The organism is Sphingosinicella sp. SM1-17, assembly GCF_056821765.1.
The window spans coordinates 2,124,233-2,178,426 of the sequence record NZ_JBPDIO010000001.1; the positions used below are offsets into that span (position 1 = coordinate 2,124,233).

Annotated in this window: 59 protein-coding genes and 2 tRNA genes (2 of these 61 running past the window's edge); 32 read left to right on the forward strand and 29 right to left on the reverse strand. The window is 65.2% G+C overall.

Features of this window, described 5'->3' with window-relative positions:
* On the forward strand, positions 1-62 hold the 3' end of the coding sequence (locus tag ACRYLT_RS10645) for a protein-L-isoaspartate(D-aspartate) O-methyltransferase (protein WP_482664070.1). 1,933 nt of this gene lie to the left of the window's left edge; only the last 62 of its 1,995 coding nucleotides appear in the window; its start codon lies off the left edge, out of view; the stop codon is at positions 60-62.
* Here ACRYLT_RS10645 and ACRYLT_RS10650 read toward each other — a convergent pair.
* Together ACRYLT_RS10650 and ACRYLT_RS10655 are read right to left on the reverse strand one after the other, a co-directional pair.
* Complete coding sequence (locus ACRYLT_RS10650; RefSeq protein WP_482664071.1) at positions 59-1,099, reverse strand: ACP S-malonyltransferase; 1,041 nt, start codon at positions 1,097-1,099, stop codon at positions 59-61. The two genes, ACRYLT_RS10645 and ACRYLT_RS10650, sit on opposite strands and share 4 nt — an antisense overlap.
* On the reverse strand, positions 1,092-3,299 hold the full coding sequence (locus ACRYLT_RS10655; protein ID WP_482664072.1) for a dehydrogenase E1 component subunit alpha/beta: 2,208 nt from the start codon (positions 3,297-3,299) through the stop codon (positions 1,092-1,094). Before ACRYLT_RS10655 ends, ACRYLT_RS10650 begins: the two co-directional genes overlap by 8 nt.
* A gap of 119 nt (positions 3,300-3,418) precedes the next feature.
* On the opposite strand from ACRYLT_RS10655, the gene ACRYLT_RS10660 reads away from it, so the two are divergent.
* The 5 genes from ACRYLT_RS10660 (at position 3,419) to ACRYLT_RS10680 (ending at position 6,507) form a co-directional block, all read left to right on the forward strand.
* The gene (locus ACRYLT_RS10660; RefSeq protein ID WP_482664073.1) at positions 3,419-3,718 is read left to right on the forward strand and encodes an SCP2 sterol-binding domain-containing protein; all 300 of its coding nucleotides are present in this window, start codon (positions 3,419-3,421) and stop codon (positions 3,716-3,718) included.
* A gap of 414 nt (positions 3,719-4,132) precedes the next feature.
* Positions 4,133-4,840 (forward strand): CoA transferase subunit A, encoded by a 708-nt coding sequence (locus ACRYLT_RS10665; protein ID WP_482664074.1) that lies wholly within the window; start codon positions 4,133-4,135, stop codon positions 4,838-4,840.
* Complete coding sequence (locus ACRYLT_RS10670) at positions 4,840-5,295, forward strand: hypothetical protein (RefSeq protein WP_482664075.1); 456 nt, start codon at positions 4,840-4,842, stop codon at positions 5,293-5,295. Before ACRYLT_RS10665 ends, ACRYLT_RS10670 begins: the two co-directional genes overlap by 1 nt.
* Positions 5,279-5,914, forward strand: coding sequence for a CoA transferase subunit B (locus tag ACRYLT_RS10675; RefSeq protein WP_482664076.1), 636 nt, complete (start codon positions 5,279-5,281; stop codon positions 5,912-5,914). The genes ACRYLT_RS10670 and ACRYLT_RS10675 overlap by 17 nt, the downstream gene beginning before the upstream one ends.
* Positions 5,914-6,507, forward strand: a complete 594-nt coding sequence (locus ACRYLT_RS10680; protein WP_482664077.1) for a hypothetical protein — start codon at positions 5,914-5,916, stop codon at positions 6,505-6,507. Before ACRYLT_RS10675 ends, ACRYLT_RS10680 begins: the two co-directional genes overlap by 1 nt.
* A 12-nt stretch (positions 6,508-6,519) precedes the next feature.
* Here ACRYLT_RS10680 and ACRYLT_RS10685 read toward each other — a convergent pair whose 3' ends face one another.
* Positions 6,520-8,625 (reverse strand): TonB-dependent siderophore receptor, encoded by a 2,106-nt coding sequence (locus tag ACRYLT_RS10685; protein WP_482664078.1) that lies wholly within the window; start codon positions 8,623-8,625, stop codon positions 6,520-6,522.
* 391 nt (positions 8,626-9,016) lie between these two features.
* On the opposite strand from ACRYLT_RS10685, the gene rpsA reads away from it, so the two are divergent.
* From rpsA to ACRYLT_RS10700, 3 genes are all read left to right on the forward strand, one after another.
* Entirely contained in the window at positions 9,017-10,720 is a 1,704-nt protein-coding gene (gene rpsA / locus ACRYLT_RS10690; RefSeq protein WP_482664079.1) for a 30S ribosomal protein S1, read from the forward strand.
* Between the two features lie 207 nt (positions 10,721-10,927).
* Complete coding sequence (locus tag ACRYLT_RS10695; protein WP_482664080.1) at positions 10,928-11,206, forward strand: integration host factor subunit beta; 279 nt, start codon at positions 10,928-10,930, stop codon at positions 11,204-11,206.
* 100 nt (positions 11,207-11,306) lie between these two features.
* Positions 11,307-11,392, forward strand: a tRNA-Leu gene (locus tag ACRYLT_RS10700).
* Positions 11,393-11,739: 347 nt separating this feature from the next.
* Here the strand turns inward: ACRYLT_RS10700 and ACRYLT_RS10705 are convergent.
* Entirely contained in the window at positions 11,740-13,344 is a 1,605-nt protein-coding gene (locus ACRYLT_RS10705) for a GNAT family N-acetyltransferase (protein WP_482664081.1), read from the reverse strand.
* Positions 13,345-14,024: 680 nt separating this feature from the next.
* Between ACRYLT_RS10705 and ACRYLT_RS10710 the strand changes: the two genes are divergently transcribed.
* The 6 genes from ACRYLT_RS10710 (at position 14,025) to nadA (ending at position 19,501) form a co-directional block, all read left to right on the forward strand.
* Positions 14,025-15,044, forward strand: coding sequence for a fatty acid desaturase (locus tag ACRYLT_RS10710; RefSeq protein WP_482664082.1), 1,020 nt, complete (start codon positions 14,025-14,027; stop codon positions 15,042-15,044).
* Between the two features lie 197 nt (positions 15,045-15,241).
* Positions 15,242-15,610, forward strand: a complete 369-nt coding sequence (locus tag ACRYLT_RS10715) for a BlaI/MecI/CopY family transcriptional regulator (RefSeq protein WP_482664083.1) — start codon at positions 15,242-15,244, stop codon at positions 15,608-15,610.
* The gene (locus ACRYLT_RS10720) at positions 15,607-16,854 is read left to right on the forward strand and encodes a M56 family metallopeptidase (protein WP_482664084.1); all 1,248 of its coding nucleotides are present in this window, start codon (positions 15,607-15,609) and stop codon (positions 16,852-16,854) included. Before ACRYLT_RS10715 ends, ACRYLT_RS10720 begins: the two co-directional genes overlap by 4 nt.
* A 70-nt stretch (positions 16,855-16,924) precedes the next feature.
* Complete coding sequence (locus ACRYLT_RS10725) at positions 16,925-17,791, forward strand: MBL fold metallo-hydrolase (RefSeq protein ID WP_482664085.1); 867 nt, start codon at positions 16,925-16,927, stop codon at positions 17,789-17,791.
* Entirely contained in the window at positions 17,773-18,498 is a 726-nt protein-coding gene (locus tag ACRYLT_RS10730; protein WP_482664086.1) for a DUF4230 domain-containing protein, read from the forward strand. Before ACRYLT_RS10725 ends, ACRYLT_RS10730 begins: the two co-directional genes overlap by 19 nt.
* Position 18,499: 1 nt before the next feature.
* Positions 18,500-19,501 (forward strand): quinolinate synthase NadA, encoded by a 1,002-nt coding sequence (nadA, locus tag ACRYLT_RS10735; protein WP_482664087.1) that lies wholly within the window; start codon positions 18,500-18,502, stop codon positions 19,499-19,501.
* 111 nt (positions 19,502-19,612) lie between these two features.
* On the opposite strand, the gene ACRYLT_RS10740 is transcribed toward nadA, so the two are convergent.
* Positions 19,613-20,050 (reverse strand): DUF6766 family protein, encoded by a 438-nt coding sequence (locus ACRYLT_RS10740; RefSeq protein ID WP_482664088.1) that lies wholly within the window; start codon positions 20,048-20,050, stop codon positions 19,613-19,615.
* 132 nt (positions 20,051-20,182) lie between these two features.
* On the opposite strand from ACRYLT_RS10740, the gene ACRYLT_RS10745 reads away from it, so the two are divergent.
* Both ACRYLT_RS10745 and nadC read left to right on the forward strand, forming a co-directional pair.
* Positions 20,183-22,288, forward strand: a complete 2,106-nt coding sequence (locus tag ACRYLT_RS10745; RefSeq protein ID WP_482664089.1) for a prolyl oligopeptidase family serine peptidase — start codon at positions 20,183-20,185, stop codon at positions 22,286-22,288.
* Positions 22,285-23,130, forward strand: coding sequence for a carboxylating nicotinate-nucleotide diphosphorylase (nadC, locus tag ACRYLT_RS10750; protein WP_482664090.1), 846 nt, complete (start codon positions 22,285-22,287; stop codon positions 23,128-23,130). Before ACRYLT_RS10745 ends, nadC begins: the two co-directional genes overlap by 4 nt.
* Here nadC and ACRYLT_RS10755 read toward each other — a convergent pair.
* Together ACRYLT_RS10755 and ACRYLT_RS10760 are read right to left on the reverse strand one after the other, a co-directional pair.
* Entirely contained in the window at positions 23,127-23,570 is a 444-nt protein-coding gene (locus tag ACRYLT_RS10755; protein ID WP_482664091.1) for a DUF4112 domain-containing protein, read from the reverse strand. The genes nadC and ACRYLT_RS10755 overlap by 4 nt on opposite strands.
* A 3-nt stretch (positions 23,571-23,573) precedes the next feature.
* Complete coding sequence (locus tag ACRYLT_RS10760) at positions 23,574-25,016, reverse strand: ABC transporter substrate-binding protein (protein ID WP_482664092.1); 1,443 nt, start codon at positions 25,014-25,016, stop codon at positions 23,574-23,576.
* 141 nt (positions 25,017-25,157) lie between these two features.
* On the opposite strand from ACRYLT_RS10760, the gene ACRYLT_RS10765 reads away from it, so the two are divergent.
* The gene (locus ACRYLT_RS10765) at positions 25,158-25,499 is read left to right on the forward strand and encodes a PilZ domain-containing protein (RefSeq protein WP_482664093.1); all 342 of its coding nucleotides are present in this window, start codon (positions 25,158-25,160) and stop codon (positions 25,497-25,499) included.
* 24 nt (positions 25,500-25,523) lie between these two features.
* Here the strand turns inward: ACRYLT_RS10765 and ACRYLT_RS10770 are convergent, their stop codons facing one another.
* Together ACRYLT_RS10770 and ACRYLT_RS10775 are read right to left on the reverse strand one after the other, a co-directional pair.
* Positions 25,524-25,856: a hypothetical protein gene (locus tag ACRYLT_RS10770; protein WP_482664094.1), complete on the reverse strand. Its 333-nt coding sequence runs from the start codon at positions 25,854-25,856 to the stop codon at positions 25,524-25,526.
* A gap of 314 nt (positions 25,857-26,170) precedes the next feature.
* Positions 26,171-26,956, reverse strand: coding sequence for a helix-turn-helix domain-containing protein (locus tag ACRYLT_RS10775; RefSeq protein ID WP_482664095.1), 786 nt, complete (start codon positions 26,954-26,956; stop codon positions 26,171-26,173).
* 123 nt (positions 26,957-27,079) lie between these two features.
* Between ACRYLT_RS10775 and ACRYLT_RS10780 the strand changes: the two genes are divergently transcribed.
* Positions 27,080-27,472, forward strand: coding sequence for a hypothetical protein (locus ACRYLT_RS10780; RefSeq protein ID WP_482664096.1), 393 nt, complete (start codon positions 27,080-27,082; stop codon positions 27,470-27,472).
* Positions 27,473-27,532: 60 nt separating this feature from the next.
* Here ACRYLT_RS10780 and grxD read toward each other — a convergent pair whose 3' ends face one another.
* The 3 genes from grxD to ACRYLT_RS10795 are packed head-to-tail and all read right to left on the reverse strand — an operon-like array spanning position 27,533 to position 28,439.
* Positions 27,533-27,862 carry a Grx4 family monothiol glutaredoxin gene (gene grxD, locus ACRYLT_RS10785; RefSeq protein ID WP_482664097.1) on the reverse strand — a complete coding sequence of 110 codons (330 nt, stop codon included), beginning with the start codon at positions 27,860-27,862 and terminating at the stop codon, positions 27,533-27,535.
* 11 nt (positions 27,863-27,873) lie between these two features.
* Positions 27,874-28,107: a BolA family protein gene (locus ACRYLT_RS10790; RefSeq protein ID WP_482664098.1), complete on the reverse strand. Its 234-nt coding sequence runs from the start codon at positions 28,105-28,107 to the stop codon at positions 27,874-27,876.
* 5 nt (positions 28,108-28,112) lie between these two features.
* Positions 28,113-28,439, reverse strand: coding sequence for a DUF1476 domain-containing protein (locus ACRYLT_RS10795; protein ID WP_482664099.1), 327 nt, complete (start codon positions 28,437-28,439; stop codon positions 28,113-28,115).
* Positions 28,440-28,573: 134 nt separating this feature from the next.
* Here ACRYLT_RS10795 and ACRYLT_RS10800 point away from each other — a divergent pair, with 134 nt between their 5' ends.
* Positions 28,574-28,975 (forward strand): hypothetical protein, encoded by a 402-nt coding sequence (locus ACRYLT_RS10800; protein WP_482664100.1) that lies wholly within the window; start codon positions 28,574-28,576, stop codon positions 28,973-28,975.
* A 19-nt stretch (positions 28,976-28,994) separates the two neighbouring features.
* Here the strand turns inward: ACRYLT_RS10800 and ACRYLT_RS10805 are convergent, their stop codons facing one another.
* From ACRYLT_RS10805 to ACRYLT_RS10830, 6 genes are all read right to left on the reverse strand, one after another.
* The gene (locus ACRYLT_RS10805; protein ID WP_482665434.1) at positions 28,995-29,996 is read right to left on the reverse strand and encodes an NADPH:quinone oxidoreductase family protein; all 1,002 of its coding nucleotides are present in this window, start codon (positions 29,994-29,996) and stop codon (positions 28,995-28,997) included.
* Positions 29,996-31,450, reverse strand: a complete 1,455-nt coding sequence (locus ACRYLT_RS10810; protein ID WP_482664101.1) for a S41 family peptidase — start codon at positions 31,448-31,450, stop codon at positions 29,996-29,998. The genes ACRYLT_RS10805 and ACRYLT_RS10810 overlap by 1 nt, the downstream gene beginning before the upstream one ends.
* A complete protein-coding gene (locus ACRYLT_RS10815) occupies positions 31,447-32,280 on the reverse strand; it encodes an N-acyl homoserine lactonase family protein (RefSeq protein ID WP_482664102.1) in 834 nt (277 codons plus the stop codon). The genes ACRYLT_RS10810 and ACRYLT_RS10815 overlap by 4 nt, the downstream gene beginning before the upstream one ends.
* 84 nt (positions 32,281-32,364) lie before the next feature.
* Positions 32,365-33,336 carry an NAD-dependent epimerase/dehydratase family protein gene (locus tag ACRYLT_RS10820; RefSeq protein WP_482664103.1) on the reverse strand — a complete coding sequence of 324 codons (972 nt, stop codon included), beginning with the start codon at positions 33,334-33,336 and terminating at the stop codon, positions 32,365-32,367.
* An 18-nt stretch (positions 33,337-33,354) separates the two neighbouring features.
* The gene (cmk, locus tag ACRYLT_RS10825; protein ID WP_482664104.1) at positions 33,355-33,984 is read right to left on the reverse strand and encodes a (d)CMP kinase; all 630 of its coding nucleotides are present in this window, start codon (positions 33,982-33,984) and stop codon (positions 33,355-33,357) included.
* Positions 33,981-34,394 carry a hypothetical protein gene (locus ACRYLT_RS10830; protein WP_482664105.1) on the reverse strand — a complete coding sequence of 138 codons (414 nt, stop codon included), beginning with the start codon at positions 34,392-34,394 and terminating at the stop codon, positions 33,981-33,983. The genes cmk and ACRYLT_RS10830 overlap by 4 nt, the downstream gene beginning before the upstream one ends.
* 137 nt (positions 34,395-34,531) lie before the next feature.
* On the opposite strand from ACRYLT_RS10830, the gene ACRYLT_RS10835 reads away from it, so the two are divergent.
* The 6 genes from ACRYLT_RS10835 to ACRYLT_RS10860 all read left to right on the forward strand — a co-directional run bounded on the left by ACRYLT_RS10835 (position 34,532) and on the right by ACRYLT_RS10860 (position 38,406).
* On the forward strand, positions 34,532-34,858 hold the full coding sequence (locus tag ACRYLT_RS10835; RefSeq protein ID WP_482664106.1) for a TIGR02300 family protein: 327 nt from the start codon (positions 34,532-34,534) through the stop codon (positions 34,856-34,858).
* Positions 34,859-34,968: 110 nt separating this feature from the next.
* Positions 34,969-35,044, forward strand: a tRNA-Ala gene (locus ACRYLT_RS10840).
* Between the two features lie 362 nt (positions 35,045-35,406).
* Positions 35,407-36,096 (forward strand): DUF4336 domain-containing protein, encoded by a 690-nt coding sequence (locus ACRYLT_RS10845; protein ID WP_482664107.1) that lies wholly within the window; start codon positions 35,407-35,409, stop codon positions 36,094-36,096.
* A 317-nt stretch (positions 36,097-36,413) separates the two neighbouring features.
* Positions 36,414-36,830: an NAD(+)--rifampin ADP-ribosyltransferase gene (arr, locus tag ACRYLT_RS10850; RefSeq protein ID WP_482664108.1), complete on the forward strand. Its 417-nt coding sequence runs from the start codon at positions 36,414-36,416 to the stop codon at positions 36,828-36,830.
* A 251-nt stretch (positions 36,831-37,081) separates the two neighbouring features.
* Complete coding sequence (locus ACRYLT_RS10855) at positions 37,082-37,939, forward strand: helix-turn-helix domain-containing protein (protein ID WP_482664109.1); 858 nt, start codon at positions 37,082-37,084, stop codon at positions 37,937-37,939.
* A gap of 20 nt (positions 37,940-37,959) precedes the next feature.
* Complete coding sequence (locus ACRYLT_RS10860) at positions 37,960-38,406, forward strand: VOC family protein (RefSeq protein ID WP_482664110.1); 447 nt, start codon at positions 37,960-37,962, stop codon at positions 38,404-38,406.
* 89 nt (positions 38,407-38,495) lie between these two features.
* On the opposite strand, the gene ACRYLT_RS10865 is transcribed toward ACRYLT_RS10860, so the two are convergent.
* Positions 38,496-39,395, reverse strand: a complete 900-nt coding sequence (locus ACRYLT_RS10865; protein WP_482664111.1) for a LysR family transcriptional regulator — start codon at positions 39,393-39,395, stop codon at positions 38,496-38,498.
* Positions 39,396-39,493: 98 nt separating this feature from the next.
* Between ACRYLT_RS10865 and ACRYLT_RS10870 the strand changes: the two genes are divergently transcribed.
* On the forward strand, positions 39,494-40,564 hold the full coding sequence (locus tag ACRYLT_RS10870) for an aldo/keto reductase (protein WP_482664112.1): 1,071 nt from the start codon (positions 39,494-39,496) through the stop codon (positions 40,562-40,564).
* 345 nt (positions 40,565-40,909) lie between these two features.
* Here the strand turns inward: ACRYLT_RS10870 and ACRYLT_RS10875 are convergent, their stop codons facing one another.
* Complete coding sequence (locus tag ACRYLT_RS10875) at positions 40,910-41,263, reverse strand: YbaN family protein (protein ID WP_482664113.1); 354 nt, start codon at positions 41,261-41,263, stop codon at positions 40,910-40,912.
* Positions 41,264-41,478: 215 nt separating this feature from the next.
* On the opposite strand from ACRYLT_RS10875, the gene ACRYLT_RS10880 reads away from it, so the two are divergent.
* Complete coding sequence (locus ACRYLT_RS10880; protein ID WP_482664114.1) at positions 41,479-42,975, forward strand: helicase HerA domain-containing protein; 1,497 nt, start codon at positions 41,479-41,481, stop codon at positions 42,973-42,975.
* Positions 42,976-43,018: 43 nt separating this feature from the next.
* Here ACRYLT_RS10880 and ACRYLT_RS10885 read toward each other — a convergent pair whose 3' ends face one another.
* Together ACRYLT_RS10885 and ACRYLT_RS10890 are read right to left on the reverse strand one after the other, a co-directional pair.
* Complete coding sequence (locus ACRYLT_RS10885; protein ID WP_482664115.1) at positions 43,019-43,246, reverse strand: hypothetical protein; 228 nt, start codon at positions 43,244-43,246, stop codon at positions 43,019-43,021.
* 27 nt (positions 43,247-43,273) lie between these two features.
* Complete coding sequence (locus tag ACRYLT_RS10890) at positions 43,274-43,549, reverse strand: hypothetical protein (protein WP_482664116.1); 276 nt, start codon at positions 43,547-43,549, stop codon at positions 43,274-43,276.
* A gap of 472 nt (positions 43,550-44,021) precedes the next feature.
* On the opposite strand from ACRYLT_RS10890, the gene ACRYLT_RS10895 reads away from it, so the two are divergent.
* On the forward strand, positions 44,022-44,537 hold the full coding sequence (locus ACRYLT_RS10895) for a manganese efflux pump MntP (protein WP_482664117.1): 516 nt from the start codon (positions 44,022-44,024) through the stop codon (positions 44,535-44,537).
* A 21-nt stretch (positions 44,538-44,558) separates the two neighbouring features.
* Here the strand turns inward: ACRYLT_RS10895 and ACRYLT_RS10900 are convergent, their stop codons facing one another.
* The gene (locus ACRYLT_RS10900) at positions 44,559-45,296 is read right to left on the reverse strand and encodes a glutathione S-transferase family protein (protein WP_482664118.1); all 738 of its coding nucleotides are present in this window, start codon (positions 45,294-45,296) and stop codon (positions 44,559-44,561) included.
* 65 nt (positions 45,297-45,361) lie between these two features.
* Between ACRYLT_RS10900 and ACRYLT_RS10905 the strand changes: the two genes are divergently transcribed.
* A complete protein-coding gene (locus ACRYLT_RS10905) occupies positions 45,362-45,907 on the forward strand; it encodes an HD domain-containing protein (protein ID WP_482664119.1) in 546 nt (181 codons plus the stop codon).
* Positions 45,908-45,916: 9 nt separating this feature from the next.
* Here the strand turns inward: ACRYLT_RS10905 and ACRYLT_RS10910 are convergent, their stop codons facing one another.
* The 4 genes from ACRYLT_RS10910 to ACRYLT_RS10925 are packed head-to-tail and all read right to left on the reverse strand — an operon-like array spanning position 45,917 to position 49,799.
* The gene (locus ACRYLT_RS10910; protein WP_482664120.1) at positions 45,917-46,345 is read right to left on the reverse strand and encodes a GFA family protein; all 429 of its coding nucleotides are present in this window, start codon (positions 46,343-46,345) and stop codon (positions 45,917-45,919) included.
* Positions 46,342-47,652: a nucleotide disphospho-sugar-binding domain-containing protein gene (locus ACRYLT_RS10915; protein WP_482664121.1), complete on the reverse strand. Its 1,311-nt coding sequence runs from the start codon at positions 47,650-47,652 to the stop codon at positions 46,342-46,344. Before ACRYLT_RS10915 ends, ACRYLT_RS10910 begins: the two co-directional genes overlap by 4 nt.
* Positions 47,649-48,287, reverse strand: a complete 639-nt coding sequence (locus ACRYLT_RS10920; protein WP_482664122.1) for a TetR/AcrR family transcriptional regulator — start codon at positions 48,285-48,287, stop codon at positions 47,649-47,651. Before ACRYLT_RS10920 ends, ACRYLT_RS10915 begins: the two co-directional genes overlap by 4 nt.
* A 57-nt stretch (positions 48,288-48,344) precedes the next feature.
* Positions 48,345-49,799, reverse strand: a complete 1,455-nt coding sequence (locus ACRYLT_RS10925; protein WP_482664123.1) for a LytTR family DNA-binding domain-containing protein — start codon at positions 49,797-49,799, stop codon at positions 48,345-48,347.
* Positions 49,800-49,934: 135 nt separating this feature from the next.
* Between ACRYLT_RS10925 and ACRYLT_RS10930 the strand changes: the two genes are divergently transcribed.
* Together ACRYLT_RS10930 and ACRYLT_RS10935 are read left to right on the forward strand one after the other, a co-directional pair.
* Complete coding sequence (locus ACRYLT_RS10930; protein ID WP_482664124.1) at positions 49,935-51,353, forward strand: alpha/beta hydrolase; 1,419 nt, start codon at positions 49,935-49,937, stop codon at positions 51,351-51,353.
* An 86-nt stretch (positions 51,354-51,439) separates the two neighbouring features.
* Positions 51,440-51,646, forward strand: a complete 207-nt coding sequence (locus tag ACRYLT_RS10935) for a hypothetical protein (protein WP_482664125.1) — start codon at positions 51,440-51,442, stop codon at positions 51,644-51,646.
* 8 nt (positions 51,647-51,654) lie between these two features.
* On the opposite strand, the gene ACRYLT_RS10940 is transcribed toward ACRYLT_RS10935, so the two are convergent.
* Entirely contained in the window at positions 51,655-52,992 is a 1,338-nt protein-coding gene (locus ACRYLT_RS10940) for an MFS transporter (RefSeq protein WP_482664126.1), read from the reverse strand.
* Positions 52,993-53,014: 22 nt separating this feature from the next.
* Positions 53,015-54,194 carry the 3' portion of a leucyl aminopeptidase gene (locus tag ACRYLT_RS10945; protein WP_482664127.1) on the reverse strand. The gene runs 374 nt beyond the window's last position, so the window shows 1,180 of its 1,554 coding nt (coding positions 375-1,554); the start codon falls outside the window, past its right edge; it ends in the stop codon at positions 53,015-53,017.

Sequence of the window (54,194 nt, forward strand, 5' to 3'; positions counted from 1 at the left end):
TGACTCCGCTCGGGCCGGAGCCCGAGGGCGGAGAAGACGAGACCTATCCGTTCGGACTCTAGCCCGCGACGAGCGAGCGCTGCTCTTCCCGTCCCATCGACAACAGGATCGGGTCGGAGGCCTGCAGGTCCTGGAAGTCGCGCTTCGAGCCGAGGCCGCGCCAGCGGATGGCGATCAGCGCCTGGGCGATGGCGCCGCCGAGCGTGTCGCCGGGGCCGAGCAGGATGATCCGGTCGGGCGCATATTCCTTCACCGCCACCTGAACAGCGCGGGTGAAATCGTAGGTCTCCAGGATCTGGGTCGCGAACGTGTAGTGGCGCAGCGCCTGCGGACGGCTTGCGAATGGCCGCCAGATATGGCCGCGTCCGTCCACCATCGGAAGGTCGGGACCGTCGAACCATTGCTCGGGAAGTGCGAAGGCCCGCTCGGACGAGCCCTGCATCAGCGGCGTGTGGAAAGGACCGTGGTTGACCAGCCGGAGCGGCTCGCGAACCGGAGAGGGCGGCGCCTCGGCCACCAGCGCATCCAGGCCGGCCTCGTTGCCGGCGAAGACGATCATCCCGCCAAGCTCGATCGAGACGAACAGAGCGCAGCCGTCGCGATCGTTGATCGCCTCGGCAAGCGCGAGCACCTGCTCGCGCAGCCCCGGCACTTCGCGCCAGTCCTCGTCGACAAGCGTCAGAAGCACCTGGCCGCCCGGATCGCCGGCCTGGCTGTTCTCGCCCATCGCGTCGACGATCCGGAAGCCGTGCTCGGCGCTGACCGCTCCAGCGCAAGCCAGCGTGGTATACCAGCCCATCGAATTGCCGGTGACGGCTGCGATGTCGAAGCGCGAGCGGTCGATCGCCAGGAAATCCGCGTAGGAAGCGGTGAAGATGAGTGGCGAGGCGATGTCGCCGCGCGTGTGCAGGGCGACGCTGTAGCGCTCGGCTCCGTCAAGCTCGGAAAGGGTAGGCTGGCCGCGATCGGCACGGATCCGGTCGGCCATGGCGATCAGCCCGCCTTTGTCGCCGTGGAGGCGCTTCAGATAGCCGAGCTCGGCCTTGCCGTAGGTTCCGCGCCCGGGGCAGACGACCAGGGCCGATTGCCGTTCAGCCACGGACCGTCTCCAGCGCTGCAGCGATGATCGAATCGCGACTTGGCAGCGGAAGCGTTGCCGCCCGGGCCAGCGGAATGAACGTGTCCTCCGCCGAGATCCGCCGCCAACGTTTTTCCGGCGCCCGCTCAGCCAGAAGCGCCATCAGAGCTTCGCTTTGCGAGCCCGTCCGGCGACATTCGTCGACGACGAGCACTCGCTTGCAGGGAGCGACGGCATCGAGCAGGCCCTCCTCGTTCAGCGGCGCCAGCCAGCGAAGATCGATCACCCGAAGGTTCAGGCCGTGTTTCTCCCTGAGGATCTTCTCGGCCTGGCGCGACAGATAATAGCCGTTGCCATAGCTGACGATGGCGAGGTCGGTGCCGTCGCCATGAATGCCGAGTTCGCCAAGGCGGATCGGCTTCGCCTCGCCCGGCGCGGCATAGGTGGCGGTCCACAGTCCGTCGCCTTCCTCATGAAGGTCGCGGGTCATGTAGAGCGCGATCGGTTCGACGAACACGACGACTCGCTGCTCCTCCAGCGCGAGTCGGACGCATTCGCGAAGCATCTCGACGGCGTCCGCGCCGTTGCTCGGGACGGCGAGGATCAGGCCTGGAATGTCGCGGAAGACGGCAAGGCTGTTGTCGTTGTGGAAATGACCGCCAAAGCCTTTCTGGTACCCCAGGCCGGCGATCCGGATCACCATCGGGTTGGTGTACTGGCCGCTCGAGAAGAAGCTCAGGGTGGCGGCCTCGCCCCGGATCTGGTCCTCGGCGTTGTGGACATAGGCCAGGAACTGGATCTCGGTGATGGCGAGCAGATCGTTGTGGGCCGCGCCGATGCCGAGGCCGAGGATGCTCTGCTCGTCGAGCAGGGTGTTGATCACCCTGGCCGATCCGAAGCGCTCGTGCAGCTTGGCGGTGACGTTGTAGACGCCTCCCTTGGGTCCGACGTCTTCGCCGGCGACGATGATGTTCCGGTGCGCAAGCATCAGGTCGGCCAGCGCCCAGGAGAGGAGACGAGCCATGTGCTGCGGCTTGTCCATCATCCCGAGATCGCGGGCGAACAGCGCCCGGCGTTCCTCGGGTGCCGGCGTGTTGGCCACCATGCGCTCGCGTTTGGGCGGAACGATGCTCGCCATGACGTCGGCGCACCTGATCAGCTTTGGCCGACTGATCGCTTCCTCGGCAATTCGCTCGAGCGTCGCCTCGGTCTCGTTGTAGATGTCGACTATCTGCCGCTCGGTGAGGATGTCCTGCTCGATCAGTAGCGCGGCGCTGTGGAGCAGCGGATCGCGTTCTTCGTCCGACTCGATTCGCGCCTTGGGCAGGTAGGTCGACTGAACGTCGGACCCGGCATGGCCGTAGAGGCGCACGCAATCCATGTGGAGGAAGACCGGCTGGCGCTTGGTCCGGGCGTGGCGCGCCGCCTCGCACGCACCGCGATAGGCGTCGGCCATGTCGAGGCCGCTGCAGTGAATGTAACGAAGCGCCGGCCGATCACGGAAGGAGGCCTGGATCCAGCCCGGCGGAGTCGTGGTGGAAATGCCGATGCCATTGTCCTCGCACAGGAAGACGAGCGGCATCGGCGTGCCCTGATAGGCGGCCCATTGCGCACAATTGATCGCGCCTTGGGCCGTCGAATGATTGGCGGAAGCGTCGCCGAAGCTGCACAGGACGATGGAGTCCGAAGCAAGGGGCGTTTCGCGAAGCTTCAGGGTGCGGGCGAGGCCGATGCTGAAGGCGGCACCGACCGCCTTGGGCAGGTGCGAGGCGATCGTGCTGGTCTGCGGCGGAATGTTGAGCGGCTTGGAGCCGATCACCTTGTGGCGTCCGCCCGAGATCGGATCCTCGGCCGCGGCGGCGAAGGAGAGCAGCATGTCCCAGCAGGGCGTCTGACCCGGAAGCTTCTTCGATCGGTGGATCTGGAAGGCATTCGAACGGTAGTGAAGGAAGGCCATGTCGTCGAGGCGGAAGGCCTCGGCCACGGTGGCGTTGTTCTCATGGCCGGAACTGCCGATCGTGTAGAAGCCTTCGCCGCGCGCCTGGAGCTTTCGCGACAGCCGGTCCATCTGCCGGCTGGTGCACTGGCTGTAGAACAGCTCGACCATCGTCTCGCGAGCCAGCCCCACTTCGGCCGGATCGGTCGTGCTCGATCGCCGCGGGAGCCTGCCGCCCGCGACCTTCGTCAGGAATTTCTCGTGAACTGCCTCGGCTGCGTCCATGATGGCCCGCCTAGCGGCGTTCGTGAAGCGAGGAAAGCCGGACGCTATTGACACTCGTGTAGGCTTGACGCGAAGTTCGGGGAAAGTACGGGTGTGGGGATTCCAATCAGGAGAGAGTCATGACCAAGAGCGAAATGGCGCAGCGTCTCAATTCGGCCAATGCCTGGCTCCCCGGAAAAAGGGTGAAGCTGGATTTCGGCAGCGAGGGCGTCGTCTTGCTCGACGGCAACGCTCAGCAGGTGACCGAGGAAGACGGGCCCGCCGACACGACGATCAAGGTCGCCTGGTCGGACTGGGAAGACATGGCCGCCGGCAAGCTCGACGGAATGACCGCCTTCATGCAGGGCAAGCTCAGCGTCGAGGGCGACATGTCCAATGCCATGCAGCTCCAGGGCGTCCTGGCGAAGCTCAAGAGCTAGCTCGCTCGGCCGTCCCGGCCGAGTTCCTGCCAGCCCTGCGGATGGACGGCAACGGCTTCGAAATCATGGATTTCGCGCTCGCCCAGGCTCAGGCGGCGGCTGCCCGGGGCTTCGCCGCGGCCAGGATGGCAGCGGCTTGATCCACGTCCGGCTTCGGCTCGGCGCCCCACGTCGTCACCGTCGATGGCGGAGTGCCGGTCTATTCGGCCGATGGCGGGAAACGATCGGTGCCGTCGGAGTCTCCGGAGAGGCACCGGCTGACGACCCCGCCTGCGCCGAGACCGGCGTGACGGCGGCGGGTCTTCGCACATCCGGCCCTTGAAGTTGAACAGTGATTCAGGTTTGCTTGACCTGACTCGGCTCCGCCGATTATCGCGGGGCTCGGTTTGGACTTCGTGTCCAGGGGAGTGGTGAATGAAGAAGATCTACCCCGACGCCGCTTCGGCGCTCGAAGGCTTGCTGTTCGACAATATGACGATCTGCGCCGGCGGATTCGGTCTGTGCGGAATCCCCGAACGGCTGATCGACGCCATTCGCGACAGCGGCGTCACCGGCCTGACGGTCGTTTCCAACAATGCCGGGATCGACAATGAGGGCCTCGGCAAGCTTCTTCGGACGCGTCAGATCCGCAAGATGATCTCTTCCTATGTCGGCGAGAACAAGGAGTTCGAGCGGCAATATCTTGCCGGCGAGCTCGAGGTCGAATTCTGCCCCCAGGGGACCCTTGCGGAGCGCTGCCGGGCCGGGGGCGCCGGGATCCCGGGCTTCTACACCAAGACCGGGGTCGGAACGATCGTTGCGGAAGGCAAGGAACATAAGGATTTCGACGGCGAAACCTACATCCTCGAACGGGGAATTCGCGCCGACCTATCGATCGTCAAGGGCTGGCGCGCCGACGAGAGCGGCAATCTCCAGTTCCGCAAAACGGCACGCAATTTCAACCTGCCGATGGCGACGGCGGGGCGGATCTGCGTCGCCGAGGTCGAGGAGATCGTTCCCGTCGGGACCATCGATCCCGACTGCATCCACCTGCCGAGCATCTATGTGAAGAGAATGATCCTCGGCGCGCCCTACGACAAGAAGATCGAGTTCCGAACGACCCGCCAGAGGGAGGCCGCATAATGCGACCCAATCCCTGGCTGGTGGCCGGTGGATGCTTGAGCCTCGCCGCCGCCCTGCTTCACCTTGCGGTGATCGCCGGCGGACCGGACTGGTACCGCTTTTTCGGCGCCGGCGAGGCAATGGCGCAGATGGCAGCGGATGGCCGCTTGTATCCGGCCGCCCTGACGGTCGCAATCGCAGCGGTGCTCGGTGCCTGGGCCGCCTACGCCTTTGCCGGGGCCGGGCTGATCCGGCGCCTCCCGCTGATGCGCACGGCTCTGGTGGCAATCAGCGCCGTTTACCTGATTCGTGGCCTGGTGCTGGTCCCCATTGCCTTTGTCCCCGCCGCGCAGACGGCGTTCAATTTCTGGTCTTCGCTGATCGTCCTCGGCTTCGGAACTCTCTACGCCATCGGTACGATCCGCGCCTGGCCCATTCTCTCCCAACGAAAGGTTTCTCATGCCCTGGGATCGTAACCAGATGGCGGCGCGCGCCGCAAAAGAGCTGCGCGACGGCTATTACGTCAATCTCGGCATCGGCATTCCGACTCTCGTTGCAAACAACATCCCCGAAGGGATGGAGGTCACGCTCCAGTCGGAAAATGGAATGCTCGGAATCGGTCCGTTTCCTTACGAAGACGAAGTCGATCCGGACCTGATCAATGCCGGCAAGCAGACGATCAGCCAGCTTCCTTCCTCGAGCTATTTCGATTCCGCCTTCAGCTTCGCGATGATCCGCGGCGGCCATATCGACCTGACCGTGCTCGGCGCGATGGAAGTGAGCGAGAAGGGCGACATCGCGAACTGGATGATCCCCGGCAAGATGGTCAAGGGCATGGGTGGCGCGATGGATCTGGTTGCCGGGGTGAAGAAGATCATCGTCGTGATGGAGCACACGTCCAAGAACGGCGATCCCAAGTTCATCCCCGAATGCACTCTGCCGCTGACGGGCAAGAATGTGGTCGACATGATCGTCACCGATCTCGCCGTCTTCCAGCGGCCGGACCATGACAGCCCGTTCCGGCTGATCGAGCTTGCCCCGGAGGTGACGGCGGAGGAAGTCGCGGCCAAGACGACGGCTCGCTACGAGGCCTGATGGCGCCGCGCCGTCGGCGTTCGCGCCAGTTCACAAGCAGCAGCAGTCGCTCGCTCGAGGAGCGCGGGCTGGCCGGCCCCGGGCTGATCGTCCGACTCGAGGAAGGGGTGCTGGTGCTTCAGGGCCAGAAAGGCGGGCGGCTCGAAATCGCGCCGGACCAAGTCGATCGGCTCCGCCAGTTCCGGATGGAGGCGGTGCATTCGCTGCATTTCAGTTCGCCGGTCATCTACGAGACCAAGATCTGGTGGGGCGGGGCTCGCAGGCCGGCGATGCTCGTTCCTTATGGCGATCTCAATGCCTTCCGAGCGGTCCTGGCCGACTTTGCCGCTCGGGTGGCGGAGGCCAGAGGGCTCGAGCGGCTTCGGATCGGCCCCGGCTGGACGACAGCGATCATCAACCTGCTGATCGTCGGCATACCCTGCCTGTTGCTTTTCGCCTTCATCTTCTGGCTCGCTCTGGCCGAGGGCGGCTGGTGGTGGCCGGCCGCGGCCGGAATCTTCATGCTCTTCTTCTGGCTGGCCGGGCGCAACCTGGTGTCCCGCTGGCCGCGGAAGGTCCGCTCGCTCGAACAATTCGTTGCGGAGCTTCGGTGAGGCGCTGCCGACTCACAGGCCGACCCGGGCGGTCAGCCGCACCTGGCGGGGGAGACCGACACCCAGCAGGTTGTTGCCCGCCGTGCTCCAATATCTTTCATTGGTAAGGTTATCGATGTTGAGCTGGAGCGTCAGACCGCCTGGAGCCGCCTTCTCGAACGTGTAGCGGGCCGAGGCGGAGAAGGTCGTATAGCCGTCGACGAACGCCTGATTGAGCGCATTGACCGCGCGACTCGACACGTAAAAGGCGCCGCCGCCCACCGCGAAGCCGGGAAGCCTGTCTGGGCGGTATTCGGCGTAAAGGCTGCCGGTCCATTCCGGCGTATTCTCCGGCGTCTTTCCGATCACCGCCGGATTGTTCGATCGGCGAACGCTGGCATCGAGATACTGGCCGGAAGCGAAGATCGACAGCTCGCGGCTGACCTCTCCGGTCAACGATGCCTCGATTCCGCGGTAGCGGGAACGCCCGGCCAGCTTGAAGACGTTGTCGGAAGGATCGGTGAAGGCGAACGGACGGTCCACCTGGAAACCGGCGACCTGGAAGATCGTGCTTCGGAAGATCTCCCCGCGCAAGCCGACCTCATATTGGCGCGAAACCGCCGGCGGAAGGACGGCGCCGCCATTGGCGTTGTTCAACGGCGCGGTGCCGCCTTCCTCCAGCCCTTCGAGATAGGTGCCGTAAATCCTCAGATTTGCCGTCGGCTTGGCGATGATTGCGACCGACGGCGTCCAGCGATCGATGGCGAAGCGGGTGACGGTTCCGTTGGCGGCCGTCGAGCGGCTCCGATAGTCGCTGTAGCGCACACCGGCGAGAAGTTCCGCAAAGCCGAGATCGGCCCGATCGACGAGATAGGCGCCGGAGTCGCGGATGTTGAGCGGTGCCTCGGTGAAGACGGTCGGCGCCGGAACACTGACGTCGCGTGGTTCGATGAAGCTTTGGGCAACGGTCAGGCCGCTGCTGTTGCGGCCATTCTGAAAGCGCCAGTTGCTGGTGATTCCGGCGATGAGATTGTGGCGGATCGGACCGGTGTCGAACGCCGCTGCGAGCTCGGCTCGGGCGTTGCGATTGCGGTAGCGCTGGTCGCGTGTGCGGAAGACGCGAAGCGTCCCTTCGCCGGTCGAGCCGCCGTAATTTTCAAGCTGGGAAAAATCGCGGTCGCGCTCGGTGATGGCCTGACCGCCCTCGACGGTAAGTGCCAGGTTGGGAGCGATCCGCCAGTCGGCCCGTGCCAGGACATTGGTCGCCCAGGCGTCATAGCGAAGATTCTGTCCTCCGAAGTTGAGCTCCGGATCGGGAATGGCGGGGATGAATCCCTGGCTGGCAGGGAGCAGCCGGAGCGCGGACGGCTCGGTGACGTCCTTGGCGACATGTTCGGCGTCGAGCCGGAGCACGAAGGCGCCGGTCAGCTCCCAGTCGGCGGCGAGCGAAGCCATGTAGCGTTCGCCGTCGACGCGCTGAACGCCGGTTTCGACCAGTCCGGCCGAGCCGTTGACCCGCAGGCCGAGTCGGTCGGTGAGTCGGCGGCTGACGTCGATCGAACCTCTCGCCGAGCCATGGTTGGTGCCGTCGAAGCTGATCTTGGTGAGGTCGCGATCCGGCCGTTCGGTGACCAGGTTGATGATGCCCGACGGCGGCGCGAAGCCGTAGTAGAGCGCGCCGACTCCCTTGAGGACTTCGACCCTATCCTTGTTCTCGAGCGGCAGGTCGACGAGATTGACCGTGGGCAGGGATCCATTGAGCCGATAGCTGGTCCGGTTTTCCACCAGGATTCCGCGAATGGCGATATTGTCGTAGGTCGACCCATTGAGCTGCGCCCGGCTCACTCCGGCGGTGTTGCGAAGGGCATCGAAGATGCTTGCGGCGGCCTGCGAACGAAGCAGTTCCTGCGGAACGACATTGACGGTCAGCGGGACGTCGATGATCCGTTCATTGCGGAAGGTTCCGACCTGGACCAGCGAGGCGCCGAACCCGCTCCGGTCACCGGTGACGAGGATTTCGGTAAGCTCCGGCGATTGGGCGCGATCCGCTGAAACGGCGCCGCTTTCTTCTGCGGCTTGAGCGGGGGCGAAGGCGGAGACCGCAGCCAGCGAAGCGGCGGTGATCGAAAAATGACGCATTGGGTTCCCTGTTCGGATGGTGACGGGTCACTAATGCGAATGACTTGCAGTTTCAACGCTGCGGAATTCCATGTCGCCGCGTTGCCGACACGGTCGCGCCGTGCTTCGCCTTGCCACCTCCGCCCGGCTCTCCCTTGCCCAAGTATCGGCTGTGCCTTATATGCGCGCTCGTCCAGCGGGCGTTCGGCTCGCGGAATGCCTGAAAGGCGAGCGCGTTGGGGACCGGCATGGCCGTCCCCTGACGCGCCTTTTTGCTTGGATGGACCTTCCGCTTCCACGCGTCCAGCGGATGCCGCACCGGCATGGGGCCGGCGCGGCGGCAACACTCTGGCCCGGCCCGCGTCCGAAGAGAAGAAACGCGGAGCGGACCGGTATTGTGAAGGTATTTGATTTGGCCACCACGGCATTTCCCACCCGCGACGATTTCGCGGCTCTCCTCAATGAATCGCTCGGCGGCGAGAACGAATCGTTCGAAGGCCGGGTCGTCACCGGCACCGTCACCGGAATCGAAAACGACATGGCCGTCATCGACGTCGGCCTGAAGAGCGAAGGCCGGGTGCCGCTTCGCGAATTCGCTGCGCCGGGCCAGAAGGCCGAGCTCAATGTCGGTGACAAGGTCGAAGTGTTCGTCGACCGGATCGAAAATATGAGCGGCGAGGCCATGCTGAGCCGCGACCGCGCCCGTCGCGAGGCCGCGTGGGACAAGCTGGAAACCGAATATACCGCCGGCAATCGCGTCGAAGGCGTGATCTTCGGCCGAGTGAAGGGTGGCTTCACCGTCGATCTGGGCGGCGCCGTCGCCTTCCTTCCGGGCAGCCAGGTGGACATCCGTCCGGTTCGCGACGTGGGCCCGCTGATGGACATTCCGCAGCCCTTCCAGATCCTGAAGATGGATCGTCGTCGCGGCAATATTGTCGTTTCCCGCCGAGCCATTCTCGAGGAAACCCGCGCCGAGCAGCGTTCCGGCCTGATCCAGTCACTGACCGAGGGTCAGGTTGTCGACGGCGTCGTCAAGAACATCACCGACTATGGCGCCTTCGTCGACCTGGGCGGAATCGACGGCCTGCTCCACGTCACCGACATCTCCTACAAGCGCGTCGGCCATCCGTCCGAGGTGCTCAATATCGGCGACACGGTCCGCGTTCAGATCATCCGCATCAACCGCGAGACTCAGCGGATCAGCCTCGGCATGAAGCAGCTCGAAAGCGATCCGTGGGAAGGCGCCGCCGCCAAATACCCGATCAACGGCGTGTTCCGCGGCCGTGTCACCAACATCACCGAATATGGCGCCTTCGTCGAGCTCGAGCCGGGCATTGAAGGCCTGGTCCACGTTTCCGAAATGAGCTGGACCAAGAAGAACGTGCATCCGGGCAAGATCGTCTCGACCAGCCAGGAAGTGGACGTGGCGGTGCTCGAGGTCGACGAGGAAAAGCGTCGTATCTCGCTCGGACTCAAGCAGGCGCAGGCCAATCCCTGGGCCGCTTTCGCCGAAAGGCATCCGGTCGGAACCGAGGTTGAGGGCGAGGTCAAGAATGCGACCGAGTTCGGCCTGTTCATCGGTCTCGACGGCGATGTCGACGGGATGGTGCACATGTCGGACATCGCCTGGGGCGTTACCGGCGAGGAAGCGCTCAACCTTCACCACAAGGGCGAGGTCGTGAAGGCGGTCGTTCTCGACGTCGATGTCGAGAAGGAGCGAATCAGCCTCGGCATGAAGCAGCTCGAGCGCGGCGGTGTTGCGAAAGGCGGAACGGGCTCGGCCGGAGTCTCCAAGAACGACGTCGTCACCGTCACCGTTCTCGAGGTCAAGGATGGCGGGCTCGAGGTGCAGGTCGGCGACGATGGCGCGACCGGCTTCATCAAGCGGACCGACCTTGGCCGCGATCGCGACGAGCAGCGCCCTGAGCGTTTCCAGGTTGGCCAGAAGTTCGACGCGATGGTGATCGGCTTCGACCGTTCGAAGAAGCCCAACTTCTCCGTCAAGGCGCTCCAGATCGCCGAGGAGAAGCAGGCGGTGGCCCAATATGGCAGCTCCGATTCGGGCGCGTCGCTGGGCGACATTCTCGGTGAAGCGCTCAAGCAGCGTCAGAGCTGATCAAGGTAAAAGAGGGCGAATGCGGGTACTACCGTATTCGCCCTTTTCCTTAGCCACTTTAATTACACGGAATTCCGCAACGCACGTTATTGCAATTTCCCGGCATCGGTGCGACTAACCCAGATCAGCGGCGTCGTATTCGGGGGTTGCGACGAAGCGGTCCGGCATCGGTTCGGACCTCGATTTTTCTAAATGGGAGGGGGAGCCGTGATCCGATCCGAACTCGTTCAGAAGCTCTGCGAAGACTATCCGGACCTCACCCTCAAGGAGGTGGAGCGGGTCGTCGCCGCCTTCTACGATTCGATCATCGAGCAGCTCCAGAAAGGTGGTCGAGTCGAACTTCGCGGCTTTGGCGCCTTTTCGACTCGCGGCCGCGACGCCCGCAAGGGCCGCAACCCGCGCACCGGCGAGCCGGTCGACGTCGACGCCAAGCGCGTGCCTTATTTCAAGCCCGGCAAGGAAATGCGCGAGCGCCTCAACGTCTGACGGCGTGAGTCGAGGCACCGCAGCCCTCGGGTTGCAGGCTTCTTCGATCGAGCACATTCTTTCTCAGCACGAGTTTCGCTATCGGCGAGCAGGTTCACGTGCGGACGTGGCGAAACGGTAGACGCTGGAGACTTAAAATCTTCTTCCCCTCGGGGAGTGCGGGTTCAAGTCCCGCCGTCCGCACCATGCTCCCCCGACAAGCGTCCGGGGGACGCTTGTCGGGGGAGCATCCGCCGGAGGCATCGACAAAGGCGCGTCCGGGGGACGCTTGTCGGGGGAGCATCCGCCGGAGACATCGACAAAGGCGCATCCGGGGGACGCTTGTCGGGGGAGCATCCGCCGGAGGCATCGACGAAGGCGAGTCCGGGGGACGCTTGTCGGGGGAGCATCCGCCGGAGGCATCGACAAAGGCGCGTCCGGGGAACGCTTGTCGGGGAGCATCCGCCGGAGGCATCGACAAAGGCGCGTCCGGCCGCCCGAGGGAGGCGCTTTTCTGGGGAGGATCCGGCGAAATGCGGCCGTTCAAGCCAGCGTCAGCCTCCGCCCGGTGCCTTTGTGCCCATCGGCGGGGCCTCCCGCGAGTCCTCGCCGCGAGTCCCGCGATTCCAGTCGATCCGGTAAAGGTCGAAGCGCCGGTCCGACAGGTTGCGCACGGTTCCTTCCGCGCGCGCCCAGGTGAGGTCGGCGAGATTCACGTCGGCGATGGTCAGAGTCTCGATATTCTCGCTCGCCTCCGCCGCAATCCCGTCGCGGGCGAAGGGGAAGTCGCACGGCGTCAGGATGCAGGACTGGGCGTATTGGACGTCCATATTGTCGACGCCGGGGAGGTTTCCGACATTGCCTGACAGGACGACGAAGCACTGATTCTCGATCGCCCGGGCCTGAGCGCAGTAGCGCACGCGCATATAGCCCTGACGGTTGTCGGTGCAGAACGGGACGAAGATGATTCTTGCGCCTTCGTCGACGAGGCGGCGCGCCAGCTCCGGGAATTCGCTGTCGTAACAGATGAGCACCCCCACGGGGCCAATGTCGGTCTGAATGACATCGACGGAGCTGCCGCCCTTGATCTTCCACCAATAAGCTTCGTTGGGAGTCGGGTGAATCTTCTCCTGTGCATGGACCGAGCCGTCGCGCAGGCAGACATAGGCGACGTTTTGGACGCTGCCGTCCTCCGTCCGCGTCGGATGGGAGCCGCCGACGATGTTGATGTTGTAGCGCAGCGCCATTCGCGAAAGCTCGGCGACGATCGGCGCGCGATGATCCGTCATTCGATCGATCGCCTCCATCGGCGAAAGCGATTCAGTCTCGAACGACAGGAGCGACATCGTGAACAGCTCGGGAAAGACGACGAAGTCGGCGCGATAGTCCGCCGCCACATCGACGAAATATTCGACGTTCTGAACGAATTCGGCAAAGTCGGCGACCGCCCTGGCCTGCAACTGGACGGTGGCCAGCCGGACGCTCTCGACATCGCGGGGCACTCGGAAGGCCGGCGGTTCGCTCGGGTCGACATAGGGGTTCCGCCAGACCATGTGCGCGGCGAAACCGCCGGAGGCCTTGTCGAAAGGCAGATAGTTTCGAAGCACGCCGATCGGGGTAAAGCCGTTGGCGAGCTGGAAGCCGACGACCGGATCGCGCAGCTTGCCCTCCTGGACCTGGGCGAGATATTCTTCCGGGCCTCCGACCTTCGATTTCGCGCGCGCATAATTGGGCATCCGGCCGCCGAACACGATACCCCGCAGTTCCAGTCGCTCGGCGAGGGCACGGCGCGCTTCGTACAGGCGCTTGCCGATCCGAAGACCGCGCTGACGGTCGTCCACCGCCATCTCGATGCCGTAAAGCCATTCGCCGGTCGGATCGTGACGGCTGCCGAAGCCGTTGCCGGTGATCGTGGTCCAGTCGTGCGGCGCCAGTGCAATCGCTTCGTCGATCCTCGACGAGGCGCAGTAACCGACAATCGCCCCCTCCAGCACGGCGACGAACTGGCCTTCGGGAAAATTGTTGATCTGGCCCAGTATCTGGCCGGGGCTATAACTTCCAAATCCGGGATAGGCCCGGCTGATCAGCGCCAGGATCTCGGGCACGTCCGAGGGAAGGGCAAGCCGGACCTCGAGGCGGGCGGGGGTATTTCTTGGCACCAGCACGTTCCTTCTTCTGTCGTGACAAGGCCTCGCAGCCTATTTGCGGCTCTTTCGGGCGGCATGGCGCGCGTCCCGGGCGAGCTTCCCGCTCGGCTTCGCTGGGCGCCGGGCGGACCGGTGCCATCCTTGCCACGGCTTCGGCTGCTTTGGCCTCCGCTGCGGCCTGTTGTGCCGACTTTCGGGCAGACCGCCGCGACCGCCAGGACGGCGCACCCCGCCCGTGGACACCAGACAGGCTGTCGACGAAAGCGGATGCAGCGCTTGAGGCGGCGCGTTCACGCTGCGCCCGCCATCGTTGCAGCCACTGTCCGGGAAGGTCCCGTTCGTCCGGGTCGCCATCTCAGATTCGTTCCGGGGATAGCAAGTGGAGCCTGGCCGCCAGGAGAAGCGGAAGTGAGCCGAGAAAGGCTGAAGACCATCTCATTCACCCCTTTGCGTCAGCCGTGACAGGGCGGCCGAACCTCCGGCGAATAGGCCAGAGACGCGACGAAGGGGCTTCGAACCCTGCGTCGCTTCGCTGCCCGTCGCCTTCGTGCAGCGGCGCGACGGCAGCGTGCAAACAGCCGCTATGATGCGACCAAGTCCTCGGCTATGCGTTCGTCCGTCGAACCCCAATCGATCCGCGGCTTCCCTCTTTCAAGAGGAGCCGGACCGACCGCTGTTTGAAAGTATCCTGCTTGCCTACCCCCAGTTCGCCTGCCGCCGGCGGAGACAGTGCCCGTAACCTGCTTCGCGATCTCATTGCCTATCGGGAGCCGAAAATCCGCCGCAGCCTGTTGGAGCTTGCCGTCACGGCCGTGCCGTTCGTGCTTCTGTGGACGATCATCTGGCTGAGCTTGCGGGCTGGTCTTCATTGGGGCTTGCTCCTCGTGCCGCCGGCCGCCGGCTTCCTTGTCCGCCTCTTTCTCATCCAGCATGACTGCGGGCATGGCGCCTTTTTCCGGCGGCGGGCCACCAACGACTGGGTTGGCCGTGTCCTCGGCGTGGTCACCTTCACGCCCTATGACAGCTGGCGGCGCTCGCATGCCCTGCATCATGCCGGAACCGGCAACCTCCAGGCCCGCGGAGTGGGGGACATCGATACGCTGACGGTGGCCGAATTCCGGGCCCGGAGCCCACTTGGGCGCGCCTTGTACCGCCTTTATCGCCACCCCCTCGTCCTGTTCGGCCTCGGCCCCGCCTACATGTTCGTTCTCCGGCATCGACTTCCCCTCGGCTCGATGAGGTGCGGGTGGCGGGGCTGGGCCAGCGCGCTCGGGACGAACGCCGCAATCGCCGCTGTTGCGGCGGCGTTGATCGGGCTGATCGGCCTCAAGCTCTTTCTCCTCGTGCAGCTGCCGATCCTGCTGTTGGCCGCCGCGCTGGGCGTCTGGCTGTTCTACGTACAGCATCAGTTCGAGAACACGTTGTGGGACGACGAGGAGCAGTGGACTTTCCACGAGGCCGCGCTCCGGGGTAGTTCCCACTACGCCTTGCCGGCCGTGCTGCGCTGGTTCACCGCCAATGTCGGGATCCATCATCTACACCACCTTGCCAGCCGAATACCCTTCTATCGGCTGACCGAGGTGCTCCGGGACCGGCCGGAGATTGCCGCGACGAACAGGATAACGCTTCGTCAAAGCCTCGGATTGGCCCGGCTGGCGCTGTGGGACGAGGATCAGCGAAGGCTCGTTCCGTTCAGGAAGGTGAGGGTCTGACCGGGCTCAGGCCGAGTGAAGTTGCGCGCTGACTCGTTGAAGCGAGCCGAAGCGTGTCTCACCTGGAAAGTGGTGGCGCCTTGAGCCGCGACCCTCCTGACCGGCGCCGGCTCACTCCCGCAGCGTCAAGGTTCATCCTCCGTTCATTGATTAGACTACAGTTGTAGTCTCCCCAGGTAACGAAGCGTGGGACGACCGTGGCTGAACGAATCTCCGGAGCCGAGCATGAGATCATGGAGGTGCTCTGGCACGATTCGCCGCTGACTGCGGCCGAGGTGGCCGAGCGAGTGCCGGCCGAGCGCAGCTGGAGCATTCGAACCGTGAAGACCCTGCTGTCGCGCCTGCTCGCCAAGGGGGCGCTCGTCCATGAGGAGGATGGGCGCCGTTACCTTTATCGCCCCGCGATCGCTCGCGAGGACTATGTCGCTCAGGAATCTCGGCGGCTGCTCGATCGCCTGTTCGCCGGACGGGTGACGCCGCTGGTCGCCCATCTCGCCGAGCGCGACAGCCTCACCGATCGAGACATTGCCGAGATCGAGGCGCTTCTGAAGGCGCTCAAATCGTGACCGTCTGGTTCTTCGAGAACATGCTCTGGGCCAGCGTGACGATGCTGCTCGTGCTCGCCATCCGCCAGCCCGTCGCTCGGCTGTTTGGCGCCGGCCCGGCTTATGCCTTGTGGGCCTTGCCGGCGCTGCGCTTGATCATGCCGCCTTTGCCCGCGCTCGGCGCCGACCTGTCCCTGCTTCCTCCGCTGGCGGTGATCGTGCCCGTCGGCGAGATGGCCGGTTCGCCCGAAGGAAGCGGAGCGGAGGCTTGGGTGCCGTTGCTGCTGGCGCTCTGGGCCGGTGGCGCGGTTGGCTTCGTCGTCTGGCAATGGCTGCTCTACCGGGCTTTCCTGACCCGCCTCAGCCTCACTTCGCGCAGCCTGGGCGGGCATTGCGGCCTGCCGCTGGTCGAGAGTGGGGCCGTCCAGGGGCCGGTGGCGGTCGGCCTGCTCGACCGGCGCATCGTCGTCCCAATCGATTTCCAGACCCGCTATCTGCCTGAAGAGCAGCGCCTCGCGCTGGAGCACGAGGCCGTCCATCACGGCCGCGGCGACATCTGGTTCAACCTGGCCGCTTTGTTCATTCTGTCGATCAACTGGTTCAATCCGGTCGCCTGGCTGGCCTATCGCGCCTTTCGAGCCGATCAGGAGCTGGCCTGCGACGAGAAGGTGACCGCCCGGGCCGGAGCCGAGGAGCGGCAGGCTTATGCCCAAGCGATGATCAAGTCCGCCAGCCGCCATGGCCTGATCGCGGCCTGCCCGCTCAATCATGTCGGCCAACTCAAACGGAGATTGAGAATGATGAAAAGCCACAACAGCAGCCGCTTGCGCACCGTCGGCGGCGCCGCCGCCTTGCTCCTGATCGCAGGGGTGAGTGCGACGCTCGGCAGCCCCGGACTCGCCCACCCGCATGCGGAAGGAGAGGGCAGGGAGCGTAGCCGCATCCTCATCATCGAAAAGGCAGGCGAGGGCGCCGGAGAACGCTCTCATACCGGCACCTTCGCCCTTCGCCGGGGCGAGAATGGCGAGATCGTCCCTCCGGAGGGCTGCGAAGGCGGCGAGGCACTCGCCGATGTCGACGAACGGGATGGCGATCGGCGCGCCCGAATTCTGCTTTGCGGCGACGGGGCGGCTCCCGGCCAGCGGCTCGCGATGCTCCAGCGCGCCCGCGATCGCCTCGCTCAGGATCGTCATCTCAGTGCCGAGCATCGCGAACGCATGACGGCGGCCCTCGACCGCGAGATCGCCCGCGTTAGGGGGCAGTAGACGGTCGCTCGAGACCGGCAGGAAGCTGGAAACCTGCCGGTCTCTTCATTTTCCGGTTCGCCGGTGCCACATGCCGGTAATGGAGGATTGGCCCACCGGCATCGTCGAAGAGGTGCACCCGAAGGTTCGGCGGCTGCTTGCCGGCAATCCCTCGCCATTCACCCATTCCGGTACCCAGACCTATATCGTCGGGCGCGGGGAGGTCGCCGTGATCGATCCTGGTCCGGACCTCGCCGAACATGTGGAGGCGATGCTTTCCGCAACTGCTGGCGAGCGGGTCGTGGCGATCCTCTGCACGCACACCCATCGCGATCACAGCCCGGCGAGCCGGCCGCTGGCCTCGGCGACCGGAGCGCCGATCGTCGGCTGCGCGCCGCTTGCGCTCGAGGATGAGGGGCCGCGCGCGGACGCCGCCTTCGACTTCGACTATGCCCCCGATCGGGTGCTGAAGCATGGCGAAACCGTGAAAGGCGGGGACTGGAGCCTGGAGGCGGTAGCGACTCCCGGCCATACCTCGAACCATCTCTGCTTCGCCTTGGGAGAAAGCGGGCTCCTGTTCACCGGCGATCATGTCATGGGCTGGTCGACGACCGTGATCGCTCCCCCCGATGGCGACATGACCGCCTACATGGAAAGCCTGGAAGCTTTGCTCCGACGGCCCGATCGGCGATACCTTCCCGCTCATGGACCGGCGGTGGAAAAGCCGCACTCGCATGTTCGGGCGCTGATGGCGCATCGCCGCATGCGCGAGAAGCAGATCCTTGCTCAACTGAATGGCGGGCAGGGGCGGATCGCCGCCATGGTCGAAAACATGTATCGCGACGTCGATCCGCGCCTTCACCCGGCCGCAGGGCGCTCGGTTCTTGCCCATCTCGTCGATCTCGAGCGGCGGGGCCTCGTTCGGCGGGACGGGGACCGATGGTCTCTCGCCGGCTGAAGCGGCTGGTCCTCATCGTCCCGCCGGTCGTCGCGCTCCTGCTCGGCACCCTGGCCGGCTTCCTTCTGCGCGGCGGCGAAAGCCGGGCGCCGGCGCCCGATCCGCTCGCCATTGCCAATTCAACCTTGCTCTCGGTTCGGGATCAGGAGCGGCTGACAAGTCTTGTCGCGCGCTTCGTCGCGGTCGCGACGGCGAGCGAGGCGCGTTTCGGGCTGACGGCGCGCAAGACTTTGATCATGCCGGGAACGGTGCGCTACGGCGTCGATCTGGCTCGGTTGCGAAGGCAGGACCTTGGCTGGGACGAGGCAACGAGAACGCTTACCGTCACTCTTCCCCCTCTTGAAATTTCGGGTCCGCAGATCGATCTGAATGAGGTTCAGGAATATTCGGAGGGCGGCATGCTGATGGCGCTCACCGATGCCGAACGGACGCTCGATCAGGCCAACACCCGGAGCGCCCAGGACGAACTGATGCGACAGGCCCGTGCTCGGACTCCGACGGACCTGGCGCGAAACTCGGCTATGCGGATGGTGGCGAGGAGTTTCGCCATGCCGCTTCGAGCAGCGGGGATCGACGCCAGCGTGGTCGTTCGGTTCGTTGATCCGGCGGGCAGGGAAGAATCCACCTTCCTGGATCGCCCGCGCAGGATCAACGAGGTCGTCCAGGACCGGCAGGCAGGTCCGCCGCGGCGCGACCAGGGGGAATGAAATGAACGCACTCAATCCGGTTCTGAAGGGTCTCGATCTCCGCGCCGAGATCGATCGGCTGCGCAAGGAGCGCAATGCCGTCATTCTTGGCCATTATTACCAGACCCCCGAGATCCAGGACATTTCCGACTTCGTCGGCGACAGTCTCGATCTTTCCCGCAAGGCGCAGGCCACCGATGCCGACGTCATTGCCTTTTGCGGAGTCCGCTTCATGGCCGAAACGGCCAAGATTCTGTCGCCGGACAAGATCGTCGTCCTCCCCGACATGGATGCCGGCTGCAGCCTTGAGGATTCCTGCCCGCCCGAGCAGTTCAAGGCGTTCCGCGAGGCCCATCCGGACCATATCGCCCTGACCTACATCAACAGCTCGGCCGAGGTGAAAGCGCTAAGCGACATCATCGTCACCAGCTCGTCCGCAGAGCAGATCCTCGCCCAGATCCCCAAGGATCAGAAGATCATCTTCGGCCCGGACAAGAATCTCGGCGGCTGGCTTGCCCGCAAGACCGGGCGCGAAATGTTGCTGTGGCCGGGCGTGTGCATCGTCCACGAGGCCTTTTCGGAAACCGAGCTTCTGAAGCTCAAGGCCGAATATCCGCAAGCTCCGGTCCTTGCTCATCCGGAATGCCCGCCGCACATCCTCGACCATGCCGACGAGATCGGGTCGACATCGGCGATCCTGAAATTCGCGCTCGGTTCGCCGTCGGACCAGATCATCGTCGCGACCGAACCGCACATCATCCACCAGATGCAGAAGGCGGCGCCCCACAAGACCTTCATCGGAGCGCCTGGCGCGGACGGGAACTGCAACTGCAACATGTGCCCGTACATGGCGCTCAACACGATGGAGAAGCTCTACATCGCGCTCCGCGACCTCGAGCCGCGGATCGAGATCGAGGAAGGACTTCGCCTTCGCGCCAAGAAGTCGCTCGACCGGATGCTGGAGTTGGCCGGAAACACGGTCGGCAAGGGCGATGTCGGCCGGCCGGTCCTTGAAGGCGCCTGAGGCAGGAGCCCTCGGCGACTGACACTCGTTGCGGAGCGGGCTACCGGCGCTGGCGCCGGTAGCCCCGAGCTCCCGGAGCGCGGGCAACCCGGTCCCACCCCCACCTCGCCATCAGGCGGCGACATGCCTGACATTGCTGCCCCCGGACTTTGCCAGTTCCGTTTCATGGGCGTGCGGCTTCGCATGGCCTTGATGGCGCATATAATGCTCATCCAACCCGTCGATCAGCTTCTGCCCGTCCTCGCCGCCGGTGATCCGGAGCAAGGCGTCGATCTTGGCCTCCATCCGATCGTCATTCTCCTTGGATGAAGGCGACCCGACATAAAGGAAATAGGCCAGGCCGACGACCTGCCAGATCAGCTGCAGGAACTCCGATTGCCAGTTTTCGAACGTGTCGCGGCCCATCTCGACGAGATAGGTCGACAGCTCGGCGGATTGGCCATGTTCGGCCGAATCCTCGACGAAGGCATACCAGCCGAACAGCCAGTGAAGTCCGATCGAGACGAGAAAGAAGAGCAGCGTGATCCACCCATAGGCATAGCGTCTCATGACAATCTCCGCGGTCGTTCGGGAGCCGTAACGTCGCCGAGGATCGTCGGGTTGCATCCTCCTCTGCTGGGGCGTGACTCGGCGGCCCGAAGCCAGTAGCTATTCTGCAACCCTCCAGCGGAGATGTCTGCCTTGCTCAAGAAGCTGCTTGCCTTCACTGCCCTGCTGCTCGCACCAGCCGCCTTCGCGGCCCAGCAGGACGATCCCTATATCTGGCTCGAGGAAATTCAGGGGGAGCGGGCGCTCGCCCAGGTGGAGCAATGGAACAAGGCGACCGAGGCCGACCTTGCCCGGGCGCCTGGCTTCGACGAGCGGCGCCAGCGGGCGCTCGCCATTCTCAACGACGAGCGGCAGATTGCGCTTCCCGGTCAGATCCAGGGCGATTTCGTCACCAATTTCTGGCGCGACGCGGAACATCCGCGCGGCGTTTGGCGGATTTCGCCGCTCCAGGCCTATCTCGCCGGTCAGCCGCAATGGCGGGTGCTGATCGACGTCGACGCGCTCGGCCGACAGGAAGGCAAGAGCTGGGTCTGGCACGGCGCCGACTGCCTTGCTCCGGACTATCGCCGTTGTCTCGTTTCGCTGTCGCCGGGCGGAGGCGATGCCGATGTCGTTCGGGAATTCGATCGTGAAACGGGGACTTTCGTCGAGGACGGATTCTCGCTTCCGGAGGCGAAGACCGACGTCGCCTGGCTCGACTCGGACCGACTGATTGTCGTCACCGATTATGGTCCGGATTCGCTGACCACTTCAGGCTATGGCCGCGTGGCCAAGATCTGGCGGCGGGGAACGCCGCTGTCCCAGGCTCAGACCCTGTTCGAGGGCGAGCGTACCGACGTCAGCGTCAGTCCCTTCGCATTGGTCGAAGAGGGGCGGCGCTGGGTTTTCGTTCGCCGCGGCTTGAGCTTCTGGACAAGCGAGGTTTCGCTTGTCACGCCCGGCGGGCTTCGCCGGGTGCCGATGCCGGAAAGCGCGACCGTTCGCGACGTGATCGGCGGACGGCTGATCGTCTCTCTCAACAGCCCGCTCGAAGCCGGCGGCCGTACCCTGCCGCTGGGATCCATCATTGCCTATCCGCTCGATCGGATCGCCGCGGGCGCCGATGTGGTTCCGGAACTGGTCATGGCGCCGACCGAGAAACAGGCGATCGAGGAGGTGTCGGCAAGCGGAGACGTGCTCTGGGTGAAGGCGCTGGAGGACGTTTCGGGGCGGCTCTTCGCCCTTCGCCGTGGGGCCGATGGGCGCTGGACCAGCCGGCCGATGGACCTGCCCACGAACAGCACGCTCCGCCTGGAAGCGGCGGGAGGGCCTGACGACGTCGCTCTGGTGCGGGTCGAAGGCATGCTGACCCCGCCATCGCTCCATGTCGTTCGGCCGGGTGGCGAGACCCGGCTGGTGCAAAGCCTTCCGGCCCAGTTCGATTCCAGCCGCTTCACGGTCGAGCAGCGATTCGCCACTTCACGGGACGGAACGCGGATCCCCTATTTCCTGGTGCGAAGGCGCGGCACCACCGGTCCCGTGCCGACTCTGATCCATGCCTATGGCGGTTTCCGAGCGGCGCAGACTCCGACCTACCTGACCGAGCAACCCTACCGGTCGGGGCCGCTTGGCCTGTTCTGGGTGGAGGACGGCAATGCCTATGTGCTCGCCAATATTCGCGGCGGCGGGGAATATGGCCCGGCCTGGCATGAGGCGGCACTTCGCGAGAATCGGCAGCGCAGTTTCGACGATCTTCACGCCGTCGCCGAGGACCTCGTCCGTGCCGGTCTGACCGAGCCGAAGCGGATCGCCATTTCCGGTCGTTCCAATGGCGGCGTTCTCGTCGGTGCAGCGGCCAATCAGCGGCCGGATCTTTACGGTGCGGTGATCTCGGGTTCGCCCCTCACCGACATGAAGCGTTATTCGAAGCTTCTCGCCGGAGCATCCTGGATGGGCGAATATGGCGATCCGGACGTCCCCGAGGATTGGGCGTTCATTTCCCGCTACTCGCCCTACCAGAACCTTCGAGCCGACCCCAACTACCCGGCCACCTTCTATTATCTCTCGACTCTCGACGACCGGGTCCATCCAGGCCACGCGCGGAAGATGGCGGCACGGCATGCCGAACTCGGCCATCGCTTTTACTATCGCGAATATCGTGAAGGTGGCCATTCGGTGGGCGCAGACCGGAGCGAGGATGCAACCCGAGCGGCGCTTCTGTTCGCCTTCCTGAAGCGGGAAATAGGTGGCGGCTGGTGAGCTTCGAACTCGAAGGGTTCGATCTCGACAAATTCCTCGCTTCCACGCTGGCCGAGGATCTGGGCGAGGGCGGCGACATCACCTCGAACTCGGTCATTCCCGAGGATGCCCGTTTTGCCGGAGTGATGCGAAGCCGCGACGACATCGTCGTTGCCGGCCTGCCGATTGCCGAAGCCTTCTTCCGAAGACTGGATCCGCAGGTCGAGATCGAGCGGCTGGCCGGGGAGGGCGAGAAGGCTGAGGCTGGCGACATCCTCCTTCGCCTGGCCGGCAAGGCCCGGGCGATGCTGACGGCCGAACGCTCGGCGTTGAACACGGTCCAGCACCTTTCCGGGATTGCGACGCTCACGCGCCGCTATGTCGACGCGATTGCCGGAACCGGCGCCCTCCTCCTCGACACGCGCAAGACCCTTCCCGGACTTCGCGTGCTGGAAAAATATGCCACCCGCATGGGCGGTGCCCGCAACCACCGGATGCGGCTCGACGACGCGGCGATGATCAAGGACAATCATATCGCGGTCGCCGGCGGGGTGGCCGAGGCGGTTCGGCGCGCCCGGGCTTCGGGAATCGACCGGATCATCGTCGAAGTCGATCATTTCGATCAGATCGAGCCGGCGATCGAGGCTGGAGCGACCCATCTTCTGCTCGACAATATGGGTCCGGCGGCCTTGCGCGAGGCCGTCGCTCAGGTCGGCGGCCGAGTCCCCACGGAAGCCAGCGGGGGAGTCACATTGGAGACGATCCGGGACAGCGCCGCCACCGGCGTTAGCTACGTCTCCGTCGGCAAGATCACCCAGTCCGCGCCGGCCGTCGACATCGGCCTCGATTTCGAACCGCTTTAAGGCTCCCGCCGTTCGATCACCTGCCCCTCGATCGTCCGGCTCGCCGGGTGATTCTTGTCGAGCCACTTCTTGATGATCCGGAGATTGCGGCTGTTCGACTTGAAGGCGAAATCGAACAGGTCGCCGACCACGGGAATGGCGCCCACCGCCGTATCGAAGCCGACATTGCCGATCATCCGGACAAGGTGGAATTTCGACATTCCAAGATTTCGCGCTTCCCAGACCAGCCAAGCGCCCATCGCGGCCGTGATCAGGTCGCCGACGACGGGAACAAGCCCGAGCACCGAATCGAGCCCGACCTTGGCGCCGACACCGGGAACGGTGAAGGCGCGCTCGAGCAGCGCCTCCATGGCCTCGACCCGGCGCCGCACGGACGCCGGGTCGCGCCCGATCGGCAGCTCGTTGGCGATGCGTTCGAATTGCCTCGGATCGATGGCCATGGTTCAGAACGGCTCCGCAATGAGTTCGCTGGGTTCATGCCGGCCGAACGGGGTCGGTCGAAAGCCGGTGAGTCGCGGCGAGACGAGCGACCAGCGCACCGGGCCCGACAGCGGGATGAAGGGCGTCAGGACGTTGAGCAGCTGATCGGCGGTAGCGATTTCCCGTCGGCGATCCTGGAGATTGCCGGCCACTCGGGCGGCCTGGAGGGCCTGGTCCGCCGCAGGGTCGCAGATCGGGCTGTTGTCGCAGGTGAAGTGGCGCAGGTACCAGCTGCCGAGGCTGGCCGGGGCCACCCTGTCGACCAGCCGCAGATCGGCTGCAGCGTCGATCGCCACCCGTTCCGGTTCGATCCCGATCAATCGCCAGTCCCGCCGCAAATGGGCGAAGACGAGCCGGTAGCCGGGCGATTCGGGCATGGCCACTCTCACCCGAAGCGGCTCCTCGAGAGCCTCGATCGTCCGAGCGGCAAGCTCGCGTCGCATCGGCAGGGGCAAGGCCGCCCAGTCCGGCTGCGCCGGCTGCGGGAGCTCTTCGATCCCGCCTGGCAGAAGGGCCGTTCGCGGCGTCAGGTTCGGCGCTCCGAGAGCCGCGACGAGCGCCTGGCGGTCGATCGCCATGCTCATCGCGCGGCGCACGGCGGGATCCGCCAGCGCGCCCTCGCTGCTGGTGAAGACGAATCCGAACAGGCCCGAGACCGGATCGAAGACGAGCCGGTCTCCCGGCGGTGCGGCGGCTCGAGCGAGCGGAAGGTCGCCGATCCTTCCGCCGGTCACCAGATCCGCTTCATTGGCGCTGAACATGGCGACCGCGATGGCTGCGCTCCGACCGCTGAGCAATATGTCCGGTCCGGCGGCTTCGGCTTCCTCCTCATCCTCGGCCCTTGGAAGCTCGAGCCGGAGCGGATCGCCCGGCGCTGCGATCCGGTAGGGACCGGTGCCGCGATTGTTCAGGAGGATGGCCATTTCCGGCTGGGCGAGAAGCTGGAGCAGATTGGGCCTCGGTCCGCTGAGGCTGATCTCGAGCACCTCGTCGGTCATCGCGACAACGTCCTCGATCGTCCCGAGCACCGGCTTCAGGGGATTGCGGCTGGCCCGGCTCACGGCGGCGCGCAGTCGAGCGGCTACCTGCTCAGCCGTGACCCGGCTGCCGTCCGACCAGGTCGCTCGTCCGATCCGGAAGGTGTAGCGGCGTCCGTCGTCCGAGACGATCCAGCTCTGGGCCAGAGCCGGCTCGATCTCCCCCGCGGAATCGAACCGGACCAGACCCTGGGCGACGGCCTGGGTGAGGAAGGCGGACGGCGGATCGAGCGGCTGGAGGTTGGGGTTCACCAGGCGCGGTTCACCGCCAATGGCGGCGACCGTTATCGGTCCCGTCGTCGGGCGCTCGCAACCGGCGAGCAGGGCCAGACCGGCGCCGGCAATAGCGATGATCGTCCGACTCGACACGTCCTCACCGTCAAAGTTCCGGACCGCCCCGCTGGAGTCGGTCCGATCATGATCCCCCGGCCAGCCCGCCTTTTACCCGCTGCCGCACGAATTGCAGCCGCCTTTACGCCTTCTTCACCACTGGCCCGTTAGGCGGCTGCAATGGACCGCGCCTCATTCGAGCCGTATCGCGACGAGCAGGATCCCGGGATGAAGCCTCGGCGTTCCGAGCGTATGCCGGTGGACGGCCCGACCAGCCTCAGATCTTCGGACCTTTACGACGTCGAAGTTCGAGTTCGCGACGTATCGACCTGCGGCTTCAAGGCCGAATGCGCGGCGCCGGTGCTGATCGGTTCCTACGTGTCGCTCGACGTGCCGGGCATTGGGGCGGTCCAGGCTCAGGTCCGCTGGCAGATCGGCGCTCGAATGGGGGGAATGTTCCTCGATCCGATCAGCCTCGCGCGCTGCGAATGGGTTGCGGTCAGGGCAGACGCCGCCGAATAAGACGCGAGCGTCGGGACGCTAAGTTCAGGCCGCCTTTTTGTGAATCCTTTCCACGGTCGCGATGTCGAGCGGATTGGCGAATTTGAGTCCGACTCGAAGGCCGCGGATCCATCGCACCTCGGCGGCGACGCAATGCTTCGCATCCAGTTCGATATAAAGAATCTCGCCGACCTTGAGCGGTACCTCGCTCAGGCAGGACGCCCCTCGGCATGACAGATCGTTCAGCCTGATGCTCGCTCGCAGATTGTCGATTCGGACGGCAAATTCGTTGCCGCGGAAAGGGAGCCGCCGGTAGACTCGGCGGTCGTCGTCCGAGACTTCGGATGCAACTCCCGCGACGCCACTCATCTCCGTCATGCTCGAACTCACTCCGAACCTCCTCGTGGAGCGGGACTGCCATGGCAGACAGGCGTTAAGGCTCGGCTGTCCGTTAGGATGAACGATCCGGTAAGGATTGACAGGTCGCCGCAACCACTTGTTCCGGGGATGGAAGCCAGCTGTCGGTTCACTTTACACCGACCGAAAGGGTTAAATCCGATTCAGCATCGGAAGCCGCAGATTTCCGCCGCTCGCGGGAACTGGCACGCGGCGTGTATCGAACAGCGCGTCCACACGGTTCCACTCAGGGCGGACCAGCGCTTCACCGGTCGCGCGGTCCGCCCCCTTCCCACTTAGAAGCGACGAAGCGCATCGGCGGTCCACGAGTCAGCTGGAAAGAAGGTTTCCAGCGCCAGTTCCGACAGCGTCACTTCGACCGGGGTTCCGAACACCGTCGTGGTGGAGAAGAAGGACAGCCGACCCGCTTCGGTCTCGAGGACCATCGGCACGAACAGCCCCGAGCTTGGCTCCGTCGGCATTCGGCTGGCCGGTGCCGGATAGGATTCCAGTTCCTCCCGAAGCGCTTCCAGCCGCTGATCGGCGCTCGCGGCGATCTGGCCCTTGAGGCGATCGATCAGGTGGCGTTTCCATTCCGCTAGATTGACGATCCGCGGCGCCAGCCCTTGTGGATGGAGGCTGAGCCGAAGGACGTTGACGGGGGGTTGAAGCTGCTCCGGAGCGACTCCGCCGAGCAGCCTGGGCACCGCGGCATTGTGGGCAAGCATGGTCCAGTGCCGGTCTACGGCCAAAGCCGGGAAGGGCTGGTGAGCGTCGAGTAGCTTCTGAATGGCCTGGCGCGCCTGATCCATCGCCGGGTCGTCGAGGCTCCGTTCCGGATAGGTCGGAGCAAAGCCGGCGGCGAGCAGCAGCGCGTTGCGGCTTCGAAGCGGCAATTGCAGGCACTCGGAAAGTCGCAGCACCATCTCGCGCGATGGACGCGAGCGGCCGGTTTCAACGAAACTCAGGTGGCGCGACGAAATCTCGGCCTCGAGCGCGAGATCGAGCTGGCTGAGCCGCCGGCGCTGGCGCCATTCGCGCAACTGGCCGCCGAAATCCTGCTGTGCTGCAATCATGTTCATGCACCTGATCCTGACTCCACGCGGCTGCAGCCGCCATTACCTTCGAGGTAATCGACCCGCCTCCCTGTCACGGAACATGATTGCGGCATCCGGCGCAATGCCGGCCTGACAATGGAGGACGACATGCAACTTTCGACTTTCCTGAAGCGGATCCTGATACTCGATGCTGCAAGCTGCCTCGGAATGGGTGCGGCTCTCGTCGTCGGCGACGGCGCCCTTGCCCAGCTTACCGGACTTTCCGAATGGCTGCTGGCCGGTGCCGGCTATCTGCTCATTCCGTTCGGCCTGTTTCTCGGCTGGCTCGGCTCGCGCAGCATGGCTCATGCCGGCCTCGTCTGGCTGGTCATCATCGGCAATGTCGGCTGGACCGTTGAAAGCCTGATCGTCGCCTTCACGACGGCGGGTATCACCGGTCTCGGTTCGCTCTTCGTCGCAGGGCAGGGCGCTGCCGTGCTTGCGCTGGCGGCGCTGGAATATGTCGGCCTTCAGCGCAGCCGTGAACCGGCCGCCGCCTAGTATGGAGAAGACGGCCGCTCCCTTGCCCTTCTCCCGGGGATGGGCAGGCGGAGCGGCGGCTCAGGAAGCCTTGGCGATCTGCTTTTCTTCCAGCAGCTGCTGGAGTTCGCCGGCCTGGAACATCTCCATCATGATGTCCGATCCACCGACAAACTCGCCCTTGACGTAAAGCTGCGGGATCGTCGGCCAGTCGGAATATTCCTTGATTCCCTGCCGGATCTCCGGATCCTGGAGAACGTCGACCGTCTCGAACGGCACTCCCAGATGATCGAGGATGGCGATCGCTCGGCTCGAGAAGCCGCACTGCGGGAACAAGGCGGTTCCCTTCATGAAGAGAACGATGTCGTTGCTCCTGACGATCTCGTCGATGCGCTGCTTGGCGTCGGTCATTTCGATTTCCTTCAATCCGGTACGGCGGTGGTCAGCTTCAGCGCGTGCAGTTCGTTGCCCATTCGGCCGCCGAGCGCCTCATAGACACGTCTTTGCTGCTGGACGCGCGACAACCCCCTGAAACTCTCCGAGACCACTCGGGCCTCATAATGGTCGCCGTCTCCGGCAAGGTCGACGATTTCGACCCAGGCATCGGGAATGCCGGTCTTGATCAAGCTCTCGATCTCGTCGGCGGCCATCGGCATGACGATCAGCCCTGAGCTTCCATGAAGTAGCGGCGAGCTTCGACGGTCTTGTGCTCGACCTGCTCGCGGATCGTCGCTTCGTCGACCTCGACCCCCGCGGACGTCAGGTCGCCGAGCAGCTTGCGGATGACGTCCTCATCGCCCGCTTCCTCGAAATCGGCGCGGATCACGTCCCGGGCATAGGCGTCGGCTTCCGCCTCGGTCAGGCCCATCTTCTTTGCCGCCCACTGGCCGAGCAGCCGATTGCGGCGAGCGACGATCTTGAACTGCATCTCCTGATCGCGGGCATATTTGCCTTCGAAAGCCTTTTCGCGGTCGTCGAACGTGGTCATGTGGGTCCCTTTGCTGGTTGACGTCCAGATAGGACGCCCGGTCAGGCCGTGCAACGGCGGCGATGAGGGCGCGGAAAACCCGCTTGCGTCGGCGAGGCAATGTGTCAGTGAGAGGGTCTGACAGGAGAATCATCATGAAATCGAGTATCGCGTTCGCTGCAAGCCTGCTGATCGCCGCCAGCGCCGCGGCCGCACAGCCTGCCCAGCCCTCCCAGCCGCAGGCTCCGGCGCCGTCGCCGGCGCAGGTGGCCGTTCAGGGCGCGGCGATCGCTTTCGGCGAGTGCCTTGCCACCGGCGTGGAAGCCCTTTCGGCGACCGAGACTCCGGAGGCCGGTGCTACCCGAGTGCTGAGCGGCTGTGCGGCTCAGCGGACCCAGCTCGAGCGGTCGGCCGAGGCCTATATCGCCACCATGCCGGAAGAGCGAAGGGCGGGTGCGCTCGCTCAGCTTCGCAGCCGGCTCGGCGAAGCCGAAGCGCAGATCGCTGCGGGGATCCGTCAGCGTCGGGCGGCTGCCGGAGCGGCGCCCGCCCAATAGGCGGAGGCGGGGGTGAAGCTCACTCGCCGATCGTGACGACGAGCTTCCCCACAGCCTGCCGAGCCGCCATGTGAGCGATGGCTTCCGCGCCGCGCTCGAGCGGCCAGGTGCGGCTGACCCTGGGCGCGATCTTCCCCTCGTCCCAAAGACGGAACAGCGTCTGGACATGGGCGGCATTGGCCCTGGGATCGCGCGCCGCGAACGCGCCCCAGAAGACTCCGCGAACGTCGCAGCTCTTGAGCAGGGTGAGGTTGAGCGGAAGCTTCGGGATCCCGGCCGGGAAGCCGACGACGAGCAGCCGTCCTTCCCAGGCGATCGCTCTCAGCGCCGCTTCGGTATAATCGCCGCCGACAGGGTCATAGATCAGGTCCGCGCCCTGGCCGCCGACCGCCTCCTTGAACTGCTGCGAAAGCGCTCGCGCCCCTTCCTTGTCGAAGGGTCCGCGCGGGTAGACGAGGACCTCGTCGGCGCCGGCTTCACGGGCAGCCTCGGCCTTTTCGGCGGAGGAGACGGCAGCGACTACCCGGGCCCTGAACGCCTTGCCGAGCTCCACGGCCGCAAGCCCGACTCCGCCTGCGGCACCGAGCACGAGCAGGGTCTCGCCCGCCTTGAGCCGGCCTCGGTCGAGAAGCGCGTGGATCGTCGTCGCATAGGTCAGGATCAGGGCCGATCCTTCCGCGAAGCTGCGCTTTTCCGGCAGCCGGAGCGCCGTCGAGGCGCTGACCAGAACCTTTTCAGCCAGTCCGCCATGGCCCAGCATGGCCATGATTCGGTCGCCCGACGACCAGTCCGACACGCCCTCGCCGGCGCTCTCCACGATCCCGGCAATCTCCCCGCCCGGAGCGAAGGGACGGGGCGGCTTGAACTGATATTTGTCCTCGATGATCAGCACGTCGGGATAGTTGATGGCGCAGGCCTTGACCCGGACGAGAAGCTGGCCGGGTCCCGGCACCGGATCCGGAAGCTCGGTGAGCTGGAGCGTGTCCGGTCCGCCGGGGGCGGTGGAAAGCAGGGCCTTCATCATCTGTCTCCTGGTAGGGCGAGCTGCGCCACCCATCGTTCGAGCGCGTCGGTGTCGCTGATGTCGCCGTCATATTGACGCTCTGGAGCGAAGGGGCCGATCTGGTAGGGCGACACGCGCGACATTGCCTGGAGCGTCGAGAAGAGGCCGAGCCCCGAAGGAAGGGGATCTTCCCTGACCTCGAAATAGCGGGTCGCCGCATCGGTCGCTTCGCCGACATGAATCGCACCGAGGCTCCGGAACCGGTCAGCGACGAGCAGGCACGAACTGAAGCAGAGATGATCCGTCAGGAGGATCAGGCGGCCGGCAAAGAGCGAATTCCGCGGCGGCTCTGCGAGCGGCCGCGGCCGCAGGTCGACGCCTTCGCAGGTCGGTTGCGCGGACAGCGGACGGCCGGCCGCGCGGGCGGCAACCGCCCGTTCGTGCTGCGCTTGCCAGAAGGCGACGGCTTCGTCGCCCATGCGTTCGGACGCGGTTCGGGCAATCTCGGCCAGCGCCGCAAGGTTGCGGGAAGAGGTTCGCCAGACCGGCGGGCAGTCGGGCGGCGGGCCGTCAGATTCCACGCCACGGACCGATTCGCGGCCAAGCAGGGCTTCGGCGATCTCGTCGCCATAGAGGCTGTTGCCGCCGCCATTGCCGCGCATGTCCAGCACCACATAAGGGGCGCGCCGAATCTCTTCCGCCTGTGCGCGGACGGCCTCGACGACCGGTCGGGCGTCGTCGGAAAGCGACTGGAGGGCGATCCACCAGCCCTCGCCGCTCCGACGGACTCCGAAGCCCGGCGCTCCTCGCTTGACCTGGCCGTTGATCCGCGGCGCCAGGCCCGTCCGCGAAGCGCTTCGCCAGCGAAGCTCCACGTCGCGACGTTCGCCTGACTGGTCGAAGGTGCAGCGGGCCGGTCGGCGAAGAAAGGGATTGCCGTCGTCGACCAGGAGCAGTGGGGCGACCGCGATCCGCTGCGCTGGCACCGACCAGACGGCGCGAAACCCGCCGAGCCTCTGCTCCGCCAGCCGCTCGGCCTCGACTCCGTCGCAGTCGATCAGCCGCGAGCCGCGAAGCGGAGCGCCGTCGGTCGCCTGCTCCTCGTCGGAGACGATCCACTGGTCGCCGCGCCTGACGAACAGCAGGCCGGCCCAGTCGATCGTCGCCGGAGCCAGGGTCGGGCGCCAGCGAATATGCTTGTCGCCAAGGGCATTGCCGAACGCCATCATCGTCGAGGCGTAGCCGGCATGGGATCGGACCTGCCGGACGCGCTCGCGTCCGGCCTCGAGCGCGTCCGCGAGGGAGCGTCGGAAGGTTGGATCGCCCGTTTCAGGGGCGGCGCCTGGATGATCCTCGCTGACGATCCGGTGCGCGGCTTCGAGATCGGCTTCGGTCAAGCGTCGCCATGCGGCCGCGACGTCTTCAGGAGTGGCGGCGGCGATCGCGGTTCCGATCAGCGCCGCTCCGATCACCGTGCCGCCTCCGGGAAGGTTGGAAGCTTTGCGATGTCGGCCGGCTCGTGCTGGATGATCGTCCGGGCGCGGAGGTTGCGGGCGATCCGGTCGAACCGGTCCATCGAGGCCAGAGTGTCGGCCCGGTCATGGTTGAAGGGCGGAACGCCGCGATTTTCCACCTGCTCGGTGAAGTGATAAAGGTCGCCGGACAGGAGCACCGGCCCGGAATCGAGCCGGACCAGGAGCGCATAATGGCCGGGCGTATGGCCCGGAAGATCGAGCATCACGACCCGGCCGTCGCCGAAGAGGTCGCGATCGCCGTCGATCGCCTCGATCTGTCCGCTTCCCGTCAGCCAGTGGGCGAGCGCACGCGCCGAATCCTCGGACACCGGCGGCGTCCGGCGAAGCATCTCGACATCGCCCCGGCCCATCAGGAGGCGCGCTTGCGGGAAATGGCGGGCCTGGCCGGTATGGTCGAAATGCCAGTGGCTGATGCCGATCATCTCGATCTGCTCCGGCCGGACCTGGATCTGGGCAAGCTGATCGACAAGGCTTCGGCCGAGCCGGAGCGTCTGCGCCTCATTGTCGATCCCCTGGCCGATCAGGGCGTCGGTCAGGCCGGTGTCCCACAACAAGTAGCGATCGCCATGGCGGATCAGATAGCAGCTGGCGACGATATTCTTGGGTCCCGGCGGATATTGAAACGTGTCCGAGAAGAAGGCGCCATATTGCTTGATGACGATTTCGCCGCAGTCGAGCCGCCAAAGCCTCAGATCGGGTTGCGGCGGCGCCTGCATCCCCGTCAGTGCCAGCCAGCCCAGCGCCACGCCCAATGCCCGTTTCAGCATCGCCCCTCTCCCTGCCTGATGGTCTCAGCATAAGGCGCTGCGCCGTCATCCGCCAGCATCGAGCGACGCTCCTTCTTCGGAAGCTCAGGTCGGGCGGGGCCGTTCCTTCGGCGACACATAATGGGGGTCGTGGATGAAGGGTGGTGGTCGGCCCGCGGCGAGCGAATCCAGCACGGTGCCGAAGTCGGTTGAGCAACGGAAACCCAGCACCCGCTCCGCAAGCGATGGATCGTAGACCCGGTCGATTCTGGCCGGAAGAGTCCAGCCGGCGCGGGCATAGAGCAAGGCGGCATCGGGGAAATAGCGGGCGATCACCGCCGGCGCGTCCTCCAGCAGGGCCCGGCAATCCGCGCGCCGGAAAGGCGGCGGCGCCGAGACGATGAAGGTGCCGAAGCCGATCTGCGGCGCCCGTTCCAGGGCCGCGACATGCGCCTCGGCAGCATCCTCGACGGTGAGGCGCCGGTTCAGCATTTCGTTGGCCTTGATGTTCGGACCCGACAGGCCGCTCAGCGTATCGTCCTCCTCCGGGAAGAAGCGGCCGGTGCGAAGGATGACGGTGGGGAGGCCATGCTCGCGCTGGAAGAGGGCGCAGACCTGCTCGGCGGAGCGTTTTGTCACTCCATAGATGTTGCGCGGTTCGATCGGGCCGAAGTTTTCGTCGAGCCAGAAGGCACGGGTTGCGCCGCCCGCCTTGCCGGCGCGAACCTGCTCCGAAATCATCAGCGAGGTGGTCGACGTGAAGACGAACCGCTCGCATCCATTCGCCACCGCGGCCTCGAGCAGGTTGAGCGTGCCGGTCACGTTGACGTCGACGAAGGTCTGCTTCGAATAGCGTTCGATATCCGGCTTGTGCAGCGCTCCGGCATGGACGACGGCCTGGAATCCGCGTTCGGCGAACAGCCGGTCGACGAGGCTCCGGTCGGCGACCGATCCGATCATGTCCGTCGACTCGCCGGGGGCGATGTCGAGCCCCGTCACCTCATGTCCGTCCCGGCGCAGCCGCGGCGCGAGAAAGCGCCCGAGCCAGCCCGACGATCCGGTCAGCAGAAGCCGCACGCCTGTCCCTGCCTGGAGCTAGCGCGCCGGTTCGAGCCGCTCGGCAACGATCGCGATCGCCCGCTCGACCGCCGCTTCGACCGCCAGTTCGCTGGTGTCCAGAAGTTCGGCGTCGGGGGCAGGGACGAGCGGGGAGGCGGAACGGCTGCGGTCGCGTTCGTCGCGGGCATGAATGTCCGCCAGGACGTCCGGATAGTGGACGTGGAGTCCCATGGCCTGGAGTTCAGCGAAGCGTCTTTGGGCGCGCACTTCGGGCCGCGCGGTCACGAACAATTTGGCTTCCGCCTGCGGGCAGATGACGGTTCCGATGTCGCGCCCGTCGAGCACGGCTCCGCCCGGCTGGCCGGCGAACCGGCGCTGACGCTCCAGCAGGGCCTCGCGGACCAGCGGATAGGCGGAGATGCGCGAGGCGATCCCGCCAACCGTCTCGCTCTTGAGCTCGGGATCGTCGAAGTCGATCTGTTCGATGTCCGTCGCCCGGGCGGCCGCGAACTCGCTGTCCGGATCGCCGCCCATGGCGAGCAGGTTCAAGGCGGTGGCCCGGTAGAGCAGGCCGGTATCGAGGTGAGGCAGCCCGAAATGGCGGGCAAGCGCCTTGGCGATCGTGCCTTTGCCGCTTGCTGCGGGTCCGTCCACGGCGATGATCATGCGCTTGTCAGCGCCTCGAGCGCTGCCTCGAAACCGGGGAAACTGGTGTCGACACTCTCCATGCCGGCGATCCCTATCGGCTCTTTCGCCTGCAGGCCAGCCACGGCGAAGCTCATCGCGATGCGATGGTCCAGGCGCGCGTCGAGCGTTGCGCCGCCGGGCATGGAACTGCCGCCGCGGCCGTGAACGGTGAGGCCTTCCTCGTCCTCCTCCACTTCGACGCCGATCGCCCAGGTGCGCTCGTCGGCGAAGGCGGTGGCGACGAACGGGATCGGAAATTCGTCAATCATGTCCGGCGCGATTCCGAGCGGCACTTGGGTCGCTCGAAGCGACGAATGGCGGACGACGAGGTCAGCCAGCGGCTCCCCCGATTCGTTCCGCGGCCGATCGAAGGCGAGGTCGGCGCCCAATCCCTTTTGCGTGCTTCGCAGTCTTCATGCGCTTGGTTTTTGACAGCGCCCCACCCATGTGGCAAGGCGCGCGCCGATCAGGGTTCCCCCGCTAGGCGGCGCCCACTTCATCTATTCGACACGGAGATTTTTCACCCATGGTGAAGCCGGAATGGGGCACCAAGCGGACCTGTCCCAAATGCTCGACCCGCTTCTACGACCTCGGCAAGGAAGAGCCGGTGACCTGCATCCAGTGCGGCGTTTCCTGGTATCCCGAGCCGGTGCTCAAGTCGAAGCAGCCGCTGCCGTTCGAAAGCGCCAAGCCGGAGGCCGAGGCCGAGAAGGAGGATTCGGACCTGGCGGCCGAGGATCTCGACATCGACGTCGACAATGACGCCGAGGAGAATCCGGACGACGAGGTTGATCTCGGCGGCGACGATGATATCGGCGTTCCGGGGGCCGGCGACGAGGACGAGGAAGTCTAAGGCGCCGACCGAACAGGGGGCGTTCAACAAGCCTTGCGCCGGGGCGACGCCTCACTTACATCCGGCGCCACATCAGCCGGCCGCACCTCAGCAGCGGCCGCGAAGGGTCAGGGGCCGTAGCTCAGCTGGGAGAGCGTCGCAATGGCATTGCGAAGGTCAGGGGTTCGATCCCCCTCGGCTCCACCATTCCAATCATAATCGCCTTGGATTTCTGCCGTCCTTATCGGGTGGCTCGGTAGTCGGCCCACACTTTCCGTTCCTCACGTCCTTGCGCTCTAGCGGGACTCCTTGAACTCTTTGTCACCCAGCCACTGGGAGCCATCCGGCGCTATGCCTCTGCCGTGAATGGCTGGCCTTGGACGAGAACAGACGGTCTGCTTCTGGGTGAAGTGGAGGCGAGCGCCGCCATTCGCTAACGAACGCGGTCGAATCGCAGCTAAGGCCCAGTCCTCGCCCTTTGAGCGGCATTGTAGCGCCTCGTAAGCGAAAGTAGGAACGAGGCAGGTCCGGCGCGTCTTTGCGCTAGCCTGCAAATCGCCTGGGCAAAGATGCTACAACAATTTGGCGACGAGATCTGGATTGTAGACGGGCCGACGGTGCTCGTAGCAGGGTTCAGATATCCCACGCGCATGGTCATCATCAGATTGTCGGGCGGCGCGCTCTTCGTCTGGTCGCCCATCGCACTTTCGACGGAACTCTGCGCGGCTGTCGAGCAACTCGGTCCGGTCCGTCACGTTGTTGCGCCGAACACGCTTCATCATCGATTTATCGGCGACTGGCGCTCAGCGTATCCAGCAGCAAGATTTCACGCGCCCGCAGAGTTGCGCGCACGGCTCCGCGAGATCGCCCTGGATGGCGACCTCGATGCTGGTCCCGCAGCGGAATGGTCAGGAGATATCGATCAAGTCGTGGTGCGTGGAAATCGGATCACGACCGAAGTCGTATTTTTCCATGTCCGCAGCCGGTCGGTAATCTTCACCGACCTGATCCAGAATTTCGATCGCGGGTGGTTCAAGGGTTGGCGGGCGTTAGTCGCGAGATTGGACCTCCTCACGGCGCCCGAGCCGACAGTCCCGAGGAAATTCCGAATTACGTCCTTTGACCGAGGGGTCGCGCGCGACGCGCTGCAACAGATCTTGGCCTGGCCGATTGAGAACATCCTCGCGGCTCACGCCGCTCCAATCAAGGGCAACGGCCGCGCCGTGATCGCCCGCGCATTTGAATGGCTGCTTCGCTGATTGGCTGCTGTTTCGTTTTCCACGACTTCCAGTCGCTCTGAACAGGCATAGACCAAGTCCGTCCCTGCGGTCGTCGGAATCATTCCGCGATTTCCTCATCCCGAGAGAGGTCGAACAACGCGATTCATCCTGCAAGCGGGTGAGGCAATCTCGCGCAGCTTCGCTGCTGTCGCGCTTCGAAAACTATCAGGAGATGGGCGCCTTCAGGCCAAGCCTCTTCCGCCACTCTGATGGTCTATTCCGGGGTGGGGCTTGCGTCAATCGAGCCCCACCATGTCATAGGAACGGCCCTCGATTCGCTTCAGGGAGCCTTCCTCATGTCGGCTAGCGCCACCATGTTCTCGCAATCCTTCTTCCACGGAACCAAGGCCGATCTGTCACCCGGCGACTACATCCTTGTCGGCCACCGATCCAATTTCACGGAAGATCAACCGCTTTCCTGGGTCTACTTCTCGGCGACTCTCGACGCGGCGATCTGGGGTGCCGAGCTCGCGGCCGGAGGCGGAGCGGAGCGCATCTATGTCGTGGAGCCCACCGGGGCCTTCTTCGACGATCCCAACCTGACCGATCAGAGGTTCCCCGGCAACCCGACGCTCTCCTACCGCTCTCGCGAGCCGCTGAGGATCATTGCCGAGGTCACAAGATGGCAAGGACACCCGCCCGGAAAGGTGCAGCAGATGAAGGAGGGCCTTGCCCGTCTGGAGGCGGAGGGATCGCAACCGATCATTGACTAGTCGGGTGGGCGGCGAAGCACCGTCGGCTAGGCGCCCTGTCGCTCCGTCATCCACCTTCCGGGACAAGCGGAGGCGGGTTCCGGATGGTGGGGAGAGGGTGCCCATCCCCGTCTTCGACGCTGCGAGGCTTCCACCAGGGAACGCGCCCCGGAGACCAGGCAGTTGCGCGCCGGCCCTGGGAATGGCATCCGGATTTCGACGGGCTACGAAACCTGTCTTCGGTTCAGGTGACGCAGTGCGAGGAGCTTGGCGTGATCTGCAGAGTTCCCAGGCCCGGGTTGCGGCCCTTTGTGGACCTTGTCTGGTCGTGCGAAACGATTGCGGGCACGGTTCCGGGATCAAGGGAATTGTCGCTGCCGAGCGGCTCGCATCACCTCGTGATCCGGCTCGGCGGCATTCCCCTCCGTCTTTACCGGTCGATTGAGGAGGCTTCGTCTGAGACTGTCTCGGCCTTCATCCTCGCCGGCATGCGTTGCCGCGCCGTGTGCAAGGCCCTGGACGGCGCCGGAAGCGTGGGCGCGGTGCTTCGGCCGGATGCGCTCGGCCGGTTGTGCGGCATTCCGTCAGGAGACCTCGTCAACCGGCACGCGCCGCTGGGCGACCTTCTTCCCGGCGGCGTCGCCCGGGAGATGGTCGAACGGATCGAGGGCGCTTTGACCATCGAGGAGCGACTCGACCGTTTCGAGGACGAACTCTCCCGCCTGTTTCGAGATTCGAAGCCTCCCGATCCGCTCGTGCGCCATGCTCTGCGGCGGCTTGATCGGGGGGCGAGGATTGAAGCTGTGGTCGAGGAGGCAGGGCTCAGTCACCGACATTTCTGCGATCGTTTCCGGAACGAGATCGGATTCGCGCCCAGTACCTATCGGCAGGTCAGGCGGTTCGATCGGCTGATCGACGCATTATCCCGTCCCGGCCGGTCGGGACTGGCCGAAATCTCCGCCGCCGTCGGCTTCGCGGACCAGGCGCATATGGCGCGGGAGTTCCGTGCCTTCACCGGTCTTACGTTCACCCGTTACGAGCGCTTGCCGAAGACGCATCCGCGGCATGTCACGCTTCCGGTCTGCGGATCAGATTTGTTCAAGATGCGGGAGAATGGATCGGCTATCTGAGTCGGCGAAAGGAGAAGCCGATGCAGATCCATGAAGTCTATCCCTATCTGCGAGCCGCCGAAACCGAAGCCGCAATCAGCTTCTACAAGGAGGCTTTCGGCGCCGTGGAGAAGTTCCGCCTGGTGGAACCGGGCGGACGAATCGGTCACGTCGAGCTGTTGTTCGGCGAGATGACCGTGTTGCTGTCGGCGCCCTTTCCTGAGTTTGGAATCCACGCACTCGATCCCGAGGGGCCGAGCAGCTTCGTGATCCATCTCCATGTCGACGACGCGGACCGGATGATCGACAATGCCGTCAAGGCCGGTGCCCGCCTCGTGCGGGCGCCCGCCGATCATTTCTGGGGCGAACGGGCCGGAACGATCCGGGACCCCTTCGGCTATGACTGGCTCATCGGCCACTCGATCGAGGAAGTCTCGCCTGAGGAAATGCAGCGGCGCTACGATCGGATTGCGGCGGGATCTTGCTGAGGTTGAGTGGTGAACACTCAACTCACTCGCGAAGCGCCGGATCTCCGCCATTCAGGCGGGTGGTCGATGAAGCCGAGCTTCCTTCGAGTTCAGCGCTCGTCGCGGTCCTGAAGGCACTCGATGAAAGCGCGAAGGGCAGGGCGCTGGTGCCGCCGATCCGGATAGTAGAGCTGGAACCCGGGGAACCGGGGCGAATAGTCCTTCAGGACGCGAATCAGCAGCCCCTCCGCCAGCCAGCGCTCCATTCTCCAATCCCATGTGTAGGCGATGCCTACACCCTGCAGCGCGGCCTGGAGGATGAGTTCGGGATCGGACGACATGAGTGGCCCCGTTACCTCGACCTCCACGTCCCTACCGCCGACGACGAATTCCCAACGATAAGGTGAGCCATCACTCGGCCACCGCCAGTTGAGGCAGTCGTGACGGTGCAGGTCATTCGGCGTTTCGGGAACACCCCGAGCGGCTAGATAGGTGGGCGCGGCGACGGCGATCATCTCCAGTTCACCGCTTACCGGAACTGCAATCATGTCCTTTTCAAGCCGCTCGCCGATGCGGATCCCGGCGTCGAATCTGTCGGTGACGATGTCGGCGAGCGCATCCTGAACTACGATGTCTAGGATCACGGCAGGGTTGTTGCGATGGAACCGGCCCAGACGCGGAGCCACAATGCTGACCGCCGCCGCCCTGGCCATGTTAAGCCGAAGAATCCCTGCCGGGCACGACTCGCTTGCCACGGTTTCCTCGACGGCCTCGGCAAGCTCACCGAGGATGAAGTCGAGCCGCTCGTAGAGGCGAGCACCGGCTCGGGTCGGCGCAAGGCTTCGCGTCGTCCGGTCGAGAAGCCGGACGCCCATCCGGTCTTCCAGCAGTCGAATGGTCTGGCTGAGGGCGGAAGGCGTGACCCCGAGTTGTACTGCGGCGCGGACGAAACTGCCCTGCTTCACCACCTCCGCAAAGGCGGACAGGCGCGCAAATTCGGAACCCCGCATTATACCCTCCCCGCTTAATGATCCTTCCAGATAATTCGGTATTATCTTGTGAGAGCCCTTGCGGGAAGGTCGCGGCACCATCTCCAAGGAGCCCATACATGATCGCATCTCGCACTCTCCGGTCCTATCGTCTGCTCGGCCGATCGGGCCTGCGCGTCTCGCCGCTGTCCCTGGGAACGATGACCTTCGGCACCGATTGGGGATGGGGCGCTGACGAGAACGAGTCTCGCCGCATCTTCGACGCTTATGTGGAAGGGGGCGGCAATTTCATCGACACCGCCAACCAGTATACCAATGGAACGTCCGAGCGGTTCGTCGGCAACTTCGCGGAAGGCAGGCGCGACAAGCTGGTGATCGCGACCAAATACACGCTGAGCACCCGGCCCGGCGATCCGAACTCGGGCGGCAATCATCGGAAGAGCATGATGAACTCGGTGGAGCAGAGCCTGAGGCGCCTGCGCACCGATCATCTCGACCTGCTTTACCTCCACGCCTGGGACGACACGACCCCCGTCGAGGAGATACTTCGGGCGATGGACGACCTCGTCGCGCAGGGGAAGGTGCTGTACCTCGGCATTTCCGACACGCCCGCCTGGCAGGTCTCCCGAATGCAGGCCATTGCGGATCTTCGCGGCTGGTCGCCGCTCGTCGCGCTGCAGATCGAATATAGCCTGATCGAGCGAACGGGTGAACGTGACCTCATCCCCATGGCACGCGAACTGGGCCTCGGCGTGCTGCCCTGGTCGCCGCTGGGAAGCGGAGTGCTCACCGGCAAGTATAGCCGAGCAGACCTTGTCCACGAGGTTTCGGCCGATCCAGTCGGGACGCGCAAGAACGTGGCAGTCGCGAACGCTTCTTTGAATGAACGCGCACTCTCGATCGCTGATCTGGTGGCCGAGATTGCGGATGAACTCGGACGCTCTCGGGCTCAGGTGGCGCTCGCCTGGACGCTTCTCAACCCGGCAGTTACGTCAACTATCCTGGGCGCGCGCACCCTGGCGCAGCTCCAAGACAATCTCGGCGCGCTCGAGGTCCTCTTTACCGACGATCAGCGCCGAAGACTGGACGAGGCCAGCGCTGTGGATCTGGGCTTTCCCCACGAGTTTCTGAAGCGACCGATGGCCCGGCATGTAGTGACCGGAGGCTTGAATATCCCCGTGCGATCCTAGGTCGACGCATCAAGAGGATGGATTCGGTCCAAGTCGTCGAACCGGGTTTGCCAGGATGGAAGGAGATCAGGGGCCGAGCCGATGCCCGATCCCCATCATGTTCAGGTCACTCACGCAGCAGCGACCTCAGAGTAAGTCGGGTCTGTTCCTATCAGGCCAGGAGCCGGTCCGATCCCGACGCCTGGAGATCATCCACTTGTAGGTCGAGCCTGATCCCATGCCGATCCATCTCGTTCACGCCGGACGGCAGCGATTGCGCCTGAAGACCCGAGTCTTCCTCGACCGCTTTCGCGCTCGACTGAACGCAACCTCGTTCTCGGTACGGTGCGGGAGGCTCCCTTCGGGTCAGCTTTCTGGCCGGCTCATTATCCAGCTGCCGCCGACCAGCGCCGCGGCGAGCGGGACCAGCGACCAAGGTAGGGACAGCAAGGCGAGGCCAGCCGCCGCGCTCGCGCCGAAGGCGATCAGGGCGGCGTGCTTGCCACGGCGGCTGATCGCGCCCCGCGTTCGCCAGGCCGTGATGTGCGGCCCGAACTGTTCATGAGTGACGAGCCAGCGTTCCAGCCGCGGCGAGGAACGGGCGAAGCAGAAGGCGGCAAGGAGGATGAAGGGCACGGTCGGCAGCAGCGGAACGAACGCGCCCACCGCGCCGAGAGCGAGCGAGAGGAAACCCGCGAGAAGATAGAGTAGCCGTGCCATCAGCCGCTTCCTTAGCGCGGACTTGCGGGGCAGTTGTAGCGATGCCGCTCGGTTCTTCTCGTCGGGCGAGGCGGTGAAACCGCCCAAGCGATCGACCTCCCTCCGCATTTAGCTCCAGGGCGGCATCAGGCTTATCCACGACTTTGCGTCGACTGCGTCCGGAAGGGCGCCTAAACCCTTGCCCGGGACTTGGAAGTTCGGCCACACGAGCGCTCATGACCACCAAGATCGACCTCGGAATCGGCGCTGACGGGACGGTCGCGGCCATGGATCTGGAGGAACTTCTCGCCACCCGCTTGCTCGTCCAGGGCAATTCCGGATCCGGCAAGTCCCATCTGCTTCGCCGGCTGCTCGAGGAAAGCGCCGGGCTCGTCCAGCAGATCGTGATCGATCCCGAAGGCGACTTCGTCACCCTGGCCGACCATTTCGGCCATATCGCCCTCGACGCCGCCGAACATAGCCTGGACGAAATCGCCCGGATCGCGGCCCGGATCCGAGCGCACCGGGCCTCCGTCATCCTGAATCTCGAGGGGCTCGAGATCGAAGGGCAGATGCGCTGCGCCGGGGCGTTTCTCGCCGCGTTGTTCGAGGCGCCGCGCGAGCATTGGTATCCTGCCTTGGTCGTGGTGGACGAGGCGCAGCTCTTCGCTCCCGCCGTAGCCGGCGAGGTTTCGGAGGAGGCGCGCCGCTCCTCGCTGGGCGCGATGACCAACCTGATGTGCCGCGGGCGCAAGCGCGGGCTCGCCGGGATCGTGGCGACCCAGCGCCTCGCCAAGCTCGCCAAGAACGTCGCCGCCGAAGCGTCCAATTTCCTGATGGGTCGGACTTTCCTCGACATCGACATGTTGAGGGCCGCCGACCTCCTGGGCATGGAGCGGCGCCAGGCCGAAGTGATCCGCGACTTGGCGCGCGGCGAGTTTCTGGCGCTCGGACCGGCCATCACCAAGCGCGCGGTGAGCGTCCGGATCGGGCCGGTCCGGACCGAGGGGCGGACCGGGAGTCCGAAACTGGTGCCGCTTCCGCCGCAGGGCGAGGAAGTGAAGTCGGCGCTGTTCGCCGAAGATGAGAGCGAATCCTCGCCATCTCCCGCGGCTCCGCCAGCGACGCTTCCGGCGGCACCCCCGGTCCAGGCCGAGCCACGGATCGAGCGGCGGATCGAGCCGCCGTCGCTGGATCCCGAGGAAGCGGAGCGGGTCGCTGCCGAAGTGCTTCGCGATGTCGCGGCGGAAGCGCCTGCCGGGCAACCGATCACCAGCCTTTATCAGGACTATATGGTCCGCTGCCGGATGCGCGGGGCCGTTGCGAGCGGCGATCTCGCCGAGTTCCGGCTTCGGCTCGCCATGGCCAGGGCCGCGCTCGACCCGGAGGAGGATTGGACCGGCGCGATCGCCTTGCTCGACGTCCTGCCGGAAGAGATGCATGCGCCCTTCCTGGCGATTGCGCGCTGCGCCCGGCACGGCCAGCCCTGCCCGAGCGACGCGGATCTGGCGGCGCTGTATGGAACCAGCTCCTATCGAAGGGCCCGGCTGATATTGTCGACGATGGAGGAAAAGGGCCTGCTCGTCTGCCGAACCGATCTGGCCGGTCGGCGGACGATCAGCCTGCCGCATCTCGGCTGGCAGACCTCACCCGCGCTCGCCGATCCCGAACGGCCCGGCCGGCTTGCCCGGATTGCCGGCCGGGAGGCCGCGAGAGCCGGCGGCACCCGCTAGCGCTCGGGCGGTCCTCCCTGGGGGGCAGGTAAGGGAAGGGCCCTCAGCTCAGCCGTTCGAACTGCCGATAGCGGCTGGGCGCCTGGCGGGCGGTCACGAGTCGGGGGCGAGGACTCGGCGTCTGCGGGCGATCCTCCTCGCAGGCGCGGCTTTCATAGGCGGCGGCGATCTTGTGGAGACGCAGCCGTGTGGCCTCGTCCCCGGCGTTCATCGCCGCAAGGCGGAACGCGAAGGCGCGATCGTTCAGCAGGTCTGCACGATCCTTGTTCATCCGACGTCCGAAACCTCTTCAATTCCTTCAGCAGCCCCGCTCGACCCGGGCCCCGGGCGGGTCAGCCATTGTGCTCGTCACCGTACGGGCCGGGCCTTCCGTCAGGCGCGCCTGGAGATCCACTCCAAGCATGCTCACGACCTCGCCCAGCGAGTGCTTCGGGCCGCCGACGTCGGCGAGCCGCTGCAGATGGATCGCCGCAAGTTCCAGGCGCCTCAAGCGAGCCGCAGCGGTCACCGAATAGGCCGCACCCCTGATCTCCTCGCAGGCGCGGCGCCAGTAATAGCGAGCGTCCGACTCCATCCCACCTCCGGGCGACCCCGAAACGCCGTTCGGGCATGACAGCTCCAAGCCCGCGGCGCATGTGAGCCCAAAGCTCCTATCAGGTTGGGAAGCCGTCACAAGAGCGAGAGTGTAAACTATTGTTACGCGAGTCCAGGACTAAGTTGGGAGCGCAGTTGATTCACAAATAAATAAGTACAAGGCTCGCGAGCGATTTAATCTTCATTGTGCCTGATCGTGTAGGATTGCGCAATCCGTCTTTATCCGAGAGGATGACACGGTGCAGGAGTAATGCGTCCGTGGAATGCATCCTGCATTCGCCTCACGACGCAGGCGCAGAAGCGCCAACGACGCTGACGCCTGCGCAAGTATCTGGCGCGGTTTGGGCTAGACTGGGGAAGGTGACCTCCGGCGCCTGAGGCTGTTCACGCCCGCCGCACCGGTTGCTAGCGACGCGCCATGTTCGAGCTGCTCGTCTTCCCTCGGCCTGGCGATGGACGCGTTCGCGGTGTCGCTCGTCCGCGGCGCGGGCGGCGAGCGCCGGCTTGCCCGAGCTCTCGAACTCGGTCTGGCGTTCGGGCTCGCCCAAGGGCTGATGCCGCTGCTCGGCTGGGGCTTCGGCCTGGCCTTCGGCGAAGCCTTTCAGCATTTCGACCACTGGACCGCCTTCGTCCTCCTCTCGGTGCTCGGCGGCCGGATGCTGGTCGAGGCCACTTCAAGTTCCGGCAAGGCCGCGGTGGGCGATCATGGTCGCTGGCTCGGCCTGATCACGGCGGCTTTCGCAACGAGCATCGACGCCGCCGCTGCCGGACTGACTCTGCCGCTGCTCGGGATCGCGGTCCCGATCGCCTGCTTCGTTATCGGCACGACCACCGCCCTGTTGTGCACGATCGGCTATCACGCAGGGTCCCGCGCTGCCAACGGCGCCGGCCGCTGGGCGGAAATACTAGGCGGCATCGTCCTGATCGCGCTCGGCCTCAAGATCCTCGTCGAGCATCTCGCTGGCTGACCGGCCACAGCGTTGCGGGCGCTAGAGCGGCATCACGCCGCGGCGAGGCTCGCGCGTGCCGACGCTTTGCGCGACCAGTGGGGCTCCGGCCGCGAGCAGCGCCGCTCGGCGTCCGGCGGGATTGGTGCTGAGCTGGGCTTGCTCGAACGGGAGCGTCGCGGCGAAGGCGGGATGATCCAGCGCCCGATCGATGAACGCCGCGGCGCGTGGCCAGCGAAGGGAATCGATGCTGAAGCCGACATGGAAACCGTTGCGGAAGAAGGTCGAAATGGCGATGTCGGCCAGCCCGAACGCGCCGAACAGCCAGCCGTCGGTCGGAAGCTGGGTCTCGAGATAGTCGAGCACGGCCGGAATGTCCTGGCGGAGCGTCTTTTCGACGCGCGCCTCATCGGTCGGCTCCCCCCAGACGGCTGGCCGAACGCGCTTCTGGTAGAACAGGCCCCAGATGAAGACGTCGCCGAGCCTGGTGTCGGCATATTCCTCGAACCAGCGTGCCCGGGCTCGATCGGCGGCGTCCGCGGGAAGCAAAGGATGGCCCGGAAAGGCTTCGTCCAGATAGGCGCAGATCACCGAGGAATCGCACAGCACGAGATCGCCGTGGATCAGGACCGGAATGCGGCGAAGCGGACTGAGCCGCTCGAACTCGTCGCCGCCATAAAAGGGCGTGATCGGGTCGATCTCGTAGGTCAGGCCCTTGAGGTGCATGCAGGCGAGCACCTTTCGAACATAAGGACTGGCATAGCTGCCGATGATCTTCATTCTTGCCTCCACCCGTCTTCGGCCCCCGACTGTGAAGAAGCGCCGATTTCGGTTATAAGCAAGCCATGTTCACGGACATGCGCAATGGCACCGCCGAGGAGTGGGCCCAGATCGCCGCCGAACATCGCAGGCACCAGGCGAGCACGGCGCCGAAGCAGATCATGGACAGTCTCAGGCGGCTCGAAGCGATCGAGGTCGGCTTCGCCGCCAACCAGCTCACCCATTCCCTGATGGCCGGCACTTTGGCGCGGCGCTCAGGCGCTTCGGACGAAGAAGTGGTGGCGGCGCTTTGCCATGATCTTGGCAAGCTCTTCTCGATCCCCAATCACGGGCCGATCGCGGCGGAGATGCTCAAGCCCTATGTGGACGAGGACATCTATCACGCCGTCTACTGGCACCAGGAATTTCAGGGCCGCTATTATTTCGAGCATCTCGGCAAGGACCCGGAAGGGCGGGAGCGCTTCAAGGGCGAAAGTTGGTACGCCTTCGCCGAGAGGCTGGTCGACGAATGGGATGCGCCGGCCTTCGATCCTCAGTTCCCCGTGGACCCGCTGGAAAGCTTCGAGCCGGAGGTGACTCGCGTGTTCAGCCGCCCGAGGGCCATGGTCTGAGCCGATTTTCTATTCGGCAATGAGTTCCCCCGACCCACCGGCATGGGCGGGAAAGTCGCGAAGCTTGGGCAGACCGTCCTTCATCGGGAGCACCGTCTCGGAATAGTTCAAGTGAACTTCCGGCCGGAACGGCAAGGCCGGAAGAATCGCGGCAGGAATGTCGGCGAAGCCAAGCCCCGGATGTTCGATCAGGACGTGGCCCCCGCACAGCGTGCAGAAGCGGCGAACGCTCATGCCCGTCTTGTTGACGCTTTCCAGCAGGTCACCGCCATGGCTGACCTTCACCTGTTCCGATTTCCACAAGGTGAAGGCCATGACCGGCGCGGCTGACCAGGAACGGCAGTCGCTGCAATGGCAATAGCCCATCTCCAGCGGCGCGCCCGAGGCCTGGACCTCGACCGCGCCGCAGAAGCAGGTGCCTCGGTAGCTGCCGGTCATGCTGCCTCACGGTCCGTCAGGGTGCAGCCGCATCCGGCGAGCCTTTCCAGCTCCGCCACGACCGGGGAGCCGGCGATCTCCTCGGTGATCCGGCGGCCGAGCGCTTCCGCACCCGCCGCGTATCCGGGGTCGGAAAGCAGCGCATTGATCGCGGCCCTGAACGTTGCCGCCGACGCGCCGGCCTCGAGCCTCAGGCCCGCCTGACGTTCGGTGACCCGGACGGCATTGTCATTCTGGTCGCGGCCGTGCGGCACGACCAGCAGCGGCTTGCGATGGGAAAGGGCGCGAGTGACCGTGCCGTGCCCCCCATGGGTGATCACCAGCGCCGCCTCCGGCATCACCTGATTGTGCGGCGCGCTTCGCACGAGGCGGGTATTTGCCGCCGGCGAAAGCTCGTCGGGAGCGATGGTCTCGCCGAGCGTGACGAGAAGTCGCACCGGCAGGTCCGAAACCGCCTCGATGATCCGCTGAAGGACGCCGGCATGATCCTGGAAGCTGGTGCTGAAGGCGACCAGCACCAGCGGCCGATCGTCATCCGCCGGCCATGGCGAGATCCACGGCTCGGCCCAGGCAGGGTCGTCAAGCTGCGGCCCGACATAGATTATGTGCGGCGGCAATTCGGCCGGGGCGAAATCGAACGACCGTGCCGTCCCCAGCAGCAGGCGCTCGGCGGCGAGATGCTGGTCGGCCAGATCGGCGAGCGGCGGCAAGCCGAACACGGCCCGCGCCGCATTCACCGCCGGCAGGCCTCCGGCCATCATCTGCCGGTTCGCTTCGGCAATCTGCGCATGAAGCGTTTCTTCCTCGGCATCGGCCGGCGGCGCAAGTCCGGGCCCCAGCGGCGGTACGCCGGGGAGCGGGAAGAGGCTGACGTTGCAGGTGAGCAGGGCGAACTTCTGTCCGATCGCCTCGCAGCCGACCATCACTCCGAACAGCATCTCGCTCGAGACGACCAGATCGGCCGGCTCGCGCCTCAGCTCGTGGATGACGTCCTCGGCATAAGCGAGCGCCGGCCCGGCCATGATCCGGTCGAGGACGCGCTGGATCTGCTCCTGGGGCGTGTCCACTTCCCAGTCGCGGAAGACGTCGCTGTCCCTGCTCCGGTCGGGCCGGCTCGGCGCTCGAGTCCAGGGCACGAAGCGGGCGCCCGCAGCCTCGCTTTCCGGGCGGTTGCAGCGGTCGCTCATCACCCGAACCCGGTGGCCGCGCTCGGCGAGCTTGCGGGCAACGGTCAAAGCGGGGCCGACGGAGCCACCGCCTTCCCAGGTAGCGACAAGGAAGTTCATCGGACGTGAAGGAGCAGTCATTCGCGATCTCCAGAAAGGGGTGGGGGGAACAGGCGCTTCGGATCGACCCCGAGCGCGGCGGCGCACATCGTCTCCACCAGGGCGCGATACTCCGCGACCGGGCGCTTCATGTCGCGCCGGACAAGTTTCCAGACATAGACGTCGCCGGCGACGACCAGCGCGTCTTCGGCGCGACGCCGGAACTCGTCCGGCATCGCGTCAAGCCACGGCTTGAAGGCCCGGCCGATCCATTCGCGATGCATCGCTCGGCCAATGTCCGTCATAGCCCGAAGCGCGGCATAGCGTTCCTCCTGGGCCAGGCTTCGGAGGACGAGGTCGCCGACCTGCTCATAGTCCTCGACGAGCGCCGCGAGGATGCCCGAGGCATCGCCGGGTTCGACTTCGCGCCGCTGCCGGATCTGGGCTCCAAGCCGCTCGTGCATGGCGTCGAGCAGGCCTTCCTTTCCACCGAAGCGTCGGATGACCGTCTGGACGGTGACTCCGGAGTCGCGGGCAACGTCCTCGAGCCGGATTTCGTCGAACCAATGTTCGCGCAGATGCGCGGCGAATGCGTCGAGGATGCGGTGAGCGGTGGCTTCGGCTGCCTTGGCGCGTGCCGACTGCCGATATGGGCGTTTGGGAGTGGCGACATTCATGCGAATCGCCATAACGCGAAATCTCGCGCACTCAATTTGATGTTAGTGTCAGTTAAGTCAAAGTTGTTTCAATTGTGTCAGCACCTTGCCGTAGCTGCGCCCGACCGGAATTTTCGAGCCGTCGCTCAGCTTCAGGAGCCGACCCCCGCCGGCTCTGGGGAGGATCGTTGCCACATGGGCGCGGTTGACGGCGTGGCTCTTGTGGACGCGTTCGAATCGCGGGGGCAGCGTCTCGAGGAGTCGGGACAGGCTCATCGTCACCAGCAGGGTACGGCCATCGGCCAGGGCGACGTCGCAATAATCGTCAGCGGCGCGAATGGAGAGGATGTCGCCTTCGGGGACCCGATGGCTGTGAGTGCCATCCTTGAGATTCACGATTGGCTCGCCCTCCCGCTCGGCGCGCGCCAGCCGATGTGCGAGAGCGGCGGCGCGCTTCGCCTCGAAGTCTCGTTCGGCCCGAGCTCGGCGAAGGCTGTACACCTGCTCGACCACGAGGGCGACCAGCAGGGCGGCGAGAAGGATGAAATAGCCCTGATCGAGAAAGGCGGCGAGCATCGTCGAAACGAGGGTGGCAGTCGCAACAGCGGCGGCGAGGGCGACCCACGCGTCGCTTCGCCTCTTCCGGCGGAGCGCCTGAACAGCGCAGGTGGCAAGCGCGATGGCGGCGACAAGGAACGATCCGAGCGCCTTCAGGTCGAACCAGGGGACGAACAGCAGGGAGGCGAGTGCGGCTGCGCTGGTGGCAAGAAGGACCGGACGTTGCCATTCGGGCGCAAACCGACGAGCGGCATAGGCAGCGATCAGCACCGAGGTCAGTGCTGCCAGCAGGGCGATCGTCGAGACCCGGGCGAGGTGCCAGGGATAGGCATAGGCGATGAAGGCGCGGCTCACCTCGACCAGCAGCTGGGATAATGCCGTCCCGGCGATCAGCGCGAGCAGCAGCGCGCCGCAGTCTCGCCGGTCGCTCGCCGCTGCGGCGCCGAAATACAGCAAGGCGGCAAGCAGTGCCCCCAGCATCAGCAAGGCAGGCAGATAGTCCGTTGCGCGGGTGAGCGCGTCGCTTTCGTAAAAGGCGACGTCGAATATGTGGACCGGGCGGCGGACGGGTAGCCAGAGGTGATGAGCGGAGAGCCGCGCCGAAACGACGTTCGTGCCGGGGCGGACGAGGCGGTGCGGAACGATGAAGGTAGCGACGAATCGACCTGGAACCTCGCCGGCGCGCTCACTCGCCGGAACGCCGTTGCGGCCGATGAGGACGCCGTTCCAACGCACCTCCGAACTGGCCATCGCGATCATCCAGACCATCAGCGGCCTCTCGAGGGGCATTGCCTCGGGACGGACGGTGACGGTGCGGGTGAGCAGTGTTTCCGTCTGCGACAGCGGCAGCTCCGACAAGTCCGCATTGAGGCAAGGGGCCGATGCGCGGGGGCAGACCTGCGGCCGACCGGTACTGAACGGCGGTGCTGCCGCAACGAGCAACATCAGGCTGAGCAAGGCGATAATCGGCTTCACGCTGACTTCTATATGAAGAGGCGACAAGCCTGTCCCTGTCGTTCACCGAGGCGGGACGTCATTGACCGAGGCAGCGTGGATTTCGCACGGACGGCAAGCGAGCCGTGCTTTCACCCAAATGTTGGAGATGAAAGCATGTTACGTACCTTTCTGAGGCGCGCTGTGTTGAGTTTTCTGGCCTTGTCCGCTCCGGTAGCGCTGGCGGCCGCCGTTCCCGAACTGCGGCTCGAGCCATATCTTTTCAGGCTGGCGGACGGCAGTGATCTGCCGGCCGAACGCGGCACCTTCTCGGTACCGGAAGATCGCAACGATCCCAATTCCCGCCACATCGAGATCGGCTTTGTCCGATTCCGCTCGACCAATGCCAATCCGGGAGCTCCGATCGTCTATCTCGCCGGAGGACCGGGCGGCTCCGGCGTCGGCACGGCCAGAGGTGCTCGCCAACCGATCTTCCTTGCCCTGCGCGAAGTCGCCGATGTGATCGCGGTCGACCAGCGCGGCACGGGTCTTTCCAACTCCCTCCCACCCTGCGAGGCCGAACGGCCGCTGGACCAGACCGAGGTGCTTACCGAGCAGAGCCTGACCGCCTATCACCGAGCTGCGCTGGAACATTGTCTCTGGCAATGGCGAGCGGCCGGAGTTTCGGTGAACGGCTATACGACGGAGCAGAGCGCCGACGATCTGGAGGACCTGCGGCGGGCTCTCCGCGTTCGCAGGATCGACCTGTGGGGCATCTCCTACGGAACCCACCTTGCTTTTGCGGCGATGCGACGGCACCCGCAATCCATTGGCCGGGTCGCGCTCGCGTCGGCCGAGGGCATGGACCAGACTGTCAAGCTTCCGGCCCGTGTCGACGCCGCCCTTGCCCGAATCGACCAAGCCATAGGCGGCGGCCTTATCAACACGATGCGCCGGGTCCACGCGCGCTTCGACTCGGAACCGCAGACCTTCTCCGGCGCCACCCCGGACGGAACCCCTTTCAGCTTCCGGTCGGACTCCTTCATGTTGCGGCGGCTTGCGGGCTTCCTGCCCAAGAATCCCGAGGGCATTCCCGACCTCGTGCAGATCTATGCGGCGCTCGATGCCGGGCGGACGGAGGTTCTTGCACCCTTGTTGTACGACTTGCTGTACGCCCGACCCCACAGGATCGGAATGCCCGATCTGATGGATATCGCGTCCGGGGTTACTGATGCGCGGCTCGAGCTGGTAGAACGGCAGGCCGCCAATTCGCTGGTCGCCACCTCGACCAACTTCCCGATGCCCCAGCTCAATCGCCTGGTGCCGGGACTCGATCTCGGGGATGTATTTCGCGAGGAGATCCGGTCCGACCATCCGGTCCTCCTGCTCGCCGGGGACCTTGACGTGCGCACGCCGCTCGAGGAGCAGTCGGCGGCCACCGGCGGCTTGACCAACCTCCACCGGATACTGATTCGCAACGGCGGGCACGATCTTTTCGAGGCGCACCCCGAAGTGCCCGGCCTGCTGGTCACCTTCTTCTCGGGAAGGCCCGTGACCGTGGCGGAGCTCGGTCTGCCCACGCCGACCAGAAGGTAGGTTTTCGCCAGCCGCCTGTCCCTTGCCGGGACGGGCGGGACGGCGGCGGGCAGGGCGCTTGAAACCTTGTGGTAAATAGAATCTTAATGACGGGCATGAATCGCCTGTCACCCCTGATCGCGCGCCGTCTCGGTCCTGTTCCTTTGAACTCGCTGCGGGCCGGTTCGGCCTCCGCGCCGTTTCGCGCTTCCGCTTTGGCTGGGGCCAAGCCGGCGGCCTGGACGGAGGATCTCAGGCTGTTCGCCACCGGCTGGGTGGGGGGGCTGATCTTCTTCGGGACCCTGCTCGGCTAGGCGGGCGTTCAGACGGTCGGCGGGAGCACTTCGGCGTCGGCGCAGCGATTGTCGTCGCACGCCTTGTGAAGCTTCCAGGCAAGCCAGGCGGAAACCAGGCACATGGCGGCGGCGAGCAGGAGCTGATCCTCGACCGCGACTCCGGCGAACGACAGTCCGATGGCGATCAGCGAGCCGCCCACCATCGCCCCGGAATTGACGATATTGTTCGCCGCCACGGTCCGTGCCGCCTGCGACTTGGGGACGGTCGTGGTCAGGAAGGCATAGAGCGGGACGACGAACATCCCGCCCGAAATGGCGATCCCGAGCAGCGATCCGAGCAGCGGCCAGTTGCCCGGATGGTCCATGAAATCGGCAATGTCGTACAAGCTCCCGTCCGTCGTGCCCTGCCAGCTTGCGGAAACGAGGTGAAAGGCAACGACGAACAGGCCCATCACGATTACGGACGGCATGCTGTAGCGGGCCGAAACTTCGCCTTTCAGGAGCCGGTTGATGACGACCGATCCGATCGCGACCCCGATCGAGAAGATGGCCAGGAACAGGCTCGCGACCGCGCGGTCGGCCGTCAGCACGTTCTTCACCAGCGGCGGGAACTGGATGAACAGCACGGCACCGATCGTCCAGAAGAAGCTGATCGACAGGATCGCGAGGAACAGGCGCGGGATGTGCAACGTGGCATTGATCAGCCGAAACGACGATCGGAAGACGTTGAGATCGATCCTGTGTCCTTCTTCCAGCGCCGGTGCGGGCGGCACCTGGCGGCCGGACGCATAGCCGATCAAAGCGACCAGGATCACGCCGACGGCCGAAGCCTCGACCGGTATGACTCCTGCCAGCAGGGTTCCGCCGAGAATGGCGATATAGGTACCGGCTTCCACCAGCCCGGTGCCCCCAAGCACTTCGTCGTTCCTGAGATGCTGGGGCAGGATGGCATATTTGATTGGGCCGAAGAAGGTGGAATGGATGCCCATCGCGAACAAGGCGAGCAGCATCAGGGGAATGGCGATCGTGTGAACCGTCATGCCCAGCCAAGCCATGGCAAGCCCCGCCGCTCCGACCAGCATGATCAGGATCTCGCAGAGCTTGACGATGCGGATGATCTTCGCCTTGTCGCGAGCGTCCGCGAGCTGCCCCGAGAGCGCCGAAAGAAGGAAGAAGGGCAGGATGAACACGCCGGTTGCAACGGCGCTGAACCATGTCTCGGAACGCTCGTCGTTATAGACCTGGTAAACGACGAACAGCACCATCGCATTCTTGAACAGATTGTCGTTGAACGCGCCGAGAAGCTGGGTCGCGAACAGCGGCAGGAAGCGCCGTGTACCGAGCAAGTGCATGGAGTCGGTCATCGGCGCTGGCCTACCTTGATCTTCAGTTCGACTGGACCGGACGGAAATCGCGAACGAAGCGGTCGAGCAGTCGAACGCCGAAGCCGGCCATTCCTTCGGGGACGGTTGGATTGCGGTCGCTTCCGGAATCGACGCCGGCAATGTCGAGATGGGCCCAGGGCGTATTCTCGACGAAATAGCCGATGAAATGGGCGCCGAGCCCCGCGCCGGGGCTTCCGCCTTCGACCACATTCTTGATGTCGGCAATGTCCGAGCGCATGTCGCGGGCGTAATTGGGATGGAGCGGAAGGCGCCACAGCTCCTCGCCCGTGATCCGGCCGGCCGCGAGCAACTGGTCGGCCAGGGAGTCGCTGCGGCTGAACAACCCGGCATATTCGTCGCTGAGCGCGGTGGTGACCGCGCCGGTCAGGGTGGCGACGTCGACGATCGCTGCTGGCCGGAAGCGCCGTTCCGCCAGGGCCACCGCGTCGGCGAGCACAAGTCGTCCTTCGGCGTCGGTGTTGAGGATTTCGATGGTTCGGCCGTTGAACGCCCGAACCACGTCACCCGGCCGGGTGGCCGAGCCGCTCGGCATGTTTTCCGCCAGCGCCGCGATCGCGACGACGTTCACCGGTGCCTGCGAACGGGCCAGGCTCAGAACCGTCCCGACCACCGCCGCAGCGCCGGCCATGTCGCCTTTCATCGCCCACATGCCCCTGCCGGGCTTCAGCGAGATCCCGCCGGAATCGAAAGTGATGCCTTTTCCGGCCAGGACCACAGGCGCGCCTTCGGCGCCGCGGCCGCGATATTCGACGATCAGCATCCGCGGCGGGCGAACCGATCCTCGGCCGACCGCGAGGATCGCGCCCATGCCCGCTTGCTCCATCGCCGGCACATCGAGCGTCTCGATCCGGACATTGGCGATCCCGCGAAAGGCTTCGCGCGTGCGCTCGACGAAAGTTTCGGGATAAATGACGTTGGACGGCTCGGTTATCAGGTCACGGGTGAAGTGGACGGCGTCGGCGAGCGCCTGGCCCTGTCTTTGCCACTGCGCACGGGCGGCCTCGGCATCGTTGGTGACAATGGTGAGCGGAGCATCCTGACCGGGACGGCGCGGCTGATCGGGATTCTCGGACCGATAGCGATCGAAACTGTAGCCGCCGAGACGGGCACCGATGCCGATCTGGGCCGCCCCGTCGGGACCACGGCCGAGCCCGGTGGCG

Coding starts and splice junctions, on each gene's coding strand:
- ACRYLT_RS10655 (WP_482664072.1), bottom strand. CDS start 3,299: ATGGACGCAGCCGAGGCAGTTCACGAGAAATTCCTGACGAAGGTCGCG.
- ACRYLT_RS10660 (WP_482664073.1), top strand. CDS start 3,419: ATGACCAAGAGCGAAATGGCGCAGCGTCTCAATTCGGCCAATGCCTGG.
- ACRYLT_RS10665 (WP_482664074.1), top strand. CDS start 4,133: ATGAAGAAGATCTACCCCGACGCCGCTTCGGCGCTCGAAGGCTTGCTG.
- ACRYLT_RS10670 (WP_482664075.1), top strand. CDS start 4,840: ATGCGACCCAATCCCTGGCTGGTGGCCGGTGGATGCTTGAGCCTCGCC.
- ACRYLT_RS10675 (WP_482664076.1), top strand. CDS start 5,279: ATGCCCTGGGATCGTAACCAGATGGCGGCGCGCGCCGCAAAAGAGCTG.
- ACRYLT_RS10680 (WP_482664077.1), top strand. CDS start 5,914: ATGGCGCCGCGCCGTCGGCGTTCGCGCCAGTTCACAAGCAGCAGCAGT.
- ACRYLT_RS10685 (WP_482664078.1), bottom strand. CDS start 8,625: ATGCGTCATTTTTCGATCACCGCCGCTTCGCTGGCTGCGGTCTCCGCC.
- ACRYLT_RS10725 (WP_482664085.1), top strand. CDS start 16,925: ATGCCGGTAATGGAGGATTGGCCCACCGGCATCGTCGAAGAGGTGCAC.
- ACRYLT_RS10730 (WP_482664086.1), top strand. CDS start 17,773: ATGGTCTCTCGCCGGCTGAAGCGGCTGGTCCTCATCGTCCCGCCGGTC.
- nadA (WP_482664087.1), top strand. CDS start 18,500: ATGAACGCACTCAATCCGGTTCTGAAGGGTCTCGATCTCCGCGCCGAG.
- ACRYLT_RS10740 (WP_482664088.1), bottom strand. CDS start 20,050: ATGAGACGCTATGCCTATGGGTGGATCACGCTGCTCTTCTTTCTCGTC.
- ACRYLT_RS10755 (WP_482664091.1), bottom strand. CDS start 23,570: ATGGCCATCGATCCGAGGCAATTCGAACGCATCGCCAACGAGCTGCCG.
- ACRYLT_RS10765 (WP_482664093.1), top strand. CDS start 25,158: ATGGACCGCGCCTCATTCGAGCCGTATCGCGACGAGCAGGATCCCGGG.
- ACRYLT_RS10770 (WP_482664094.1), bottom strand. CDS start 25,856: ATGACGGAGATGAGTGGCGTCGCGGGAGTTGCATCCGAAGTCTCGGAC.
- ACRYLT_RS10775 (WP_482664095.1), bottom strand. CDS start 26,956: ATGAACATGATTGCAGCACAGCAGGATTTCGGCGGCCAGTTGCGCGAA.
- ACRYLT_RS10780 (WP_482664096.1), top strand. CDS start 27,080: ATGCAACTTTCGACTTTCCTGAAGCGGATCCTGATACTCGATGCTGCA.
- grxD (WP_482664097.1), bottom strand. CDS start 27,862: ATGACCGACGCCAAGCAGCGCATCGACGAGATCGTCAGGAGCAACGAC.
- ACRYLT_RS10790 (WP_482664098.1), bottom strand. CDS start 28,107: ATGCCGATGGCCGCCGACGAGATCGAGAGCTTGATCAAGACCGGCATT.
- ACRYLT_RS10795 (WP_482664099.1), bottom strand. CDS start 28,439: ATGACCACGTTCGACGACCGCGAAAAGGCTTTCGAAGGCAAATATGCC.
- ACRYLT_RS10800 (WP_482664100.1), top strand. CDS start 28,574: ATGAAATCGAGTATCGCGTTCGCTGCAAGCCTGCTGATCGCCGCCAGC.
- ACRYLT_RS10805 (WP_482665434.1), bottom strand. CDS start 29,996: ATGAAGGCCCTGCTTTCCACCGCCCCCGGCGGACCGGACACGCTCCAG.
- ACRYLT_RS10815 (WP_482664102.1), bottom strand. CDS start 32,280: ATGCTGAAACGGGCATTGGGCGTGGCGCTGGGCTGGCTGGCACTGACG.
- cmk (WP_482664104.1), bottom strand. CDS start 33,984: ATGATCATCGCCGTGGACGGACCCGCAGCAAGCGGCAAAGGCACGATC.
- ACRYLT_RS10835 (WP_482664106.1), top strand. CDS start 34,532: ATGGTGAAGCCGGAATGGGGCACCAAGCGGACCTGTCCCAAATGCTCG.
- ACRYLT_RS10845 (WP_482664107.1), top strand. CDS start 35,407: ATGCTACAACAATTTGGCGACGAGATCTGGATTGTAGACGGGCCGACG.
- arr (WP_482664108.1), top strand. CDS start 36,414: ATGTCGGCTAGCGCCACCATGTTCTCGCAATCCTTCTTCCACGGAACC.
- ACRYLT_RS10860 (WP_482664110.1), top strand. CDS start 37,960: ATGCAGATCCATGAAGTCTATCCCTATCTGCGAGCCGCCGAAACCGAA.
- ACRYLT_RS10865 (WP_482664111.1), bottom strand. CDS start 39,395: ATGCGGGGTTCCGAATTTGCGCGCCTGTCCGCCTTTGCGGAGGTGGTG.
- ACRYLT_RS10870 (WP_482664112.1), top strand. CDS start 39,494: ATGATCGCATCTCGCACTCTCCGGTCCTATCGTCTGCTCGGCCGATCG.
- ACRYLT_RS10875 (WP_482664113.1), bottom strand. CDS start 41,263: ATGGCACGGCTACTCTATCTTCTCGCGGGTTTCCTCTCGCTCGCTCTC.
- ACRYLT_RS10880 (WP_482664114.1), top strand. CDS start 41,479: ATGACCACCAAGATCGACCTCGGAATCGGCGCTGACGGGACGGTCGCG.
- ACRYLT_RS10885 (WP_482664115.1), bottom strand. CDS start 43,246: ATGAACAAGGATCGTGCAGACCTGCTGAACGATCGCGCCTTCGCGTTC.
- ACRYLT_RS10890 (WP_482664116.1), bottom strand. CDS start 43,549: ATGGAGTCGGACGCTCGCTATTACTGGCGCCGCGCCTGCGAGGAGATC.
- ACRYLT_RS10895 (WP_482664117.1), top strand. CDS start 44,022: ATGGACGCGTTCGCGGTGTCGCTCGTCCGCGGCGCGGGCGGCGAGCGC.
- ACRYLT_RS10900 (WP_482664118.1), bottom strand. CDS start 45,296: ATGAAGATCATCGGCAGCTATGCCAGTCCTTATGTTCGAAAGGTGCTC.
- ACRYLT_RS10905 (WP_482664119.1), top strand. CDS start 45,362: ATGTTCACGGACATGCGCAATGGCACCGCCGAGGAGTGGGCCCAGATC.
- ACRYLT_RS10910 (WP_482664120.1), bottom strand. CDS start 46,345: ATGACCGGCAGCTACCGAGGCACCTGCTTCTGCGGCGCGGTCGAGGTC.
- ACRYLT_RS10915 (WP_482664121.1), bottom strand. CDS start 47,652: ATGACTGCTCCTTCACGTCCGATGAACTTCCTTGTCGCTACCTGGGAA.
- ACRYLT_RS10920 (WP_482664122.1), bottom strand. CDS start 48,287: ATGAATGTCGCCACTCCCAAACGCCCATATCGGCAGTCGGCACGCGCC.
- ACRYLT_RS10930 (WP_482664124.1), top strand. CDS start 49,935: ATGTTACGTACCTTTCTGAGGCGCGCTGTGTTGAGTTTTCTGGCCTTG.
- ACRYLT_RS10935 (WP_482664125.1), top strand. CDS start 51,440: ATGACGGGCATGAATCGCCTGTCACCCCTGATCGCGCGCCGTCTCGGT.
- ACRYLT_RS10940 (WP_482664126.1), bottom strand. CDS start 52,992: ATGACCGACTCCATGCACTTGCTCGGTACACGGCGCTTCCTGCCGCTG.